The organism is Alteromonas sp. 5NS40-0096, from assembly GCF_057544385.1.
In genome coordinates this window covers 1-57,671 of sequence record NZ_BAAJLQ010000010.1, presented here as the reverse complement: position 1 = coordinate 57,671, position 57,671 = coordinate 1, and the positions used below count along the sequence as shown (strand labels likewise).

The window sequence follows — 57,671 nt, the reverse complement described above, 5'->3', positions numbered from 1 at the left end:
CGCACAAATTCGACAGTTGTATGGTAGAAAAGTACCAGAGAAAACGGGGCTAAAGATTGCCCTCCTTGCCAGTAATATCAATTTATACAGTAATCAACGAATTCTTCAGGCAGGCGAAGAGCGTGGTCATGAGATGGTATTTTTGGATATTAAACAGTGTTACATGAAACTGGATGCCAAAGAACCAGAAGCTCATTACCGAGGGGGTAAGATACTCAATGATGTTGACGCAGTGGTTACTCGGATTAAACCAAGCATTACATTTTATGGTTGTGCGTTGGCGCGACAGTTCGAAAGCATGAGAGTGTTAACGATAAACAGTTCTGACTCGATTACGAAATCCAGAGATAAACTATTTTCACTGCAATTAATGTTGAAAAGCGGCATTAACATACCAACGACGGGTTTTGCTAACTCGCCTATGGATACCAACGACCTTATTGAAATGGTTGGTGGCGCGCCCTTAATTGTGAAACTACTGGAAGGTACGCAGGGGCGCGGCGTCGTCTTAGCCGAAACAAAAAAAGCGGCCGAGAGTGTGATTAATGCTTTCAAATCTTTGAAGGCAAACTTACTTGTTCAAGAGTTTGTCAAAGAAGCGAACGGTAAAGATCTGCGGTGTTTCGTCATTGATGGCAAAGTTGTGGCATCAATAGAACGGACTGCCGCGCCTGGGGAGTTCAGAGCCAACATTCATCAGGGAGGAACGGCAAACATTGTTAAAATCACACCAGAAGAGAGAAAGTTGGCGATTACGGCTGCCAAAGTATTGGGTTTGAATATCGCAGGTGTCGATATTATTCGTTCTAAGAACGGGCCTTTGCTATTGGAAGTTAACTCTTCTCCAGGGTTAGAAGGAATAGAGACTGCCACAGGAAAAGATATTGCAGGAATGATGATTGCTTCGATTGAGAAAAAATTGGGGTGGAAGCGGCAGCTAGGGAGCGATAATTAACTAATTCAATCTGGGAGGAGTGGTTGCTCTTCCCAGGCTTGAAGGAGGTAGCTTTCACTATATTAACTAAGCGTTTCCGGATTGCTGCGCACGTTGAGTTTGATTGTCTGCTTCTTTTTTGAGTAATTCTCTAGCGTCCAAATCATAAAGCGACATAAGCGACTGTCTCTGAATTAAACCATCAGCTGCAAGTGACAAGTAACGGGACGCACAGACACGCAAAAATGACGTGAAATTGCTTGCGTCGTGATTGGCGTCCAATGACTCGCGGTACAATCTAGTGACCATTTGGGCCAAGCTTACCTTGTCTCTAAATGCTATTTCTTCAAGTGTTTGCCAGAAAAACAACTCGAGGCGAATAGAGCTGACAACGCCGTCAATTCGTATAGAACGTGTGATACCCGCCCACAAATCAGGATTTGCATCGATGAAAAGTTTGCACATAATTATGAATTCTCAGGTTGAACCCTAAGTAGTCTATCAAATTGCGCAATAAAATCAGGGTGAGCAGGCCATGCTGGTGCAGTGACAAACGTGCCATCGGTAATCGCATTATCCATGGGTAAATCAATGTAATCAGCGCCTGCTAAGAGGACTTCTGGACGACAGGCTGGGTAGGCTGAAATTCGCACCCCCTTAATAATACCCGCTGCACATAATAGTTGAGGACCATGACATATTGCCCCAATAGGTTTGTTCGAGTCGGCGAAATGCCTAATCATATCTATAACAGCCGGAAATAGTCTCAAGTACTCGGGCGCACGGCCTCCCGGCAAATACAAAGCGTCGTAGTGTGACGGCGCCGTCTTCTCAAACGAACTATTTAAAGTGAAAAGATGACCTGATTTTTCAGTATAGGTTTGGTGACCCTCGAAATCATGGATAGCGGTAATAATTTGATCGCCGGCTTGCTTATTTGGACATATCGCATGAACAGTGTGCCCTAATGCCTGAAATGCTTGAAACGGCACCATGTTCTCATAATCTTCAACAAAATCACCGGTTATCATTAATATAGTTGCCATTGTGATTACCCTTATTTGGAATGTGGCAACATTGAATCACGCCGCGGTAAACCTCGGGTAATAGCATGCTACTACAAGGGAAATTTCTGCTATCTTTCTAGTTGGGCGTGTTGATCTTGGCTGTGCCAGTTGAACTCACTCTAATAGAGGAGGAGCAATGTCTGTTGTAAGTATTATGAGCCAGCGGGTGGTTTGTGTTCATATGGATGATAGTTTGGAAACGGTTCGAGAGTTGATTACCGCCACTGGCTACCATCATTTAATGGTGGTGGAAGGCAACCGACTCGTTGGCGTGATATCAGATAGAGATTTACTGAATGCGTTGAGTCCCTTTGTCGATACGTTGAGTGAACGCTCTCGCGACAGGGCAACATTGGACCGCAAAGCTCACCAGATAATGACGAGAGAGCCAATTACCTTAGGGCCGAGTGCATCCATTGTCAGCGCCATTAAGTTGTTCAATCGCAATAACATATCTTGCCTGCCTATTGTGGATGGTGATTTGAAACCTGTCGGGGTCGTCTCGTGGAGAGATATTATGAAGTACGCAGAAGATATGGTCGCAAAAAAGCGGGAAGGGTAAATGGTGTTACAGCTCGGCTATTTCGTATGCAAAATAACGATAAATCCCCCTTTTTGGGGTGTTTGATGTCATAATGCAAAGAGGTATGGTTAAAATCACGATTTAACCGCTTTTGCAGTACTATCAAAATAAACAGGCAACATGACTTCAGTAACTAAGACCCGCAGCGATCTCAAACGAGAGTCTATTATCTCTGCAGCAAAAAGCGCGTTCCAGCAATTTGGTGTGGCATCGACAAGCATGGATAAGCTTGCAGAGCTCGCTCAAGTATCGAAACGGACCGTGTATAACCATTTTTCTACCAAAGAAGAATTGGTCATGTTTTTGCTACAAGAAATGTGGCGCAAAGCGATGGTCGACAGTGATATTCGCTTCAATACTGATACGCCGTTGGCCTCTCAGTTACATCGCTTAGTAGCGGACAACATCCAGTTTGCTACGTCAGATGAACATATGGAGCTGGCTCGGGTTTGTTTTGGGCACTTTTTTTACCATCCAGAAAAGCTCGCCGAACAGATGGCGTGTTTCAAAGATCAAGAGACGGTAATGGAGCGTTGGGTACGAGAAGCCTGTGAACACAATGCGTTGACTGCAGATAATCCTGAGCACGCCATTGAAGAACTGGTCAGTTTAATCAAGGGATTAGTCTATTGGCCACAATTAATGCAGTTTGCGCCGCCGTTGAGCGACGCTGATAAAGCCCAATATATCGACCGCATTGTAGCGATGTTTATGAGCCGCTATGGCGCTTAACTAACCAGTATTTTTGGCAAAGTCATGAAGGGCTTTGCCAGCCATTCTGTAACCAATCCATTCACTCTTGGGCTTGGCACCAATGGATTCATAAAATTCAATCGCTGGGGTGTTCCAGTCAAGCACGCTCCATTCGAACCGCCCTAAGTTATTGTCTACAGCATGCTGAGCAAGGTGTTTCAGTAATGCTTTCCCTGCACCAGAGCCCCGTTGTTCAGGTGTGACGTACAAGTCTTCAAGGTACAAACCGTTACGACCTTGCCAAGTCGAATAATTGTAAAAGAAAACGGCAAAACCAATGGCTTCTCCTGCACGCTCACAAATGACACAGTGAGCGGTTGAACCTTCAGAGAACAAGCTCTGCTCGATATCTTCGACAGTTGACTCAACTTCGTGTTCTGCTTTTTCATAAATTGCCAATTCTATGATGAAGTTGAGAATCGTTTGAGCATCGGCAACCTGAGCGGCTCGTATCGTTAAGTTTGACATAACAATCACCTGTAAATTTTCATTAGCTTTATTATGAGGGCATTAAGAGTAATAAAAAGCCCGCATGAAGCGGGCTTTTTGATGTTTGTGAATTTATTTGGCCACGCCGCTAAAATCGGTAGCTGATGACGTGACGACTTTCTTGCGACGTAATCGGTTTTTAACCTTGTTATACGGCGCACCCAAGTCTAGCAATATCATGTACAAACATGGCACAAGTATAAGAGTGACGAGAGTGGCGTATAGTACCGCAAAGCCCAGAGCGACAGCCATGGGTATAACAAAGGCTGCCTGTAAGCTTTTCTCGAACATGATAGGCAAAACACCTGCGAATGTCGTAATAGATGTCAGTGTGATGGCCCTAAAACGAGCACAACCAGCTTCTGCTACGGCTTCACGCAATGCAAAGCCTTGTGCACGGCGTTGGTTCACAAAGTCGGTCATAACCAAGCTATCGTTGATGACAACACCCGCTGCAGCGATCAAACCGAAGGTCGACATCATACTCAGGTCAAGACCTAGTAGGAAGTGGCCCCATACTGCACCCGTTAAGCTGAATGGAATGACTGACATAATAATCAGAGGCTGCTTGTAGCTCTTTAATGGTACCGCCAACAAGATATACACCATGATCATTGCCGCTAAGAAGAACATGATTTGCTCGTTTTGTTGAGCTTGCTGCTCTTCAATGTCGCCGCCTAGTTCGGTCTTCACCGTTGGGAACTGCTCGGTCAATTCAGGTAATAGGTTTTCTTTAATCCTTTCAACCACTTCATTTGGTTCTACCGCTTCCTCATCAATGGCACCCCATACGTATACGCTGCGGTAGCCGGATTCACGGCGGATATAGCTAATTCCAGGGCGCTCTTCCAACACTGCAACATCACCTAACATCACCTCACGGCCTTGTGGTGTTGTGATCACCGTGTACTTAAGCGAAGCAAAACTTTCTCTCGTCAGTTCGGGATAACGGACCATGACTTTGACTTCTTCACCATCGCGAATTACACGCTGGGCTTCGCCACCATAAAAGCTCGCCCCAACTTGGTCCGCAATAGTGCGCAAGTCTAGGCCAAGGTCATAAGCAACTGGCAATAGGGTTAGCTGTACTTCTTTACTGGCAGGGTCAATCGTTGAGCTAACGTCATACAAGCCTTTTTCTTGTTGCAGCATCTCTATAAACTTGCGGCCTGCCGCGTTCAAGGTGTCAATATCTGGCCCATATAACAAGTAACCAAATTCACCATTGTCACCCCCACCGTTGACGTCATCCTGAACCGTAAACGATTTCATACCCGGAATCTGTGGCAGAGATTCACGCCAGCGCCGCGCCAATTCAAAGGTATCAAATGGACGTTCATCTTCGTGTACCAAAGGTACTAATATACGAGCGTTCGTACGGCCATTATTGAATGCCAGCAAGTCGCGAATCATACCTGAGCCGTGTTCAGCCTTGGTCTGATCTTCGATATCCCAAATGGTTTGTTCAATGGTTTTTAAGGCATTGATCGTGGCTTCATCCGATGCGGTCTCATTCATTTCTATGCGCACACTCGGGAAATCGTGTGGCACTTTGGGGCTTGGTACCATTCTGACGTAATTGGCACCGATAAGGCCGAAGGTTAGGAACAACATAAATACGAAGAACATCAAAACTGCCCAACGCCATTCAATGGCCAGCTCTACCGTTTTGCGGTAGGGGCCTGTGATCATGGCAAAAAAGCGTTTGTTAAATCTGGCGCGCCAGCTGTCTTCCTTGATTGGAGTAAATTTCGTGTGAGCCAAGTGAGCAGGTAAGATCAGTTTGGATTCAATCAAACTAAAGACCAAGCACAGTATTACAACAACAGATATGTTGTAGAAAAAGGCGCCTTCTGGGCCGCTACTTAAAGTAAACGGAGCGAATACCGCAATAGTGGTCAATACGCCAAATGTAGCTGGTGTTGCAACCCGTTTTGCGCCACGGATGACGTTGTCAACACCGCCGCCTTTCGATTCAATTTCAGTGTAAGCACTTTCGCCGATAACGATGGCATCGTCTACGACAATACCTAGCACCATAATAAAGGCAAATAACGAGAGGATATTAATGCTGACACCAAACACAGGCATCATCATTACCGCACCTAAGAAACACACGGGTAACCCTATCATGACCCACAGTGCCAATCTAAAGCGCAAGAACAAGGTTAACATCATGGCAACCAGTACCGCACCTTGCATCAGGTTTTTCAACATCATGTCAAGGCGGGCATTGAGGTAGTACGTCATGTCAACAAGCACTTTAAGTTCCATTGCTGGACCTAAGCTCTCGTTGCGTTTTTCAATGAAGTTTTTAACCGTCTGCGCAACGGGAATGATGTTTTGGCTCTTCGTCGCTCTGACTGCCATGAATATCGCGTTCTTGCCGTTGTATTTGAAGTAACGCTCTCCCTCGACAAAGCCATCTTTGATCTTGGCGACGTCTGACAGCAACACTCTAGCGCCTGAGTTACCAATTTTTACTGGAATGCTTCTAAACTCACTACCGTTGTAATATTGGTTTTCTACGCGAACACTGATAACCCCTGAATCGGTGCGCAATTGACCCGCTGACAAGTTCGCCGAGTAACGACGAATCGCCGCTACCACATCGTTAATAGTCAAGTTGTACTTGCGCAGCATCTCAGGTTTGATTTCGATTGAGATTTCATCTTCAGGGAAGTTCGCTTCCACCAACGAGATACTACCGAGTTGTAGTAGTTCATCTTCAATTTGTTTCGCAACGGGTTTCAGCTCCGTGAGCGGAAAATCACCCACAAGCGACATCTCGATGACTTGCTGCTGGAATTCTTCTTGGTAAACGTTGACTGGTTCCATTCCGGCAGGGAAGGTGGCGATACCGTCGACTCTCAGTTTAACCTTGTCTAATACGTTCGAAAGGTCTTCACCTTTATCGATTTCTAACGTGACACGGCCACTGTTTCTGAATGCCCGAGAGACACTTCGCTTAATTTCGGTGACGTCTTTCAGCGCTTCTTCAATTTTGATCAAAATACTCTCTTCAATTTCTTGAGGAGAGGCGCCAGGGTACTGAGCAGTCACTTGGATATAGTTAATTTCTATATTCGGGAACATCTGGCGTTGAATTGTAAAATAACTGGCAATACCCATGATGATGATAAACACCATCATTAAGTTCGCCGCGACTGAGTTCCGCGTAAAGTAGGCGATAATGCCTTGAGTTGTGTTTTCTCTACTGTCCATTGTTCAGCCCTCAATCAATCGTGCTTTTGCTAGCGACTAATGTCTCGGCGTTGTCATCGTCTTTGTTGTTGCTTTCCTCATCCGAAATACGCACTTCCATTCCCTCTTGAGGGTATTCAGGTAAGGTCGTCACCATTTTCGACGTATTGAAGTCAGCGGAAATAATGAACTCTGCCCCTTCTTCACGAAGGACTGTCACAGGTTGTGCGTGGAGCTTATTGTCGCTATCGAGAATCCACAATGTACGGTTGTTCACCAAATCTTGAGATATGCGATACACATTGCGAAGCTCTGCACCTTGGAAACTGACATCCACATAACTGCCGAATTTGATAACAGGCTTATCTGAACGCAGGGCATACGGGTCGTCGATTCGCGCCACTAGGTGTGACATACGAGTGGCGTTATCTACCACACCCACATCTCGGTGAATAATCGCTTGGCGTTGAATGTTGGCATTGCCCTGAATTGTCACTTGAGCATCGGCGCCAATGATGTTTTTCGTCAGAAAACGAGTATCGAAGCCCGCGATAGGGAACGTCACTTCTGCTGTTTCGATGTTGTTCAGTACCGCTGCAACGGCACCAATGTTAACGTAGTCACCAACACCGATGTTACGACTAACGATTAGGGCATCGTAAGGGGCTCTAATTTCACAGTTAGCTAAGTCTCTTTGAGCAATACGCAGTTGTGCTTGGGCTGATTTTACCGCCGCTTTAGCGCTCATGACTTGTGGCTTTCTTAGGTATAGGTCGGTAACGCGGGCCTTAGGTAGCGTTTTCGCTTCCTCTCTCGCTACACGGGCGAGTGCTTCTTCTTGTATCAAGCTGGCTTCGGCGCTTGATAAATTAGCTTGCGCTAGAAGCAGTGCGGCCTCATAGGTGTCTTTTTCGATACTGAATAACACATCACCGCGGTTAACGACTCCGCCTGCAATAAAGTTTGGATGCCATGAAACTACTTCACCTGAGACCTGTGCGGCTAGGTTGGTCGACTCTAATGGGCTTAGCTCGCCATAACTGTTGATTGCCACGTGGTAGTTAATTGGAGACAAGGCTTCAACCGCAACGGTAGGGCGTGTATCAACTTGTTCTTTTTCCTCAGTTTCTTGAGCTGAGGCTTCTATAGCGAATTTGCCGCCGACCCCTGCGACCAATAGCGCAATGGGTAGACCGATTTTTATCCATTTCATGGCTGTATACCTAAAGAGAAAGTTTATTACCTAAATGGTAAACAGCAAACATGTGTAATGTATGTCTTAATTGTAACTAACTGTGTGTAAATTTACGATTTTGGAGTGGTTGGATCAGTTTGAACATCTTCCGCGCACTCTACGCGATTGCGGCCGTTCTCTTTTGCTTTGTACAAGGCTTTATCGGCCAAATTGAGTGCGCGATTTAGCGGGGTGGTACCATTGATTTCGCAAACGCCAAAACTGGCGGTAAGATTAATTTCTGAATCTAGCGCGGCAATCGGGCTATTCTCTATTTTATGCCGCAAGTTTTCGGCTACGCGCATTGCTGAATCGATACGGGTTTCCGGCAACATAATGAGAAATTCTTCACCACCCCATCTCGATACCACATCTTGGCCACGAACACACTCTCGTAATAAGTTAGCTGTTTTTACCAAGACCTTATCACCAATCGCATGGCCAAAGTTATCATTTATTTTTTTGAAATGATCTAAGTCGACAAGGATCAGCGATAGGTTTTTTCGAGAACGGTGGAAACGGATAATTTCATGATCCAAAAACTGACCCATACCTCTGCGATTCAATAGGGCAGTGAGCGGATCATGCCGCGCTTGCTGTTCGAATTGAGAGCTGAGGTGACGCACTTTTTCATACGACTTCTGACGGCTGTATTCGTAAAACGCAGCCAAAAAAGTCAGGGTTAAAAACGACAGCAATAACCGCGTTTTAAATGCAAAGGTATAGGAAGTGAGCAACAGTAAGTCATCCGGATAGAACAACACGATACTCAGTAGACAACTGAACAATCCAACGGTTACAAGCCCGGTAAATACACCGCCAAAAAACATCGCGACAGGGGGCACCACAAAAATCCACAACGGCCCGGTATTACCTTGTCCGCCAGTGATGACGAGAAACATCATCAGAATCATTAAGGTACTCAGTAGCACGGTAACAGCAATGATATGACCAAGGATCGCTGAGTTTTTATATTGGATAATCTGCGACAACAAAAAGGCGCTGGTGGCACAGAACAAAGCTATTGCCAACCAAGTATCACCAGTGACCAACGCAACGACACCAAGCACACCAGTCACTGCAATGCCGACAAAGGCAAACAAGTGCACAACAGATATTTGGCGGTCTATGTTGATGAGACTACTGTTGCTGGAATCTGGTCGCTTAGGTTGTTTGGCCACAGTCTTTTCCTATCTTCCTTGTGTCTTACACTGGTAGGTTGCTGGCGACATCAGCCGCGAGTAACGTGAGTGCTGCACGCATCTTTCTGACGGTGTGAGGATATCCATCTTCCTCAAGCGGCAGCGTGAAATAAAACAAATAAACGGATTCTTCGCCGTTGTGGTCTACCCAATATTGGCCGCTTAGCACGACTTGCCCGTCATAGGATGAAATAAAGTCATCAATTTGAATTCTCACTTTGAGGCTCTTTTCGTCCGCATCGTACTTCATGTTAGGTGTAGCGTAAATTCCGTGATCTCGCATTAGCGATTTGCCCAGCGATTGATATACGCCATCGTATAAAGGCTCTGCCCAAACGTGTTGAGGCGCAAAGTGCAATTGCGTGTCACTGAGCAAGAAGGCTAGATTTCGTTGCTTGAGATAGTCTGGCAATTTCACACGTGCCATTTCCACTTGCTTGACGCTTTTGCTCAATGGGGCAGTTTTGCTGTGGGTTTGAGGGTCGTGCAAGGTATAGTAATTTAGCAACGTGGGCTTGCTAGAACAGCCCGCCAATACACACACTATCAGCGCAATGTACCATTTACTCATTGTCAAATGCTCCAGGTCGTTTGGCTTTAGGTTCTACACTTACATCACTATTATCAGAGAAAATTAGGCTGTTGGGCGTCTGGTTTAGTTGCAACAGCAAAGGCTGAATGTTGCGCAATGTTTCTTGTAAATCATCCATGGTTTCTTGTATTTCTGCTGGGCTGAGTCCACCTTGAGAGAAATTTTGTAGTACCGCAGATAAATCTTCAAGCACTTGATTTACATTGGTGTTGATAGACTGACCGTCCATGCTTGCTACTAGACTATCAAAGTTTTGACTGGTCTGGGTAACTGAACTGGCGGCTTCACCTAAGGTGTCGATGACGTCGGTGACATCGGCGATTAACACTTCGACTGGTAGTTCGTTAATCTTGTCCAATATTGCTTCGGCTTTTTGCGTGAGCAATGTAAATTCATTCGAGACAACCGGGATCACATCATGCTCGAAAATCGTCGCCACGGGTACGGCTTCAATATCATCGTGGTGCTGTAAATCGACATACAATCCCCCGGTTAAAATATTGCCCATTTTTAAAGTGGCACGTAAATCTCTTGAAATCCAAGCACGCATTCTTTCTCGCACAAATCGCACGCCAGCTTGGTTATCTTGTTGGCCGACTTTTCCGGGGTAGATGTTGATGAGCACCGGAATAGGATAGCCCTCCTCGAGGATATTGCCAGGTACGTCGGAAAGCTGATTGATCGCAATGACTTCGCCGATTTGTAGCCCTCTGTACTCCACTGGTGCCCCTACCGTTAGGCCTCGCACGCTGTCCTCAATAAAGAGCAAAAATTCGACGGACAATTTGAATCTGGCATCGAATGCTGAGGTTTGGTCTTCGAACACTTTAAAGAATGCATTTTCAGTCACTAGTGGGCCCTGCGGGACGCCTTCTGGAATGCCAAATGTGACACCATTAGCCAGCAGTGTTTCCAAACTGCCAGTTTCGACTTTAATCCCACTCGACGCTAAGTGGAACTTCACACCGCTGATATTCCAGAATCGGGTATTTTGAGTAATAAGCTTGTGATAGGGAGCTTCAATAAAGGCTTGATAATAAACCGTGCGCTCTTCGATATTGAAGGTAGCATCTTCAAATTCCCCTACCTTAAACCCTTTGTAAATGATCGGATCACCTGCTTTGTAGGCGAACTCGTCGTCACTATTGAGTTTTAAATGTAATCCTGGCGTACCTGGAGGCGTGACAGGAGGGCGAGATTCCGCGACAAATTCGTAGGTTTCTTCCCCGTTTTTGTCTGGCGACATGGCAATGTAGCTACCAGAAAGTAATGTATTGAGGCCCGATACCTCGGTGAAGCTGACTCTTGGCGATACCAGCCAAAATCGCGTATTTGTGGTCAATAAATCTTCGGCGCTTGCATCCAGCCGCGCGGTAATCGTAACCCCATTTAAATCGGAATTAAGTTCTATCTTTGTGACTTTTCCAATATCGAGATCGCGCACCTTAATGGCTGTTTTATTGGCTTCCAAACCGGCCGCTGAGGTCATTTGAATCGTAATTTCTGGGCCTTGGTTGCTCCATTGGTAATACACCATCCAAGCACCGATTAAAAACGTGATAAAGGGAATAAACCACACTTTTGAAATGCGAGTGGTAGGCTCTATTTTTGCCTGTTCAGACATTTATTGTTCTTCCTGCTTAAGCCAAAGTAATCTTGAGTCAAAGGACATTGCTGCCGCCATAGTGACAAATACGACTGCACAAAATGCCATTGCTGCTGGGCCTGGATAGATGGATATTGTACTGCCAAGTTGAACTAGCGCGACTAAGATTGCAACTACAAAAACGTCAACCATGGACCAACGGCCTATCCATTCAGTAAACCGGTAAAATCTAATGCGTTTTTCAGGGTTATGTAAACGCCGTGTTTGCACCACCAAATTTAGCCAAATCAGTATTAAGAGCTTGGCGATGGGCACTAAAATACTCGCGACAAGGATAACCATGGCGACGGGGTAGGAGCCCGCTTTCCACAATTCAATCACACCGCCCAATATCGTATTGGGCTCGCTATCGCCGAGTAATACGGTTTCCATTATAGGTAAGGTGTTAGCCGGTATGTAAAACAAGACGGCGGTAATCAGCAGTGCCCATGTTTGTTGCATGGTGCGCGAGGCATCACTGGCCGTGACTTGATGGGGAATTGGTAAATCCCCTTCATACAACCAAATTGCGCTTTGAAGCGCGTCGAAATACAGTAAGGTGGCACTCATCGCGAGGGTAAAGGCGATAAAGGCATAAAAGGATAAGCCGAGAGTGATATCGGCAAGCTCCGTAATTTTAATCAGGCTGACCAAGGTACCGACTAAAAATATCTCGGCCATGCTCCAAGGAATCAGTTTCTGTACCCAATAATGCACGCGGATCAAAAGCGCAGAGGGTTGCCCCCATTTCTGCCCCATCATCAATATCGCAATACCCAAAAGTACCAGACCCGGTAAAACAAGCGTGGCTAATGCCGTGACGATTGCCAGTGATACATAGTCATGTTGAATGAGTACGCCTAAACCCGAAGGCAAGTTGATGTCGTGTTTTTGTCCGCTTGCGCTAAAAGTCAGGAAATCAAAAGGAAGCGATAATAACAGCGCAATAAGTGCACTAACTGAGAAGGCGAGGGCATAGTCATTCCCTTTACGACGGTAAGCGGTAAGAAAATTATTACAGCGAGGGCATCTTGCGCGCTGTCGATGTTCGAGCGAGGGAATGTCAACTTGCAGCTCACATTCATGACACACTACCGTAACCATGGGAAGAAATTGTTTTTCCAAGGAGTTTTCTTATTGGGACAAGCATAACCCATGGAAAAGATAAAAAACAGCCGACTTGATCGTCGGCTGTTTTTGTTTAGAAAGTGGCGTTACCTGGTGTGCGAGGGAACGGAATGACATCCCTGACGTTCTGCATGCCAGTGACGTAGGCCACTAAGCGTTCGAAGCCAAGACCAAAACCGGAGTGAGGAACTGTACCGTAGCGACGTAAGTCACGATACCAGTAATAATCTTCTTTGCTTAGGCCCATTTCTTCGAGGCGCGCATCGAACACATCTAGGCGTTCTTCACGTTGTGAACCACCAATGATTTCACCAATACCCGGCGCCAACACATCCATTGCCGCGACCGTTTTCCCATCGTCATTCAAGCGCATGTAAAAGGCTTTAATGTCTTTAGGGTAGTTTTGCATAATGATAGGTGCGCCAACGTGCTCTTCTGCCAAGTAGCGCTCGTGCTCTGATGACAAATCAACTCCCCATTCAACAGGGAACTCGAAGTCCTTACCACTGTTTTTCAGAATTTCGATCGCGTCGGTATAGTCCATACGAACGAAGTCTGCTGAGACAAGTTGTTCTAGACGAGTGATAGCATCTTTATTGATACGCTGTGCGAAAAACGCCATGTCGTCTGCGCGCTCTTCAAGAACGGCTTTACACACGTACTTAAGCATGTCTTCAGACAGTTGTGCAATATCGGTGAGGTCAGCAAAAGCGACCTCTGGTTCAATCATCCAGAATTCCGCTAAGTGACGTGACGTGTTACTGTTTTCAGCTCGGAATGTCGGACCAAATGTGTATATTTTGCTCATGGCAGAGCAGTAGGTCTCACCATTTAATTGGCCAGAAACGGTCAGGTAGGTTTCTTTACCAAAGAAATCTTCAGTGAAATCGACGTCACCTTTGTCTGTCATCGGCAAATTCATCATATCCAAAGTGGATACGCGGAACATCTCACCAGCACCTTCGGTATCGCTCGCAGTTAAAATTGGCGTGCTCACCCAGAAGTAACCACGTTCGTGGAAAAAGCGGTGTAAGGCTTGAGACAAACAGTTGCGCACGCGAGTGACTGCGCCAATAACATTTGTTCTTGGACGTAAATGAGCATGCTCACGAAGGTACTCAATAGAGTGACGTTTGGCTGCCATAGGGTAGGTGTCTGGGTTCTCAACCCATCCGACTACAGTGACTGATGTCGCTTCTAATTCCAGCGCTTGGCCTTTACCCTCTGACGCTTTTACAGTACCTGTCACTTCAAGCGAACAGCCAGCAGTCAGGCGCTGAATTTCTTCATAGCCTTGAAGTGAATTAAGCGCGATGACCTGAACAGGGTCAAAACAGCTACCATCGTGCAGGGCAATAAAAGACAAGCCTGCTTTAGAATCACGGCGGGTTCTTACCCAGCCTTTAACGGTTACTGTTTCGCCAACGGCGTACTTACCACTGAGTACGTCGACAACGGGCGCGTGCGTCATTTTTTATCTCCATAAATCTCTTTATTTAACTCTACGCATCATCGCACAGACAGTTTGAATGTGCATCCCAAAGAACAAGCAAAATTCAATGAAAATGAAAAATTGCCGATAAACTCACTAGTGGGAGGTGTCATGCGCGATTGATGGTATCGATAGCAATGCAGAACGCGATTGCAATCTCACGAAAACCTTTATAACTCGTAGTATACTGATTGGAAAGCCTGATGCCAGCAGTCATTGAGAGAATAGGCCATAAAATGCCAATACCGAATCAAGCGGATAGACGTAAAAAGCCCAGAAGCCAAGATACCTTGTTTCGCCTCGTTGTTGGTCTAAATATCCTTTCTTGGGTAGTTTTGGTCGCGAGCTTGATTGTGTTTCACTTCGCTCGACCCGATTTTATCAGCGGTGTGCAAGCTTATTGGGGAGTGGAAGGTAGGAGTCACTGGTCTCAACAACACGTAGACTCTCTCATCACGCTTTTGCAAGTATGCCTAGTTTCTACTCTTGTAAGCCTAATATTGAGATCGAAACGCAATCGTCGCAAAAACGACGCTTACGGTATCAATTTGTTTATTCTTGCTGGGATTTCTTTAGTGAGTTTAGTCACATTGACACTCAATGTGAGTTGAGCCGAGCGCGAGTCTCGGCTCATGGTTATTATGCGCTGAAAGCGGCTTGCACTAGCATGTAGGTGTATGCGACGTAGGCTGCTGTGAGCGCGCCGCCCTCGAATCTGTTGATACGACCTTGTCGTTTGATGCCAATACAAAAGACGAACAACACCAGTGATAGTACAAGCATGACACCCACATCACGGTATAAGAAATCACTTGTCACTTGCATTGGTTGAATCATGCCAGCAATCCCCACAACGGCTAACGTGTTAAACATGTTAGAGCCAATCACGTTACCCAGCGCCATGTCGTGCTCCCCCTTTTTGACCGCCATAAGTGAAGAAGCAAGCTCGGGTAAAGAGGTACCAATTGCGATAATTGTTAAGCCAATAATGGTATCACTGACGCCATAGAGAGTAGCAATTTCAACCGCCCCCCACACAAGTAGCCTCGAGCTACCAATTAAGAGCGCTAGCCCAACTAATAGCCAAACTACATTCATTTTTAGTGATTCACTTTGGCCATTCAATTCATCGGATACTTCATCTGCAAGCGCATCAGAATCACCGGTAATACCTTGATAAACACTCCAAGAAATCAGAAGTATAAATAGCCCAATGAGTGAAAACGCATCATCCTTGGATAAAGACAAGTCGAATAATTGCCAGGCCGCAAAAAACATGATGCCCAGCATCACGGGGAGTTCCTTACGGATGATTTCCGAACGAACCGCAATCGGACTAATAATAGCGGTGACACCAAGAATTAACGCAATATTGGCAATGTTAGAGCCATAGGCATTACCCAGTGCTAGTCCTGAGTTGCCCTGAGTCGCGGCGATAATTGAAACAATAATTTCTGGCGCAGAAGTACCAAAGCCGATGATCAACATACCGATTAACAGAGGGGACACGCCGAAGTGATTGGCAATGGCGGCTCCGCCACCGACAAATTTTCCTGCACTCCAAAGCAATACGGGTAGGCCGAAGAGTATTGCTAGCGTAGCGAGTAACATAGTGTCTCCTGTTGTTTTTACTGCATTCGTCGAAAAGCCCGACACTATAATCTATTCAGAAGGCTTAGAACACCTAAACTCTACTTTATATAAGCTGAAAGCATGTTAAGACCACACCGCAACACGGGCGTGTTGTGCGCCTAATACATTGATGCACACAAGGCTAAGAGTGCGTGTAGTGGGGAAGGTTCAAAATGCCTATCACTAAAAGATGGGGACACTTTTTAAGTTTTAAAGACGGGGCGCACCCCACACACAAGGGCGCGCCAACCGATCGGGACTCAGTGCACGTATTTAATCGAGCGGGACACTTTTTTCTCAAATGACTTAAGTGCGTTTACCATTTCCTTCAGTTCTTTGGCTGTGCCAGAGAACATCTTAGGTTTTACTAAACTCGTGCCACCTGCAAAGACGGGGTGGCCTTTATTCACTTGATCAAATACCGAAGTCAGTGAAGACAGCTTTTTCCACTCCTTTGCGAGCGACGAAGGAATAGAATGGCGTTTAGCCACAATTCTGTCTCTGATTTGCAACACTTGGCCAATAAGAATCGTATTTTCATTCAACATAGTCATACCTCTACATCTACTGCTATGGTGATAAATCACCGCAATTTCTGTTCGTTACCTGTTCACATTAGCTAACAACATCAGTTTGCGGCGTGTCCTGTTCAATACTTACGTAGCAAAACTGATACCAATTGATGCCAAGTATGAGAAAGTGCGGATGAATATGCTGTGAATAAGAAATGAATTTCGCAAAGCCATATCACCAAAAAATATGTGAGTTGGCTAGCTGGAAAAGGCGTTTCTTTGAGTGGGAACAGGTTTTCGAAGTGACCCACTTCATCTGCACACTTTAATAAACAACAATGCGCTATCAGACGACCTCGCTGTGCCTGCTATTTCTTCTGCGTCGCTTTTGGATAAACCAGTGTGGAAAGAGTACAGCCAGGTTAATTGTTAATGCCAAAAATACACTAAAAACAATATCTTGAGGGTTAATGGGGATGGCGGGCGAAAAGTTTCCCAGTACCTTTTTTAGGGTAGGGAATTGCTGAGGATTACCCATATAAATGGCTTTCTCAAAATAGTGCCCTTCGGCCAACACTGTGAGACCCGATTCCGCAATTTTAAGCGCTTGTAAGGCTTGTCTTTTGTTGCTGACATCTTCTCTCACAATGGTTGAATCATTTTGAGCCAATGCGTCCAACATAGCCTCTGTTGAAGCATACCCATGACGTACCGCAAGCAGGTGATATTCTTCTGCTTGCGATTGTAAAACGTCAATCTGACCACTGATAAATTGCCGATAATGGTCGGCTAAAATAGGAATTTGCAACGCAAATAGCAAAAGTGTTGCAAAAAACAATTTGTCAGCCAGCCGACTTATCATAGGCGTTAATTCCTGTGTTCTGCTTGAGTAATTGCAAAGAACATTGCATCCGTTAGTACAGTGAGCTCTTCTTTTGATATTACATAGGGTGGCATAACATAAACGAGTTTGCCAAATGGCCGCACCCAAGCGCCTCGAGATATCATATCTTTTTGCAGACTAGCGACATCAACAGGCTGACGCATTTCCACTACGCCAATTGCGCCCAACACTCGCACATCTGCAACGCTTTCGAGATGTTTGAATTTTTCTAGCTCAATGTTGAGCTGTCTTTCGATGTTGGGTACTTGTTGTTGCCAGAGGTTTTCACTTATCAGCGATAAGCTCGCACCGGCAACGGCACATGCCAACGGGTTACCCATATAAGTTGGGCCGTGCATAAATACCCCCGGACTACCTTGGCAAACACCTTGGGCTACGTCTTCGGTACACAGGGTTGCCGCTAGTGTCATATAACCGCCCGTGATTGCTTTGCCTAAACACATGATGTCAGGTGTAATATCGGCATGGTCGCATCCGAATAGCTTACCTGTGCGACCAAAGCCGGTCGCAATTTCATCACAAATCAGTAATACGTCATATTCATCGCAAAGTTGTCGGCAACGTTTTAAATATTCAGGGTGGTACATCCGCATACCGCCTGCACCCTGAACAATGGGCTCAAGAATCAATGCCGCAATGTCATTGCGTTGCTGTTGCAATAACTCTTCGATTGGCAAAATATCGTCTTCGCTAAACGTATTGCCATATCGGGTTTGTGGCGCTGGTGCGAATACTTGGCGTTGCAATGTATTAGAAAACAGGCTGTGCATGCCGTTAATGGGATCACATACCGACATGGCCCCAAACGTATCACCGTGATATCCATTGCGTGGCGAGAGAATTTTGAATTTTTCTGGTCGGCCTTGGCACGCCCAATACTGTAAGGCCATTTTCAACGCCACTTCTACTGAAACCGAGCCAGAATCCGCGAGGAATACTCTCGACATGCCGGACGGTGCCATACCTAATAGTTGGCGGCATAGGTTTACAGCAGGCTCATGAGTTAAACCGCCAAACATCACGTGAGAAAATTTATCGACTTGCTCATGAGCGGCGGCATTCAGTACAGGATGATTGTAACCGTGAATGGCGGCCCACCAACTGGACATACCATCGACCACAGTTTCGCCACTGGCCAGTGTTAATTTTACGCCTTGAGCCCCAGTCACTTCGTAACATGGAAGGGGATTGATGGACGACGTATAAGGGTGCCAAATGTGCTGTTTGTCAAAATCTATATTGTTCAAAATTTAACCGTTAGTAAATGTTTGCAAGTGGTCAGGGTTGACAACTTTGGTGCTCCGCATAGACTAAGCCAGCATTTATTATTAGTAAAGGACCGAGTATGTCGGCAGAAATCCTCTCTTCCCTGTCTTTAGGTAGTGTTCGACACGATTGGACAAACGAGCAGGTACAGGCGCTTTTTAATCTACCTTTCAATGACTTAATGTTTGAAGCGCAAAAAGTGCATCGCGCCAATTTTGATCCAAACGAAGTGCAAGTTAGCACGCTATTGTCGATTAAAACGGGCGCATGCCCAGAAGACTGTAAGTATTGTCCGCAAAGTGCACGATACGATACAGGCTTAGAAAAAGAGCGTTTGTTAGAAATTGAAAAAGTGATTCAGCGTGCACGGGAAGCCAAAGCTGCTGGTTCAACCCGTTTCTGCATGGGCGCAGCATGGCGCAACCCGAAAGATAGGGACATGCCTTACGTGGTCAATATGGTACAAGAGGTGAAAAAACTCGGCCTAGAAACTTGTATGACATTGGGTATGTTGAGCCGCGACCAAGCGTTGGCGTTAAAGCAAGCCGGCCTTGACTATTACAACCACAACTTGGATACCTCACCAGAATACTATGGCGATATTATTACGACGCGGACGTACCAAGACCGTCTCGATACACTTGAAAATGTTCGCTCTGCGGGCATGAATGTTTGTTCCGGTGGTATCGTCGGTATGGGAGAAACTGCAGGCGACAGAGCTGGCTTATTGATTCAATTGGCCAATTTACCTGAGCAGCCACAAAGCGTTCCAATCAATATGTTGGTGAAAGTAGAAGGCACCCCGCTGGATAAGTTAGATGATCTAGAGCCTTTTGAGTTTGTGCGGACTATTGCTGTGGCGCGTATTATGATGCCGCAATCTCACGTGCGTCTATCAGCCGGACGAGAAGCGATGAATGAACAAATGCAAGCCATGTGTTTTATGGCGGGTGCTAATTCGATTTTCTACGGCTGTAAATTGTTGACGACGTCTAACCCAGATACCCATGAAGATGTCATGTTGTTCAGAAAGCTTGGCATTAACACAGAGAAGGGCCGAGATTACTCTGACGAAGCTCATGAACAAGCGCTTCAAGAAGAGATTGAGGCAAATACTCAGCCCGCGCCATTGTTTTATGATGCGACTGCTAAGTCAGGCAAAGCCGAGCATGCAGAGGCGTAATGGCCTTTGAACGAATCGCCGCGGCGTTAAATGAGCGTCAAGAGCAAGAGTACTTGCGTCGCCGCCAAACAGTTGAACAAGACCATCAGGGGATTATCACCCTTGATGGCCAGCACTATTTGAATTTTGCTTCAAACGATTACTTGGGCATGCGACAGGACCAACAAGTCTTGCAAGCTTGGGTAGAAGGGTTGGCTGCGTTTGGCGGTGGAAGCGGAGCCTCTCCATTAGTTACTGGCCATAGCCTTGCCCATCAGCGGTTAGAAGACTATCTAGCGACCGGGTTGAATCGTGAAGCCGCCATTCTGTTTAACTCTGGTTTTGCCGCGAATCAAGCATTGTGTCACGCCTTGTTCAGTGAACCGGGGAATGTGTTGTGTGACAAATTCATGCATGCATCATTTCTCGAAGGCGCGATGACGTCAAAAGCCCGATTACGTCGCTTCCATCACAATGATTTAGGCCATTTAACTCAGTTGCTCTCAAAACACCGAGAGGACGACACCTTAGTCGCGACCGAATCCGTTTTCAGCATGGATGGGGATTGTTCGCCATTGCAGGATATCGCAAACCGTTGCCGGCAATCACAGTCTTGGTTGATGGTTGATGAAGCACACGCTATGGGGGTGTCGGGTGAGACAGGATTAGGGCTCGTCGAACAAATGAGCTTAACTCAGCAAGACGTAGCAATTGTGATGGGGACCTTTGGCAAAGCAGTAGGCACAGCCGGGGCCTTTATTGCGGGTAGCCGAGAATTGATTGATTATCTGGTTAACTTTGCTCGTCATTATGTCTACTCCACAGCGCTACCTCCTGCTCAAGCCCACGCGACCTTAGTCTCGCTTCAACTGATTGCACAAGGTCAAATGCGCTCAGTATTAGAAGAGAACATCGAATTCTTTAAACGGGAAGCTGCTATAAAAGGTTTCACCTTGTCACCTTCGGATTCGGCGATTCAACCACTGATTATTGGCGACCCCGCAGGCGCATTGGCATTTTCCGAAGCGTTAAAAAAACGGGGTGTTTGGGTACCAGCGATTCGTTACCCAACGGTGCCACGCCATACCGATAGGTTGCGAATCACGTTATCAAGCATTCATAGCAAAACAGATATTCAGGCATTAGTAGATGCATTATGTCTCGCTAGAGATGAGGTATTAGCACAGTGAAATCAATGACAGCGGCGCTAGACCCACAGCAACAACCTTCGGTAACCAAGCGTTTAGCTAAATCTTTTAGTCGTGCAGCCCAACAGTACAACGAGATCGCCACAGTGCAGTCGCGTATCGCTGAATATGCCTTATCCCTGGTGCCCAACGAGCCTGTGGCCAATATCTTGGATATCGGCTGTGGCACAGGGCGTCATACGGCACAGCTTGCACGTTTTGGCGAGCATATTACTGGGCTAGACATTGCACCGACGATGCTGGAACTCGCAGCTAAGCACTATCCTAAGCTTGCGTTTCGATATGGCAACGCGGAACAATTGCCATTTGAATCGCTTACTCAACAATTGTGCTTTTCCTCCATGGCGTTGCAGTGGTGTGAATCGCCGGCCATCGCCCTCAATGAGATGTATCGGGTGCTACAGCCTGGCGGCATCGCTGTGATAAGCGTGATGGTTGAACCGTCATTTCGAAAGCTTGATCACGCCCAACAAGAGCTTGGTTTGCAACCCACTAGAAACCGTTTCAATACCCATATGGAATGGTTAAATTGGGCCCGTAAGGCGGGTTTCGAATGTTTGTTTAATCAGCAAAAAGTCTATTTAGACGCCCATGACAACGCGCTTTCGCTATTGCGCTCAATTTCTCATGTTGGCGCTAGTGTTCAGACGTCTACTACGGCGACTTCTCGATTGCAGCGAAAACATCTCGGTGCATTGGAACATATCTTACGCGCGCAATCGTCACAAAATTTGTTAGAAATTGATTACCAAGTCAGTCATTTCGTACTAAAGAAAACAGAGAATGTGTAAGTGAAAAACTATTTCGTAACAGGCACAGACACCGAAGTAGGTAAAACCTACGTCACTTGCCAAATGATCGCCGCGCTGCAACAAAATGGTTATCGTGCAGTGGGTTATAAACCCGTCTCCGCGGGGTGTGATTTCATTGACGGACAATGGTTAAATGAAGATGGCGTTGCATTGCACAAAGCAACAAATTTAGACCTGCGTATTGAACAAGTTAATCCCATCGTGTTTAAAGACCCTATTGCTCCACATATTGCGTCCTCCAACGAGTCGCGACCCATCACAGTGGAAGACATGGTATCTGGCTGGCATGAACTGGCGCGCTATACTCCTGAAGTCATGTTTACCGAGGGCGCTGGTGGTTGGAAGCTGCCACTCGGCGGCGGTCACTTCATGCCTGAATTGGCGCAGGAGCTGAATCAAGAGGTAATTATTGTTGTAGGTATGAGGCTGGGGTGCCTCAATCATGCCTTGTTAACAGCGCAAGCGATTTTGGCAGATGGTTTGAGTATTAAAGGTTGGATTGCAAATCGTGTCACTGAGTCTATGACCGAATACGAAGCAAACTTGACGACCCTTGATGAACTCATGCCTGCGCCACGTTTAGCTGAAATTCAATATCAGCAACCATTGACGATGGAGCAGGCAGCAAGCTTAAGCCAAGTACTCGTTTAATACGGCTTGATTTTGCATAGGGCGTTTTTCTGAACCAATAAATACATAGCCGGTCTTGTTGCCTATGTAGGTTAGTGAGCCTTTACTCATTTTTATGGCTGTTCCCTCGGGGATGGCAATGATGGGCGTGCCGGGGTTAAGTCGACTGAACTCTGCCAGTCTGTCGTCCCTTGTTTCGCCATTATGGCCCGGTGGATGGTAGTCGGTGTAATGAGGGTTTAGCTGGCACGTGACGAAACCGAGTGCGTCAAACGATGGAGGCTCGATAATAGGCATGTCATTGGTGGTTTTGATACTTGCGCCACAAATGTTTGAGCCCGCACTCCAACCAATATAAGGCATACCATTTGAAACCTTACTACGGACAAGCTCTATCAACTCTTCTTTGTACAGTGTGGCTAGCAAATTAAAGGTGTTACCTCCGCCAACCAGTACGGCTTTCGCTTGTTGAATTGCTTGCTTAGCGTCGTCAAACTGGTGAATCCCTTTGATTGCTAGTTCTGGCAGTGCTTCCTGCACTTTTTGGGTGTACTCATCCCAGCCGATCGTCACGCCAGCATACGGAATAAATACGACCTCGCTTAGTTGATTTAAGTGTGCAAGAATAAGCGGCTTGGCATGGTCTAGGTAATCTTCATCGCCTGCTCTCGAGCTGCTTAGCATCAGAATATGTGCTGTCATAGAATCTCCTACTTTGGGGGCGATATGATACGTTATCGTGCCACCAAATTCATGTTTAGAATGTTAATTATATTGAAAATGGGACTCGTAATTTCATGACTTCATCAGTGCCCTCTGTGCTATTCGTTTGTTTGGGAAATATCTGTCGCTCACCAACGGCTGAGGCCGTATTTAGGCACAAGGCTAAAGAGATGGGGTTGAAGCTGAATATTGATTCGGCTGGCACCCATGGTTATCACATTGGCAAAGCTCCTGATAAGCGCTCTCAAGCCGCTGGTGAAGCCAGAGGTTACAGTTTTAAAGGTCTACACTGTCGCCGAGTAGAAAAAGACGATTTTGAAAAGTTTGACTATATCCTTGCGATGGATAGCGAAAACTACCAAAACTTGATCAAAATGTCTGAGCCTCAATATCAAGACCGGATTCATATGATGCTGTCATTTGGCAATTCTGATTTTGAAGAAGTGCCCGATCCATACTATGGCGGTCGAAAAGGCTTTGAATTGGTGCTGGATTTAATAGAGGATGCCTCGGACGGGCTGATCAATAAACTAAAATAGTCCAATTTTTGCAATATTAAACATATAAAATAATCAAATTGATGATGATTTTCCTATTTGCCCACTAGTTAACCGCGCCTATTGTGGTAAGCTTGCTGGCCGAAAAAACAACCGTAAATCGTATTAAAAGGAGCAACAGTGTCAAATTGGCAACCTGATAGTTGGAGAAGCAAACCTATTCTTCAACAGCCGACTTATGAAGACCAAGCACAGTTAAAAGAGGTAGAGTCTACGCTTAGTTCTTATCCTCCACTCGTGTTTGCTGAAGAAACGCGTGAGCTACGCCGTCAGTTAGGTCAAGTGAGTTTGGGTAAGGGCTTTTTACTTCAGGGAGGCGATTGTGCCGAATCCTTTAGTGAATTTAACGCGCCAAAAATTCGTGACACCTTTAAAGTGCTTCTACAGATGGCGATTGTACTGACTTATTCTGGCAAAGTACCTGTAACTAAAGTTGCGCGTATGGCTGGTCAGTATGCCAAGCCGCGTTCCGCGGATTTAGAAACCATTAACGGTGTTAGCTTACCCAGTTACCGCGGTGACATTATTAATAGTTTCGAGTTTACGCCTGAAGCGCGTAGACCTGATCCCAACAGAATGTTGGATGCGTATCACAGAAGTTCAGCAACACTTAACTTGCTTCGCGCGTTCGCCCAAGGTGGTTTGGCTGATCTTCACCAAGTGAACCGATGGAACATGGGTTTCTTGGAAAACAATCCACTGAAAGACAAGTATCAAGATTTAGCAAATCGCATTCAAGAAACCCTAGAATTTATGGATGTGATTGGCATCAACGCACAAAACACGCCGTCGCTACACGAGACAATGCTATTCACGTCTCATGAAGCCCTATTGCTCAACTACGAGCAAGCGTTAACACGCATCGATACGCTAACGGGTAAACCGTACAATTGTTCTGCGCACATGGTGTGGATTGGTGAGAGAACTCGCCAACTCGATCACGCTCATGTTGAATTCTTCCGCGGTATCTTGAACCCTGTAGGTGTGAAAGTCGGCCCTACGATGGACGAAGATGAGTTAATTCGATTGATTGACGCGGTTAACCCAGAGAATGACCCAGGTCGATTAACCTTGATCACGCGTATGGGGGCAGACAATTTAGAAGCGAACTTGCCACGTTTACTTCGCCGAGTAAAAGCGGAAGGACGTCATGTTGTTTGGAGTTCAGACCCAATGCATGGCAACACGTTTAAAGCGTCGAGTGGATACAAGACCCGTGACTTTGACGCCATTTTGCGAGAAATTCAGCAGTTCTTTGCGGCACACAAGGCCGAAGGAACACACGCCGGCGGTATTCATTTGGAAATGACAGGGCAACACGTGACTGAGTGCACTGGTGGTGCATATAAGATCGGAGATAACGATCTTGCTGAAGCTTATCAAACTCAGTGTGATCCGAGACTGAATGCCGACCAAGTATTGGAAATGGCTTTCTTGGTCGCTGATTACCTCAAGTCTGCATAATATTGCCTGTGCTGGTAGTCACCGCTGCCAGCACTTGCGTCCTCTCTTCCTCGGTGAGAATACCCGTTAAAATCGTTCTTCGACGCAGTTTTAACATTGTTGGAGAGTCATCTAATAGTGCTTCCATAAAGGCCTCTGGGTCGGATTTTAGTGCCAATACACACTCCCAGTTTAAATAGGCTCCGTGGCGTAACATTCCTGCTTCGTATCGGCTTTTTAGTGTATTTTCTACTTTCGCAAACAGATCTGGCTGGGCTATCAGCTTTTGCGCCATTCTCTTATGCAATGCCGCGATAACAATATCATTCGGTGAAGGTTTAAATGGGGCTCTTTGTCGTCTCATATTACTACTGTTACTGAGGCTGATAGGGATGTGTATTGTTACTGCCAGTTTAGGAAAACTGACCACTAAAACTGTGGTTAAATGTAGCATTGGTTTGTGCTTATTCACTAATGTTTAGTGGTTTTAGTTAATTAGGTTTTTGGTAAAGTATTGATTTATAAGTACTACACTTCTGGCTTAATAGTTGCTAAATCAGTGTTTTGTGAGTGTTAAGTCGCCGTCGGAGTAGCAGCGTGACCAACCGTATTTGCTTTCATCACGATGAGGAATGTCGGTCCTTATCTGTAATACCTAGCCAGCATTCAATCATTCGAGCGGTAAACCTCGTGTATTACGAACCTGGTGTAGATATGCCTATGCATGATCACGGTGTGGGGCAATTCTCGACCATGCTGTCTGGCTTATCTCAAGAGTGCAACCTGAGTGGAGATATCGACTTGCCTTTAGGCATTGTGGCTTATAAGCCTATTAATTATCGGCACAGTAATAAAATTGGGCCCGAAGGTGCGATTTTCCTGTCAATCGATATTCGCGCAGACCACCCTGATTTTCTGTATGAATACGGCCGATTAGATTGGGCGACAAGCGATGTTAAAGCAGCCAAAGCACTATGGCGATGTTTGCTGGTATCAGTATTGAGCGAGCAGGCAGCGTCCATCGATTTTGAAGAGCAAGTGTTGAGTTTACTCAACCAATTTTTGACAAAGCCCCGGCAATTAAAGACATTACCCCACTGGCTCAAGCTTGCACAACAAGCGGTGGTAGAAACATCTTGGTCGATCAGTGATGTGGCTAGTGAGGTGGGTGTGCATCGAGTTCATCTTTGTCGCGCTTTCCAAAGCCAATTTGGATTGTCGGTTTCTCAATTCCGTCAACGGCACAAATTGCAAACGTCACTGTTTAGTATGTTCAGCCAAAAACAAGATATCGCCAGCGCGAGTCTGCAGTCAGGGTTTGCCGATCAAAGCCATTTTACTCGCACGTTAAAGCAGCACTTTGGTATTACTCCAATGAAACTTCTACGAGTATTTTCAACAAATTAGAGCGCATTGGTTATGGTGGATGTTACATCTGTTCAATACAAGGCCTTTGCGAAAAGTGAGAATGGTGCATGAACAACGATAAATGGATATTTACCCATGCGATACCAATTACTTTTTTGCAGTTTTTTCTTCTTTTGCCTGACGGCCACTGCTGAAACCGCCATGATCAACAGGCAATTTCTTGAGGCTGAGATTCAAGATGTTAAACAAGCTGCGGCACTGTCTTCTGGAACGGCCATTGCGGTTGTAAAAGAGGATAAAATTATTTTTGAGGCATACCTTGGTTTTCAACATATTGAAAATCAAATTCCTGTCGATGCCCAAACGCAATTTTACATTGCTTCAGTGACTAAGCCTTTCACCGCCCTGAATGCATTGCTCGACAGTCATAAACGGGCAATGTCGTTGCAGACCAATGTAAGCGATATGTTCCCTGATTTTTCGCTATCGAACCGAGAACAGGTGACCATTGCAGAGTTATTGACCCATCGATCATCGATAAACAACTTACCCTTGGTATTGGCGACTGCCTACAGCGGGGTACACTCGCCAGATTCCTTAACACGGCTTGTTAATCAATTCTCATCGGCCTCGTCTGAGCCGGTCGGGCAGTTCAAATACACTAACGTAGGCTACAACATATACGGTATTTACGCTGACAGAGTATTTAATCAATCATGGCAATCGCGATTGCAGAGTCAGGTGTTTGCGCCTGCTGCTATGCAGCTTACGTCGGCTTATCGTTCCGGATTGGATGAAGATGGTCACATTGCTTTGCCGTATTCATTGCTGTCGGATGAAAGAGCAACTGCACTGTATTTAGAAAAGTCAGATGCGACTATGCACAGTGCTGGTGGGATATTCTCAACCGCTAGCGATTTAGGGCGATTTTTAATCGCGCAGCTTAACAGCGGCGTTATTGATGGCAAAGCTGTTTTCCCGCCTTCAGTGATAGCTCGGTCTCAACAGCAACAAGCAGAAACTAACCATCGCTACCAAGATTTCGAGAGAGATGGCTACGCTTGGGGCTGGTATACCGGGGACTACAAAGGCAATGCGATGCTTCATCATTTTGGTGGTTTTGCCGGAGCTCATGCTCACCTGTCTTTTATGCCATCAAAGCGTATTGGCATTGTCGTACTCAATAACGAAGACTTTTTGAGCACCAGATTAACTAGCATTATTGCAGATTATTTGTATGGCGCGTTGTTGGCAGAAGAGGGGATAGAAACTAAGATTGCCGAACGTATCGAAGGCCTCAAAACTAAGTTAGCGGGTTTGGATGAGATGTTGGCGAAAGAACAAAATAAATTGTTGTCACGGGAATGGATATTGACTCTGGATGCTGGCGAATATGAAGGGGTTTACACTCATTCGCTACTCGGTGATATAGAAATTAGGCGCAACAACAAAAAGACGTTCGACGTCACATGGGGAGCGATGAAGTCCGATTCTCTTGGCATGAACGAGGCCAATAAAATTAGAGTCGAGCTAGAACCGAACAACGGGACTGTTATCACTTTTAATGTTGAACACGCTGTGGTGTCACTGACTTACGCAGGCATTGAATTTACCAAAATGCGGTGACCGATATCACTCTCAAACTCAATAAGGGAGTTAGTCAAGGTGACTATTGGCAATAGCGAAGTAATGTGTGACTAATTCGTAAAAACGCGCGACATGAGGCGGTTTATTAGTCTGGTACCGATGCAGTAGGTAGAAATGCCAATGTCTTCCTCGGTAATCGGGGAGAACATGCTCCAGTAGACCTTTTCGCAGTGCTTGATGGGCGATAAACTCTGGGATAAGCGCGACACCCATTCCCGCTATTGCCATATCGACCAAGGTGTTGACACTATTGGTGAATCGTTGGTGCTCAAGGTGGATACTAGTGTCTACTTGGGTCGTAAGGTGATGCAATTGAATTCGTTCTTTTTGCCAGGGGGTAGCGATAAAAGACAGTGAATCAATATCTTCCAGTTTGTGTATATCGCCTGATTGCTTGAGGTAGTTAGGCGAACAACAAAAAATATCTCTCACTTTCCCTATCGACAGTGCTTTGTATTCACTGTCTTTTAGGTCTCCCCCAAATATCGCCACGTCCAAGTTGTGTTCGATAAGATCCTGCCAGCGTCCGGTGACGTTCAATTCAGGACGTAACAACGGGTATTCGATGCAGAGTTGCTGAAGTGCGGGAACGATAATACTTCGCTCAAAAAAAGGTGGAACAGCAAGACGAAAAGGACCACTTGGTTGCTCTCTTTGAGATTGAATGTCATCGATGACATTCACGATCTGTGCGGAAATTAAGCCACTTTTTTCCAGCAGCAATTGCCCGGTATGGGTGAGTGTAATGCCTCGGCTATTTCTCGCAATCAGCTGCGTTTCCAGCGTGTCTTCTAATCGCTTTATTTGTTGGCTAACAGCTGATTTACTCAAGTTGAGTTTTTTACCTGCGAGAGTAAATGAGCCCAACTTTGCCACTTCGGCGAAGATAAGCAGTAAAGGTGCAATCTTAATTGTGTTCATATTTTTAAACGATGGGTTTAAAAGGTCTCTATTGTTCAAATATCTAATCACTTATACGCTGTGTCAAGATTAACAAGAGGAGATTAAAAATGAATGGTTATGTCATCGTAACATCTACAGTACTCGATACGGATAAACTCAAGCAGTATGGTCAAGCTGCTGGCGCAACGGTAAAAGCTTATGGGGGAGTTTTTATTGCTAAGAGCCCCGTCGAGAATTTAGCAGGGCAAAGTTTGCACACTAATTGCGCCGTAATTCAGTTCGCCGATATTGCAACGGCAAAAGCATGGTATTTTTCGGACGAGTATCAAAGGTTGATTCCGTTACGGGATCAAGCAATGAACTGTGATTTTAACCTAGTTGAAGGGCACTAATCGACGAGCAATCATTTCGGAAGGCCGAGGCTTTCCTCAATTATTCGGCGAACTTAATGTTATTTTTTCCCATTGCTTTAGCGCGGTACATCGCGGCATCGGCTTGCTTCAAAAGGGAGTCTAAATCGTCACCATCCCTTGGGTAACAGGCTACGCCAATACTACAGCCTAGCTGGCACATAAGGGCATCGGCTTTAAACGTGTCGCGAATACTATCAATGATACGCTGGCCCATAGAGATGGCGTGTTGTTCTATGGGATGGCGGCAACTGAGTACCAATACGAATTCGTCACCGCCAATTCGCGCTAATAAATCACAGTCGTTTGCAGTGTTGTTGATGCACTCCGATACGCGTTTTAGGAGCTTATCGCCAGCGATATGTCCTCGGGTATCATTAATACATTTGAAGTTGTCTAAATCGATATAAAGTAACGCTAGGTGCTCATCGGTACGCTTGGTGCGCTTCATCACACTGTTGAACACTTCAGTAAACAGTCGACGATTGGCTAGGCCAGTGAGTTCGTCGTAGTTTGCCATTTCTCGAATCAACGCTTGATAGTTTTTAATATCAGTGATGTCCTTACTAATACCAACCAAGCCGATAATTTCCCCTTGATCGGATCTCACGGGGTGCTTACTTGATGTTACCCAGCGTAAGTTACCTTGCTCATCGTAATAGGGCTCCTCATGAGCAATCAACGGTTGACCTTTTTCCATAACAGGCCGTTCAAATTCAAAATAGCGTTTGGCGTGTTCTTCGGGAAAAATATCGAAGTCGGTTTTACCAATGAGTTCGCGCCAATCTTCACGCCCAGTGAGCCGAGCAAAAGCGCTACTTGTGCTAGTGAATCGATGTTGAGTGTCTTTTATATAAATGAAATCACTGGTATTTTCGAGTAATGCTAAAAAATCTCGACTCAGCCACGATGGTTCGACATCGACAACGGCTTGTAGGGGTAACTCTTCCATAGTCATAAAGCTCTGGGCGCACTGATATTTTAAAAACGAACGACTGCGGTGCGATGCTCTTTGATGTATGAGTTTTATTTGGTTTCAGTCTTGTCGAGCACGGCACTTACTTGTAGGCACCGCCATGTGTTGTTTAAACAAGTGATAAAATGCGGCGCCTTTTGAAGTATAGTGCATAACGAAGAGGCTGCATCTCAATTAAGTAGAAAAGGTCAACGCCATCATGGCAATGTCGTTAGTTTTACTCTTGGCTTTTAGGCTTGATATAGGTAGTGAGCAAAGACAGTAAACCGTCTTTATCTACTGGCTTGGCTACTATGTCATTAAACCCTTCTGCCCAATAGCGTGCCTGTTCATCAGGCAGGACATTTGCTGTCACCGCGATCACGATTTGTTCGGGCTTCTTTCTTCGAATTTCCCTGAGTGATTGAATGCCGTCCATTTCGGGCATCTGAATGTCCATTAAAACCACATCAAAATTGAGTGATGTAGCGGCTTTTAGCGCTTCTTTTCCATTGACGGCAAATGCTAATTTCGCATGGGTCGATTTGATCATTTCGCCAATCATGATGCGGTTTATTTCGTTATCTTCTGCTATCAGTATTCTCGCGCCTGCTAAGTCGTACTGAGTTGTGGCTGTTGTTGCTTCTAGGTTTGGTTTTTCGCCAGTCATCATAGGGATTTCACAAACTAATGTCGTTCCGATTTTAGGCTCACTTTTTATACTGAGTTTTCCATGCATCAGTTCAACCAATGCGTTGGCCACAGACATGCCCAATCCTGCAACGCCGTATTTTCTTGTCTTACTGTCATCCGCTTGGACGAAGCTGTCAAACAGCTTAGACACTTGCTCCTCATTCATGCCTATGCCCGAGTCCGTAATGTTGAACAGGATTGCGCTATTATCTTGGGTTGATTGAACCTCAAACACAACAGAACCGTGCTCGGTAAATTTTACAGCGTTAGAGAGAAAACTGCCTAATACTTGCTTAAGGCGAATGGGGTCGCCAACCCAATAATTCTGACTTAAATCTCGCTTTGTTGTGAACTCAATGTTCTTGCTCTTCGCACATGATGCGTGTTTAGCGGAAACATAATCAATGAGGTCCGCCAAATTAAAATTCGTGTTTTCAATTTTGAGATGCCCAGAAGTGAGTTCCGAAAAATCCAAAATATCATTGATGACTACCAATAAAGAAGAGGCTGACTGCAATGCCTTTTCCAATACGATTGTTCCTCTAGGCGTTTGATTTTCCTCCTTCAATACTTGTAACGCACCGTATATGCCATTCATCGGCGTTCGGACTTCGTGATTGATATTGGCAATAAAACGACTTTTTGCTTCCGTGCTTTTTGTTGCTTCCTCACGGGCTTTTTCGACAATATGTAAATGCCGGGTAATACGACGCGCCATGCGTCTAAAAGTAGAGACAACCTTATCTATTTCATTATTAGTATTTTTAAAATCTAAATCCGCTAAGTTTTGATCTTTACCAAATTGATCTGCGCGATTCGCTAATTCGAGTAAGGGATCTGTGACCTTGCGTTTGATGTAAACAAAGCTGATAGATATCAGAATCAGTATAGAGAATATGTTGAAGTATATGACATACACCAACCACTGTTTGCTCGATCCTAGGGCTGCTTTTCGCTCTTTTAAAAGCACGAATTCTTCGTCTTTGATTGCTCCTAATGCTGCCGATATCTCTTCCATCAAGCGCTTGCCCAAATTACTCTTGACGACAGCCAAAGCCTCTTGGTGCTGTTGCGCTTTTTCCAACGCGATGGTCTGGGCAAGTTCCTGTAGCTTCGCAGCGATATTGACCTCCAGAGTATCTATTTTAGGTTGTTGCTGTGGATTATTTTGCGTCTTGGCCCTTAATTGCTGGAGTTGTTCTTGGATTGCCGCGACGCCTTGTTGATAGGGTACTAGGTATGTTGCATTGCCGGTCAGTAGAAAACCCCGCTGACCGGTTTCTGCCATTTTAAGTGAGACAGAAATATCTTGAGTCAAGTCAATGATATCGTGTGTATGAGTGACCCAATATTGCCAATCATTGGTGCGATTTTGACTCGAAAAAATGAGGTATATGTTGATGAGAAGCACACCAATAAAGGCACCATAAAAATAACGTAATGCTCGATTGATACTCAGTTTGAAACGGGCTTTGGCCATTAAAATTCACTTATTTACGTCGAGACAACTTCATATGTCCAAAGTTATATATAGTTGAAGACGCTAATAAATGAAGTGTTTTTGATTATTTTTCGACTAAAGGACATATTAGCCGAAACATTGGGGGTCTACTTGCCGTCGTCATCAATTAAAGGTTTAAGCATAGCTTCCAAACCATTGAGCTTTATCTCATACATCAGCGCCAAATATTCGCCTAATTGGCCCTTGGGAAAGCCTTTTTGGTAGAACCAAACTAAGTAAGGCTCTGGCAGGTGAATGAGTTTGCGACCTGCGTATTTGCCAAACGGCATAACAAAGTTGACTACGGTTTTAAGTTGATTGGAGTCCATCATCAAATATTGTGCTCCGATTGCGCTTGCCACAGCGCCGCGTACGCACCATTTTTTTCGAGTAATTGTTGATGGTTGCCCTGTTCAATGATCTTTCCTGCTTCCATTACAATAATGTTGTCGGCATCAACGATGGTAGATAGCCGGTGAGCAATAACCAAGCTTGTGTGGCCTTTGGCCACTTCTTTTAACGCCTCCGTGATTGCTTGCTCGGCTTTGCTGTCTAACGAGCTAGTGGCTTCATCAAAAACCATTATGGGTACGTTTTTCAGTAAGGCCCGAGCAATAGCGACTCGTTGTTTCTCTCCGCCCGAAAGTTTTAGGCCGCGTTCGCCAACTTGTGTGTCCATGCCGTCGGGCAAAGATTGAATAAAGGTATCTAGGTGGGCGTGTTGAATTGCCAAGGCGATGTCTTGTTCACTGGCATCAGGGCGACCATAGCGAATATTCTCGGCCAATGTATCGTTAAACAGGACTGTGTCCTGAGGTACGATCCCAATTTGACTGCGCAGGGAATGTTGCGAGACACCCTGTATCGACTGCCCATCAATACGAATCGCTCCTTTTTGAATATCGTAGAACCTGAATAGGAGTTTTACCAATGTTGATTTTCCCGCGCCACTCGCGCCAACTACCGCCACTTTCTGACCTGCGGGAATGGAAAAAGACACCTTGTCGAGAATAGGGCGGGCGGGATCGTAGTAAAAACTCACGTTGTCGAATTCTATGTTGCCCTGAGTTACTGTCAGTGTTGCAGCGTCAGGGCTGTCACTGACTTTCGGGACTCGACTCAAAAGGTCGAAGAGGTTTTCGATGTTGGCCAGTGAACCACGGATTTCTCGATATACAAACCCAAGAAAGTTCAGTGGCATAAATATCTGCATGGTAAACGCATTGATGAGAACAAAGTCACCAATAGTCATATTGCCGTTAGCCACCTCATAGGCGGCAAGCCCCATCATGGATGTCATCGCTGTGGCTATGATGAATGCCTGTCCGCCGTTCAGGGCGAACAAAGACAGCCGATTTTTTCGTCTAGCGTGTTCCCACTCTGCCAGATTGGCATCATAGCGCTGGGCTTCAAATTGTTCGTTATTAAAATATTTTACCGTCTCAAAATTAATGAGACTGTCGATGGCCTTGGTGTTAGTGAGTGAATCGGCCTTGTTGACCTCCTGTACGTAACGCGTTCGCCAATCTGTAGCCTTCATCGAAAACGAGATGTAAATCACGACTGACGCCAATATGATAGTGGCAAAACTCAATCCGTATTGGCTTAGCAGCAGGCCAACCACGACAACAATTTCGAACAGGGTTGGTCCGATATTGAATACCATAAATCGCATCAAAAAACTGATGCCACTGGTACCCCGTTCGATATCTCTCGACAGGCCTCCAGTTTGGCGCTGAAGGTGAAAAGCCAAATCTAAACTGTGTAGATGACGAAAAACGTCAAGGCCCAGTCTGCGCATAGCGCGCTCTGTGACTCGGCCAAATAGGGTATCTCTGACTTCACCCAAAATGACATTGAAAAGACGCAACGCACCATACGCAATGACCAATGCCGCTGGCGCGGCGAGCAGGCCAGTTAAGCTACCTTCGCCGTTGAGCGTATCAACGGTGTGCTTGAGAACGAATGGTAAACCGATACTGGCGAACTTGGCCGCAACCAAACAAAGAATGGCCAACGCAACTCTGGACTTGAATTCTAGGAGATATGGCCATAGTTTCTTTACTACTTGCCAGCGAATTGGAGTATCTGGTGAGACTGGAAAACGTGTTGAGCGCATTCACTTCCTCAATGTTTGGTGATGTCTGTTCAAATGTGCCATTTTGCATAAGATGGTTCGAATGGATATGCAAAAACAACGCAAATAATGCTACCGTGTCTACGGGGTTGTCATTCTGCGCATAATCAATCGGATGAGCAAGTGAATTACACGTTGTTACCCTCAATATTGAATCGATAGGTGTTTTTTTGCTTCAAGATAATCATGGCCGTCAGTTTCATTACCTCAGGCTATCTATAACCGAGGTGTGTAACTTCAAATGTCAGTACTGTTTGCCCGATGGCTATCTCGGCCCAACGGACGAGCAGTTTTTGACTGTGCCTGAAATCAAAACTGTCGTTTCTGCTTTTGCCGGGTTGGGGACCAGTAAAGTAAGAATTACCGGTGGTGAGCCCAGCCTGCGTCGTGACTTTACTGAGATAATTGGCCTATGTGCTAATACGCCCGGGATAGAACGTGTCGCCATGACAACTCACGGCGGTAGGTTAGCTCAACACGCAAGAGAGTGGGCAAGTGCAGGCTTACAACAAATCAATGTTAGCATTGATAATCTCGACCCTCGCCAGTTTGCTGCTATTACGGGGCAAGACAAACTCCAGCATATTTTGAAGGGTATTGATATTGCTGCCGATGCGGGTATGGAGTTAAAAGTAAACGCCGTATTGATGAAGCAAAATCATCAGGCGACACTGCAGCGTTTCTTACGCTGGCTCAAAGACACGCCGATTACGTTGCGATTTATCGAGCTGATGGAAACGGGTGATCACAACGCGTTTTTCAATGAACACCATTTATCAGCCCAGCCAACGAAACAGTGGTTGTTAGATAATGGATGGCAGCAAACCATTAGAAGAAAGGACGCGGGTCCTGCACAAGAATTCTTTCACCCTGATTACGTGGGTAAAATCGGTTTGATAATGCCATATAGCAAGGACTTTTGTGCGACCTGTAATCGGTTGCGTATCGCCGCTAACGGCAAGCTTCATTTATGCTTGTTCAGCGAACAAGGCATCGATATCAGAGATGTAATTCAAACCGGCGATGTGGCTGCGGTCCAGCAAACTTTGACATCGTTATTGAAAACCAAAGACGTGAGTCATTATTTACAAGAAGGGAACACTGGGGCAACGAAGCACCTAGCCATGCTTGGAGGTTAAAATGGATACCTTGGACACGCCTATGCACGTAAACGACAGCGACAGACTGTGTTACGAACAAATTACCGATGCGGATGCAGACTTTCTGTTTGAACTCGACCAAGATCCCGACGTCATGCGCTTCATTAATGGCGGCAATCCAACCTCAAAAGTTGATATAGAAACCATTTTTCTACCTCGTCTTGCGGCGTATGCCAACCCAGCTTTAGGTTGGGGACTGTGGAAGGTGTCACTTAAAGCGGAAAACTCGCCTGCCATTGGATGGGTACTTGTTCGCCCGATGGGCTTTTTTACCTCAGAACCTGAACTTAACAACCTCGAGTTGGGCTGGCGATTTAAGCAAGCCTACTGGGGCAAAGGTTATGCATCAGAAGCCGCTAAATCAATACGCGACGCTTTGTTTAAGAGCGGCGTCTCTACCTTTTCTGCCATTGCGATTGAAAACAACTTTCCGTCAATCGCCATTATGAAAAAACTCGGTATGGAATATAGCCATACCCAAAGGTATACCGACAGCGTTTTTGATGAAGACGTTGTGGTTTATACACAAACTCAATTTGGTGAATAAGGCTGAACGTCTACTGAGAGCGTTTCTCCTAAACTCAAAGTGATAAAGTTATCGAGTTGATACTGCTCTAGTTTTTGTGCCGGCTCCATCACGGGTTCAGCGGTTAGCGGAAAGGTGCCCCAGTGCATTCCAACGCTAAATTTACTCTGAATGTCATGATGAATTTTGACAGCTTCATCTACGTTGACATGATACAAGCGCATAAAGTCTCTCGGGGCATAGGCTCCAATTGGAATGAGGGCCAAGTCTACTTCTCCCAGATTCTCACCGATGGCTTTAAAGTCATAGTCGTTGTACCCCGTATCGCCGGCAAACCATATTGACTTGTCGCCAATATCAATACGCCAGCTCGCCCAGTGGCTTTCGAAGCGGTCAAAAAGCCCCCGTGCAGACCAGTGTTGAGAGGGGGTTGCCGTAAAATTTACGGCCTCAAAGTGCTTATCTTGCCACCAAGGGAGCTCGTAGACTCTGTCTCCCGGGATGTCGTTGTCTTCAAACCACGGCCCCAGATTTTCTGGTACCAAGTACACAGTGTGGTCGGGAAGGCGTTGAATGCTATTGGTGTCTAGGTGGTCGTAATGGTTGTGAGAAATGACAACGAAATCTATGGGAGGCAAATCGTCGATATCCAAAGCGACGGGCGTGTAGCGTTTGGGCCCTATAAAGCTCATCGGTGATGCATAGTCAGAAAACACCGGATCAGTAAGCACATTAATCCCTTGGTACTGGATTAAGAATGTGGAGTGTCCCAGCCAAGTCACTGCCAGTGAATTCGGATTTTGAGCCTGTATGGCACGGATATCAGCGGATACTTGTGGCACTTGACTCGCTTGAGCCTCATGGTCCGCCCATTTAACATCACCGAAATACCGCATAGCCATAAATTCAAAAAAACCTTTTCTATGATGTTCGATGTAGTTGTTTTGATACTCTTTGGTCGTTTGACACGCAAAGAGTAAGGCGGCACAGATAATAATAAACAGCAGTTTGGGCATATGGCATTGAAGTACGGTGAAACTTATCGATAACATAGCAGTGAAATTTGAGAATTAACAGGGAGAGTCAATATGTTGCAAAGCACATTGGTCAGAGGATTAGAGCAACTTTCATTGATTGTTACGAAAACGCCGGAGAGCCAACTTTGTGAATCGTTAGGGCAAGGCATGTTTGACATGAAAACACAGTGCATTGTGGCGTGTAACATGGCTTTGCGTGGGTACTTGCCTCTTGTCGGTGAGCCAGTTGATTTAGTCAGTGTTGATTTGCCTGACAAGCCCAACTTGCTTCACGTTATAAAACAAGTTAGGGGGCAAATACATGCTCTACCTCAAATCGATGGTTTAGATGCCAGTATTGAGGTTGTGGAACAGGCTGGCGACAGAACACTGCAACTGAATCAACAAGAGTTCGTATATCAGTTTGTCTTACCCAACTTTTACTTTCATATCAGTATGGCTTACGCGATTGCAAGGAACACAGGTGTAGAGCTGTCGAAAGGGGATTTTGACGGGCTTCATGAATACCAACCCGGCTTTTCTTTTGTTTAGCGAGTTCGACTTGGTTACGCTAAGTCTTTGAGAGCACTTTTCACTTTAGCGTAGCGTTGCTCTTGGTCAGCCGAGAGCTTTCCACCTTCAATAGTTTGCATGCATTGCCTCACTACTTGAGAGGTATGCTCGGTTTCGCCGTAGTCTCTTACACTGATAACGGTAGCCTGCAATAGGTTTAGGGCTATAGCAGGATTCTTTGGCATTACAGTGAATGCTTGACGGAAGGTTTCAATCGCTTGGCCCAGATCACCTTGTTGATACTGGGTAACCGCTGAATTATTCAGTTCTTTCGGACTGAGTTTGATTTCGGATTTCTCTGAGCGTTCTTGCCTAACATAATGAAGTAATAAGTCACTTTGGTCGGGATCATTTTTACAACGACGTTCTAGCACATCAAGAATCTTCAACGCATGATCTTGAAGACCCACTTCGTGAAACGCCTTCGCTTTGTCTAACAGGGCTTCCACAGGTTCCACTTCCCAGGTTTCATCTGACAGTTGGCCCAACAACGATTTGGCTTTTTCGGTTTCGTCTTGCAAATACAACATTCGCGCATCAATGACAGCGACTTGCTCGGCCACATCCGCTTTCGGGAAGCTAGATTTAAGCTGTTTTAGATACTCATTAGATTGCTTGAGTAACTTTGACGTTTGTTGGTCGTCGGCTGTCATGGCGAAATCGACACCCGCTCGTGCAACATTGAGATAGATATCAGGCTTGTCGTGAATAGAATTTTTTGCGTATTTTACAATTCGTTTGGCCGCCTCGAACTGGCGCTCGTAGTCATGGGTAATTCTAGACAAATCGAGCGCAGTACGATGACGCTTTATGTTTCGAGGCGAAATTTCACTGGCCATGGTGACGCAATCTAGGGCGTCGTCAAATTCTTGTTGTTTAATCTGGAGGGCTGACAATAAGTCGTAAGCCGCCAGCATAGACTCCTGCTGAAACGCCAAAGCTAACACCAGCTTTTCTGCGTCCTCATCTTCGTCTAGCGCCAAGTAGCAACGGACTAGGCCTAACTGCGCCCAGGTAAACTTCTGGACGTTGATAATGGCTAAATAAAAATCTTTTGCTTCACTGATGTAATCGCAGGCGAACAGTAATTCACCTTTTGTTTTGAGGGCCAATGGGAAAAACTCTGCATTCTTGGGCTCAGCCAGGAACGCTTCAACCTCGGTTAGTGCCGCTTCGAAATCGCGAGTCTCGAGTAAATCATATACCTTTTTGAGAGCTCGTTTTCTCGCTAAAACGCGAGAAATGCGTTTGTTCAGCTCGCGCACAGTAAATGGCTTTGCGAGAAAATCATCAGGTTGCAATTCAATAATGCTGTGAACGATATCCGGAGTGGTATCCGCACTGATAAAGATGAATGCGGAGCTAGCGGGTAATTCGTTGTTCTCTTTTAATTGGTCGTAGAGGTAAAAGCCATCCTGTTCTTGCTTTAACTCATACGAACACAAGATCAAGTCGTAGTGTGATTTGCGTATGCTCGCAAGGGCTTGTGGCACTTTATCGACATAATCAATGTTCTGAAACCCCAGTTCTTCTACTGAATACTTTAAATAGCCTTTTGCGCGAACTTGATCGTCCACGATGAGTACATTCATTTGCCGAGCTAGTTTTAAATTCATTGAAGCTGAAATACCTTGGGAATTCGCGCGTTATCTTATTGTTATCGTCATAAAAGAAAAAAAGTTGATAAATCTTTCGCCATACAGTTGTTGTCTATCAATCCACATTAAAATTGGATACGTCGTTCATACTAATTGGCTTTCAAAGAAAAAACAAACGTCAGAATTAATCAAAACAACGCTTTGAATTAGGACGAAAATCCACGAGTTTTGCGAATTGCAGACAACAAAGACCAACACGATAAACGTTTTTTAGTGATAGGTGCCAATAGCGGCTTAGGTTGGAAATCCATGCGCTTTATTTCGCGTAAAACAAAGCGCAAACAGATGTGCCTTTTTAACTTTGATCTATTTGTCCAGTTAAGCGCTCGTACTTCAGGTCGAGTACTTGCTTTCTGACGATGTAAGCAGGGTCATCAACTCTGCTTTCCAGTAATTGCTTTGCCATGGTTTCATTGCCACCGAATTTGACGACAAAGTACACTGAGAAACGCCTTACCCAAGGATCGGGGTGATGCTCTGCCGCCCAAGTGAGCAATTCAACGGTATCTTGATCTTGTGTGGGCATCCAAGCGAGAGTGTAGGGGATATAGTTTAGTGTGCCTTCCTTCGCGGAGGTAACAACCGCCTCAAACAACGCATTTTCCATGTTGGGTAAGTAGCTCGCCCAGTCTTTCCAAAACTTGCGGCGTTTATCTGGGTAGCCACTTTCTTCATCATGGCTGTATTTGATATTCATTTCTGCAAAAGCAGATGCCATTTTGACTCTAACCCGCTTATCTGGGTGGCCGAATAATTCTAGTGCTAAGTCGGGTGATTGACCATCAAATATCACGCTGTGTAACAGTGCCGTCTCCCGAGAGTAGTCATCTGTAATATTGTCTGAGGTAGATTGGTGACGCTGGTCAGTATAATAATCGTTATAGCCTTCAAGTGCGTCAAAGTCTGGATGGTTTAGTGCATTGGCGTATTGTTGAACAAATGGAGGTGGCACATCAAATTTCACGGGCTTACTGGTAAAGCCGGCTAAGGCATAAATGAGATAGGCCACAATGCAAAAAGCAAGCAACGCGGCGCCAATAAACCAAAATTTAAATCGAGAGAATGTGTTCATTTTGCTGTCCTTGTTTTAGGTAGTAATTCAACGTTTGACAGCGTGACGGTTTACGCTTTTTGAAGCATGACGTTTATCTGACTTCTTACTGATTTCTTCGTGAACTTAACTAAAGGGCTTTTTATCTTTATCTCAATAGTAAACGTTTACTATTTTGTTCGGTTTCTTTTGTCGTTCTGTTTTGATAGTCTCTTTTTACTACTCCTTTATAGCTACGGATATGAATAAGAACTCTATTAAAGAGGCTGCGAGGTTAGCGGGGGTCTCCGTCGCTTCAGTTTCTCGCGCGCTAAATGGTAAGCCGGGAATTTCAGAAAAAACGCGTCAGCGAATCATAGATATATGTAATGAGTTGGGCTATCAACCATCCGACGCTGCACGTCGGTTAAAATTTGGCAAAAACAATCACATTGCGATCTCATTAGGTCGAAGTGATACACCGCATAGCCATTATATCTCTTCACTATTTGAGCATATCCATGCGTTAATGAGTGAAGATGGGTTTATCGTGAACCTATACCCTTACGATAAGATTGATAATCTGATCAGAGAGGCAAGTGCGGTCATATTAACGGGTGTAGAGGATGACGATCCTCGCATTCAAAGTCTCAAAAAAGCGTCGTTACCCCTGGTCACTATTGGACAGGCTCCAGGAGAGTTTTGGGTTTGTCCAGACGACTTTCAGGGGGGGCAGTTAGCGGCATCACATCTTCTCGAAAACGGTTGCGAAAGTTTCTTGATCATCGAAAGTGCTTTGCAGGGCAAGGGGACGAAGTCAAGAACTCTGGGATTTCAAAAAAGTATTCAGCAGCAAGGTCTTATCGCGAGTCAGTTATATATCGATGAACTGTTGGCGGTTGAATTACAAACATATCGAACTCTATCAAAGGTGCTACTGAAAAAAACGTTGCAGTTTGACGCTATTTTTTGTGAGAACGACGATATTGCGTACGGAGCGATGCTAGCATGCCAAGACGCGGGTATACAGATACCTAAAGATTTGAAAATTGTTGGTTTTGACGATTTGCCCGGCGTATTCGAGTCGATAACTACAGTACATCAAGACATCCAATTAATCGCGCAAAATGCAGTAGAGCTATTAGCGAAAGCGCGTGACGGGGTTGAACCCCAGAGTCGATTATTACCTGTTAATCTTGTTGTTAGAGACTCATCTAAAGTTTAATTTCGATAATACTTGAACTCGTTACGTAAACGTTTACTATACTGTCATCTATATTTGGATTAACAGATTAGAAGGCGTGCTCTAATGATCCCTCTAAAAAAAAATTTTACGTACCTTATTCTCAACGATGAAGGCCAAATAAACAGTAAATCGGACTCCAAACTTTCTTGTGAAGAGTCCGGAGGTTACGTACTTGATACTCGCGTATTGAGTCAGTACGAATGGGATTTGGCAGGTTTCCAGTTACTGCACACAAAATATATTGGTAGCCGGTGTATTAAGCAGTATTTCAGTAAATTTGAGAACCACAAACAAAGCCTAATGATTGTTCGTACCCTTACAGTTAAAGATGGCGGGTTTGAAGATGAGCTAGAACTGGTTAATGATGATCTAGAGGCTCACCAGTTTGCAGCCGAATTGAAATTGGATAGCGATTTTATCGATATGTTTGAAGTACGAGGACATGTACCAAATGATGGTGTAAGGGACGTGCATCAGCATCAGTCAAGTTCTCACTATGACGCGCATTACATCGCAGAAGATGATGTGAAAACAGAGGTCGTACTCGAGTTAGAAGAATTTAGGTTTCATGAACACATCCACGTCGAGCCTCGATCAAAAACAATACTCAAAGTCAGTGCTAAATTCACTTCGTCCTACACCATCGCTTCAACAATTCAAGATGTGCCAGAGAATTGGTTGAGCCATACTGAGGTTTTTGACCCAACCAAAGTCTACAGACAAGCGGAAAGAGATTTACATGATTTACTTTTAGCTACCGAACACGGACTTACTATCGCGGCTGGTATTCCTTGGTTTGTTACACCATTTGGCCGAGATTCAATTATCGCCTCGTGGTTTTTGATTAATGCCTATCCCGAATTGGCCAAAGGTACCTTGCAATATCTCGCTGCGAATCAAGGAACAAAAGTTGATGAATATCGAGATGAGCAGCCAGGAAAAATATTGCACGAGCAACGGTACGCAGAGTTTAGTCGCTTGGCCAAATTACCGTTTCTTACCTACTACGGTACTGCGGATGCGACTCCACTATTTGTTGTACTACTTCATGCCTATGCCACTGCAACCGACGACTATCATCTCGTTGATGCGTTAAAGGTCAATTGGCAAAGCGCACTTCAATGGATGGAAAAATACCAAGATGACCGTGGGTTAATTGTATTTCGTGGCAATACTCAGGGCTTAACCGTGCAAAGTTGGAAAGACTCACACGATTCACTGAGCTATCGCAATGGAGACTTGGGCGAGGGGGCACTTGCTGTTGCTGAAGTGCAAGGTTATGCATTTGCGGCCTATTTAGCGGCAGCAGATTTTTATGCCCATGCCGGCAATAATGAAAAAGCGGCGCATTACACGTTACAAGCCGAAAGACTCAGAGAATCCTTTGATCGTTTGTTTTGGATGGAAGAGCACAACAACTTTGCAATTGCCGTTGATGAAAACAACGTACAACTTGATGTAAACAGCTCTGATAGTGGTCATTTATTGTGGTCGGGTATCGTACTCGACGAAAAAGTTGATGTTTTGGTCAACCGCTTGTTCGAGGACGATATGTGGAGCGGGTGGGGCTTGAGGACGTTAAGTACCAAAGAAGTCAGGTACAACCCGATTTCCTACCACAATGGATCTGTTTGGCCACATGATACGGCTATTTTTGCAGCGGGCCTCAAGCGTTACGGTAAAGAACTACAGTTTGAACGTGTAAAGCAAGCATTGATCGATGTTGCCTCGTCTCAGAAAGACCGGCGTTTACCTGAATTGTTCTCTGGTTATCCCAGAGAGACCACTCCGATTCTGCCTTATGTCGAGGCCTGTAGACCACAAGCATGGTCGGCCGCTGCACTTGTTTACTTGATGAACGATGGTGAGTAAGACATTGAGCCAGGTTGAACCATACCGTCCAAAAATGCACCTGACGCCAGCCAAAGGCTGGCTGAATGATCCCAATGGTTTGGTTTTCTTTAATGGTTGCTATCATCAGTTCTACCAGTACTTTCCGAACGATGTAGTATGGGGACCTATGCATTGGGGGCACCAATCCTCAGGCAATCTGATTGATTGGGAGGAGCATGACATCGCCTTATTTCCTGACGAGTTTGGCATGTGTTTTTCAGGTTCTGCAGTGGTTGATAAAAATAATACTTCAGGTCTGTTTCCGTCAGGTTCTGGGCTAGTTGCGCTGTACACTTCATTTGTGGAGTGTCGTTACCAAACCGTTTCTGCTGAGGTTGACGTACGTCCAGAACAACACCAGTCATTGGCATATAGTGAAGATGGAATAGAGTGGATAAAGTATAAGAATGGTGCCCCAATATTGAAGTCTCGGGGTAACCCGGATTTTAGAGATCCTAAAGTGTTTTGGCATGCCACTTCCCGAGCATGGGTCATGGTACTCGCTTGTGGTCAACACATTGAAATTTACCGTTCATCCAACTTAATTGATTGGCAACTAGTCAGTGAATTTGGCCATCGATACGGTATTCACTCCAAGGGACCATGGGAATGCCCTGACTTGTTCGAATTGACATGTCCTCACACGAACCGCTGTTATTGGGTTCTCATCGTAGGAATAGGCGAAGGGGCTTGGGCTGGAGGCTCAGGAACTCAATACTTTGTTGGTTTTTTCGATGGCTATACATTCACCAGTATCTATCAACACAATAGCGTTATGTGGCTAGATTTTGGACGAGACCACTATGCCACACAATCGTTCAGTGATGCCCCAGATGGTGAGAGAATTATCAGTGCTTGGATGAGCAATCACCAATACGCAAAAGTACTACCGACCGATACGTTTCGCGGGGCGATGATTGTCCCGCGTCAACTCAATCTGAACGCCCAAAATCCTGAGTATCCCTTTTTAATGCAGTCTTTTGTGTCGAGTGTTCATGACTTTTTTGAATCACAATTTCTTTGGCAGCCAACATTCGATAAAGGCGAGTTTGCAGTGAAGGAAACTGAATGGTCGTGTCTACTGATTGAATTTGACATTGAAATGCGTGATGGGGAAGCAATTGAAATTGAGCCGTATGCGTGTAAAACGTTGCAATATAAACTTTACTTTTCAGATGGTCAGTTAACAGTTCGCACTTGGCGTCAAAACAACTGGAACGAGGATTTACGGGCCAATGGTTTTGATCACGACTATGAAGTTAAACACAGCTGCAATGGTCGCGTATCGGTTCAGCTGCTGCTTGATGAAGGGCATACGACATTGCTCATCAACGATAGTATCGCCTATACCTACCTTAGTTTTCCACTCAGCACAGAAGTGAAGTTAGCGGTCTTAGCTTCGGCGCGTTTAGCGCCTCTCCCAATTTTATTACATTATTGACCAGTCTTATCGCAACACTGAATACAAAGATGGGTTTATGGATAGGAAAACAAAATTTTATATATTGACGTTAGTGGCATTAACATTACATCAAATTGATGCAGCCTATTGGCAGGAATGGAATATGTTTCGGCTTCCTGGTGGGATCCAAGGTTTTTTATTGTTTAATTTACTCGCGTTTCCGCCACTATTTGTTGGTTTATACCAGCTTGGCCGTGTATCGGCAGCAGTCAAAAGTATATCCAGTCGCACTTATGGCTTAGTTTGTGGGGGCCTTGGTGTCATTACAGGCATTATTCACGGTATCTTTGCCATGTTTGGGTACTTAGACTTTTCTTTGCCGTTTTCTATCTTTACTATCGTATGTTGCTTTGTATTTGGCACACTTACCTGTATGCAGTTTTACTACGATAAAGATTAACATTTTTTTGGTCCCTCTATGCAGGGACCAAATCCTCGGGTTTAACGAACAGCGTTTGCCTATCCACATTTCGTTTTAATGCAACACCATTATCGACAAATAGGTGACAGGCAGTTTCGGGAAATTTAACGAAAAGCGCATCTTGTTTATTGACGTTCAGGGTTCCAGGGCATCGAACTAAAAACTCGTCATTCACGGCTTTGGTGCTGGTATATAAGATTGACTCGGCGCCCAGTAGTTCTTTTCCAGTCACATAGACAGGGATGTCAGACACGCTGCCAATTTGAATGTCTTCTGGGCGAATACCGAGTTTCAGTGATTGGCCAGTAGTGAGTTCAGAGCCATCTGCCGCGACAGAAACTCGCTTGCCACCCATGTCGACTACAACTTTTCCATTTGAATTTTCTATAAAGGTAACATCGACCATATTCATCTTGGGCGACCCTATAAAGTTCGCAACAAACTCCGTGCGCGGGAAGTGATACAGCTCTAGAGGCGAACCGATTTGTTCAATGTTTCCTTTGTTAAGCACGACAACTTTGTCTGCTAACGTCATGGCTTCGACTTGGTCGTGAGTGACATAAATGGTCGTCGATTTGAATTGGCGATGAAATGCTGCGATTTGCATACGCATACGGACTCTCAATGCGGCATCTAAGTTTGATAGAGGCTCATCGAGTAAGAACACTTTGGGTTCTCTGATCAACGCTCGACCAATTGCTACTCGCTGACGCTGACCACCAGACATTTCACTGGGCTTCCTATCAAGAAGGTGAGTGAGTTCAAGAGCCTCAGCTATAGACTCTACCGCTTGTGACGTTTGCTTGGATGACCAGCTTTTCGTGTATTTAACGCCAAATGCGATGTTTTCTCGAACCGTCATGTGCGGGTAGAGTGCATAGGATTGAAAAACCATTCCAATTCCACGCTCACTGGGCGACAAGTCATTCACTATCTGATTGTCTATCAGTAACTCTCCTCCGGTGATATCCTCAAGTCCCGCGATCATTCTCAACATCGTCGACTTGCCGCAGCCTGAAGGACCCACAAAAACAACAAATTCACCCTCATCAATCGAGAGATTGGCATTTTTGACAATGTGAGCAGGTGTGCCAGTAGGGTCGTAAATCTTGTTGATATTTTTTAATCGAAGTTTATTCATAACATTATCCAAATACGAAGCTATTACCCTTTTACGGCAGAATTTACGTTGTTTCCGACAAAATAACGTTGGAAGACAATGAATATAATGAGCACAGGTACCGTCGAAAGAAACGAGCCTGCTAAAATGAGGTTCCAATCGCCGGCAACACCATAGCTATTGCGCAAACTCAATAAGCCAACCGGCAGTGTGTAGGCTTCTGGTGGCGTAGTGAGAACGACTAGCGGCCAGAAAAAATCGTTCCACGTACCCTGGAAGGCTAGAATGGCTACCGAGGCTATTGCTGGTTTGGCTAGCGGCATGAATACATGCCATAAAATAGCAGGGGGCGACGCGCCATCCACTACCGCTGCTTCTTCTAACTCACGTGGAAATGATTCGAAAAACTGTTTCATTATCAGGACTTGTGCTGAAGCGACGAGCAGGCCTACGACAGCCCATGGCGTATTGAGTAAACCCAACGAATTAAACACTTCGTAGTTAGAAATAAAGCTAACCTGCATTGGAACAGCCATTGATACAACAAGGGCGACAAAAATGACTCGAGAGCCAGCAAATTGCATCCTAGCGAGTGCAAAGCCACCCGCACAAGCGATGAGAACGGTAAGTATCATTTTCATGACCGCTATGAAGAACGAGTTGACTGTCCAGCTCCAGAATAAGCTCTCTCCCGTATCTAGGCTGACTGACTCGTTCCAAACACGTGCGTAGCTTTTAAAAATGTAGCCAACTAAACCCGGAGATATATTAGACCAACTTGCCACGCGTCCTCTTCGCTCAAAACGGTTGGGAGGAATTGTCGAGTCGATGAGAACCTGATGTCGCGGTGTTGTGATGTCCAGTGGTATGTGTTTGATATCAGGACCATAGCCAGAATATTGAATAGTGAATTCCCATGTCGCACTTTTTCCCTTTCGGATTAATTTTTTTATACCTAACGTCTGGACGTAATCTACGTTTTCGTCTGTCGTAATTAGCTTGATGGAGGACACGTTAGCATAGTCTGCAGCAAAGTGAGGGTAGGCGATAGATGCCATTCCACTGCCGGGCTTTCTGCGTGGAATCTCAATAACAGGTTCAGTCAAAATGTTGTCATTTGTCGTGGCATAGGTGACACGAAATGTGATATCGCCTTCAGGTTTGAAGCCGCCAAAGAGATAACTTGCTCCACCACTGTGTCCCAAAGTGGCGGCAGAGAACCAATTTGAGGGATGGAGTTGTGGGATATTGATGTTATTGGGTTCGTGCAGTGCATCATCTTTGATACTCGCGACAAAGGCGACTACAAACGTGCCGAGGGTAACGGTAGCGAGAAGTAAAAGCAGTGTGTAAACCCACAAAAGGTGAGATACCAAGCGACGTCGCTTGAATTGGGCGGCGTTTTTACTGTGCAATTTGTTATCCATTACCTTGCTCCTTCACGCCGAGTTTTTTCTGGAGGAATACCAGAACTAAAGTAATTGCACCTAACACTAACGCCGCCGCACTTGCCACACCAATTTGCGGTGACGTACCATCTGGAAACGCGTAGTGATAAACGTAGAACGCGAGTGTAATTCTCGACTCTAAAGGCACACCTCCACCCAGCAATGCCACTTGGTCGAACATTTGCAGCGTACCAATGATACCCATAGTGATAACAACGAAAGTCACAGGAGCTAATTGAGGCACGGTAATATGCAAAAGTTGCTGCCATTTATTGGCACCATCTACCGTTGCCGATTCGTATAGGTCGTCTGAAATGCCTTGCAACCCAGCCAGAAATAGAAGCATCAAGGTAGGGACCGTTGTGAAGATATTCTGAATGACGATAGCCCACAGTGTGAGGGGGAGGGGGCCTATCACCTCTCGTGTTCCGAGCCAAGATACAATGACCTCTGTTTCTTGCTTCTCGACCAGTCCCGAAGTTGTTAAAAACAGTGTTAGGCTTGATGCAACAAGTAAACTAATAAGCGCGTAAAAAGGATCTGCCCATTTCACATTCTGGTGGCGTTTTCGACCCATTATAACAAGCGTAATTTGGCTTGTGACGAAGCATATAGTGAATGCAATCAGAATAACTTGGTGGCTAAATACGTTGCTTAGTAGCTGATTCAGAAAACCGTTTTTTTGATAAACCCAGACGAAAATAAGGGTGACAGCCGCACTCGACATGATACTGGGTACATAGTAAACGGTGCGAAAAAAACCTTTAGCTTTAATTTCCGCATTCAATGCAACTGCAAGCAAGAGGGCGAGTGATGTTTGCACAAATGTTACAATCAATGAAAAAGCGAAGGTGTTAATCAGAGCTCTAAAAAACAACGGGTCAGTGAACAAATCAACATAGTTGCGTAAGCCAACCCATTGCGGGGCGTTGAATAAGTCGTATTGAGTAAAGCTATACGCGATGGTTCTTAACAACGCATAGAGAAAAAACAGTACCAATGATAATGCAAAAGGGGATATAAGCAGCCAACCAAAAGCATTGTGCTTAAACGAAGAAGATAGTGTCATTGGTTTTCACCTTTTCTTTGATACATAGCATCATAAGCCGCCTGCGCCTCGGCAATAGCCTGGGCCTCACTAAGTTGACCTAACATGACAGACGATAATGCGATTTGAATAGGGTCGAGCCATTGATTGCCATAATCACCGAAACTAAACGTCATTGTGTTTTCTACCAGAGTGCCGAGTCGAATTGCTTTTGCAAGTTGGTTATTCGGCGCATCTGCAGCGAAAAAGGGATGCGTATCTAACGATAAAGAACTAGGTATAGCCAGGCCGGAAGATAGTATGGTTGATTGCGCTTGTACGCTCGTTAGTAACTCAATAACGTCGAGTGTTGCCTCGATATCTTTCGCGTTTTTGTTGACCGCCCAGCCAGCCGAGAATAGCAAGTTACCTCTCTGTTTAGAGAGCGGATCTGCGGGTAGAAGCGTACTGCCAAATAGCAAATTTGGTGCTTTATCCCTCAAGTAGCCGGCGACCCAGCTTCCTTCAATGGCAATAGCCGTTCGCTCTATAGCTAAACAGCCTCCTCCCCAGTTTTGCCCCAAATCTGAGGGCATGACGGCCAAGCCGTCTTTATGTAGTGATAAATAAAAGGAAAATGCGCGTTTGAAATGACTATCAAGTATCGTTCTTCCGTTTTGGTCAAAAGGCTGCCAGCCCGTGGCGAGAGCAAAAGGAGCAAACCGATTGAAGTCCGAGCTAATACACAGCCCTGTTACGCCCTCGTCGCCAAGTGTATCGACGACGTCCTGTAATTTCCTTTTGAGGTCAAACCAATCGTCGTCATTGTTGGGTACGTCGACACCTGCGTCGGTAAACACATCTACATTGTATATCAACGCGATAGCGTTCATGTCTTTGGGAACCGCGTATAGCCTGCCGTTATGCGTGAACGTGTCAAGAACGCGAGGTTGCATATCGCTACGAGCTGTAGTGAGAATCTCAGGTAGCGGTAGTAGCTGCCCTGTCTTGATCCAACTTTGTGCAACATCAGTGTTGACGTAGAACGCGTCGGGAGCGTTACCTGATGAAAGCGCGTTGAGAATGTATTTGGGATAATCGCTTTCTATCGCAAAATAAGAAACATCAATATTTTTGGCATCGAGCTGCTCTTTTAACGTTTCTTCTAAAAGTAATTTCATTGCGAAAACATCGTTGCCGCCGTAACCCGCTATCGACACTTGTTTTTTGGCCGATGCGATTTGACTGACAAAAAATAGCGTAGTAATTATTAATAAGTGACGAAGTGACATTTATTACCCTAATCGTTTTCCAGCGCTTCTGTGAGCATAGTGAAGAAGCGAGCATATGCTGCTGCATCGGAAGCCAGAGTAGGAGGACTCCCACTCTGGCTAGACTCACGGGTTTAGAATCGGTAACCAACACCGAGTACAACGTTCCGACCGAGCAATGGTCGACCATAAAACCCATCTGCAGCAACACTCTGTTCGACGATTGACTGAGGGCCGCCAAATACACGTTGTATGGCCTCTTCATCAGTCAAGTTCTGCACATTGATACGTGCGTACCAATCACCCTCTAGACTTTCAAAATTAAGTCCAGTATTAACCTGCGTGTAAGATTCGGTGTAGTTAGTATTGGCATCATCCAATGGCACTTCATCCACATATCGCAAGACGAGGCTAAAGTTAAGGTACCCGTAGTCGGCAAGTTGCCATTCGTAATCTAGGCCTAGGTTACCCAGTATCTCCGGTTGGTTTGCGATTTGATTACCATCAATGGACGTAAGGTTCCCCACTGCCTCATCAAGTTGGGCTTGTGTTACATCAAAGCCCGGTCTTGCTGTCGCTGAACCGCCACTAGCAAACTCTGGTTTTTGATAGGTGCCGCTAAGATTGATACTCAAAGCATCAGTAATATCCCAGACTGCTTCGATTTCAAGTCCGACGGATTCTCTGTCTGTTTGAAGTTGAACAACGACCTCTTGACCGTCAATAGTTAACCCTCTTTCTTGAATATCGCCGTCTTGCGTCAACCTAAATAGGTTACCTGCGATAGTAAAGTTACCTCCGTCATAACGAGCGCCTAGCTCCATAACATCAGTACCCGTCGCGCCGCGAGGGTTGGGTAGTTGAGCTGAGGTGACTCGGCCGTACAGTGCAAAATTATTTTGTACTAAATAGTTAGCACCGAAGGTGTAGCTCCATTCTTTGTTTGTAAAGTCTTGGTCAGTACGAAAAGAGCCATCATATCGTTGTATGGACGATACTGCGGGAGAGACAGTTGTACCAGGTTCTGGCAATCGAACTTGATTAGGACCATCGCCAAAATAGTTAATAGTATTGGCACGTTGAATAATGTTGCTAAATTCGTCTCTACGTGCGCCGACATCAAGGGTTAGTTTATCTAGCTTGACCTCATAATTGAGATAAAAAGCATCGATTTGATCGGTTATTGATTCGCGATTCAACCAGTGGTTATGGGTAAGGAAACCATCATCGGTTAAGGTAACTTGATTTCCATCAGCATCTTGTAAATTAACATCTACGCGTCCCGCCTGTGGGCGTAGGTCGATGAGGAAAAGTTGTTGTCGGTTATCTTGTTCGCGATCCATTTTCAAATAGTAGTAACCAGCTGCGATATAATGCTCTGCGTTATCCGTATCGAAGCTGTAACTTAACTCTAAGTCTTGTTGGAAACTGGTAAATGGATTGTCTTGGTCAAATGCCGCGACGGGCATAAAAATTCCGTTTCCATTCGCTAGGGTGGTTGCCATTGACGTCGCTTCACCTGCGTCGATTATGCCATTTCCGTTGGTATCGCTTATGGCACCATTGTCTAATACTTCACCTTGTTGATTGGTAACAGTATAACCGGTTGGTGTGAAACCTGTGGGCATCGCGTAGCTGTAGTTAACCAATCCGGCTCCCATGGTATTAGAGTTCAACATATTGGGTACAAGTGATTCACCTGTTTGAAAGTCTCCCCCTAATGCAAAGCCCGCAGCATAGTAGCCAGAAAAGCGAGAATTGACACTGGTATAACGGTTGCGACTGGTAAACTCCAGTACTGAGCCGTCATTGTAGTCCCACGTCTTGTTGAATTCTGTGCCTAAATAAGTCATGTCTGAGGCGTTGCCGTCCAGCAAATCCAACTTACTGGGTTCGTTGGGTGCAGAAAACGTATTTGAAAGGGCAATTTCCCGACTTAACAACGACCCTGTCGTTATGTCGGGACCACCTGGAAACGCTTGTGGGTTAGCCGGATCGCCGGTCAGCGGTACAGCCAAATAGACAATATTGTTTTCATTAAATGATCGGCCAGATACTTTGAAGTAGCCCGAACCGTCTTCTAGATAGTACTTAAGGCTACCGTGAAGGTTGTAGCCTTCGTTGGCTGGGAAATCTACTTCACGTACACCATCATCTGTCGTGTAGTAGCCTGCGAGAGTATATTCGAGTTGCTCATTAAGAGGACCTCCAAGCCATAATTCCGTTCTTAACATGCCAAAATCAGAAGTTTGAAAAAACACGTCGCCCGATTGTTCTTCGGTCGCTTCTTTATAACGGAAATTGACAACTGCACCAATTGCGGCCGTTCTGAGGATTGGTGCATTACCGCCGCGAACCGTGTCAATTCCTGCAGTGGCGTTACTGACTCGGTATAAGAAATCCGGTGCGTCTCGCATGATTGGTATACCGTCTTCTTCAAACTCTAAAAACTGTGTACCACCAGCACCGACACCACGGAATCGATATTCATTGTTCGTATTGCCCGATGTGTTTTCAACTTGAAGAGAAGGGATATTTACGAGCGCGTCTGAAATATTACGAGGTGCTTGGCGTGCGATTTGTTCTTCAGTGATTTGCGAGAAAGGAACCGATGCTTCGATTAACCTTTTTTGCATGTTCCCAATAACAACAATCTGCTCAAAAGAAGATTCTTCATTATCGGGCGTATCAGCCTCTTGTTCAGCCGTTTGTGCGACTGCTTGGCCTGTCAATGCGAATGAAACCGCAAGCGCTAATGGTTTAAATGTGCCAGTGAAGTTGTTCATTTACCGTGTTTCCTCTTGTGTCCTATTCTTGCAGCAAAAAACAGATAATTCCAAGTCATTTGCGTAATCGTTTACGTAAAGCTAAATCATTTAAGAAGGTTTGTAAACAGGAAGTTAAGTGTTTTTTGGGTTTTTGTGTTGTTTTCATGTTGTGATTTTGTTGTTGGGTTGTATTTATACTTATGATTTTTATATATTTTCTTTTGTTTTTTGGTTTCTTTTGTGGAAGTTGGGAAAAAGTTAATTTTCCGGTTTTTTTGATCTTAACTTTAAGTAAACGTTTTCTTATTTTTGTTGGCAGTAGTTGATGAAGAATTAGTGTTGCTTTGTCTTTATGTGGGATTGGAAATCGTTTATCTCGAGTGTATCTGCCGAAGATACCTGTCATACAACAACTCGGTATCTCGTTTGATGGGTGTCATTGGATAGTAATTAGTTGTATAGAGCCGTGTATATCAAAAGGCTAGGAGGGCGCTGATGATTTGGTGAGACTAAAAATTGCTGTCAGCCTGTAATTTGCATTAATTTGGCGTTAATACGTGCTATGCGCTCGGTTTCTCCCTCGTTCAAAGCCAATTGTTTTGATGCCTGGAAAGCGGCTCGGGCTTGTTGGTGATCGCCAGTTTTTAAATAGATATCACCCAGTTTCTCTTGAAGGTCTGCAGACAACGGGTTTTGACTAACACCAATTTTGTAGATGCTTTCGGCGGTTTTGAGATCTCGATTCCCATCGCAAAAAGAGGCAAATTTGTCGATAAACACAGGTCTGTAGCGTTTGGAGGCAATGAAATCAGGATAGGCGGTGTAGATTTGCGAAAATACGTCGAAGTTGCCTTCATTGACTGCTTGATTCAACAAAAAGTGTATAGTTTGCTCATGCACTGCTGAAGACGTTAAATACATTTTTGCACGTTTACTGTAATGTTTTTTTATTGCCGCTAAACCGCCGAAATCAGCATATTCTGCCAGCGAGTAAAATCGAAGCGGCCGATAGTCAGATAAGAATGCAGACAAGCCTTTGCTAAAAGCGGTGTAGGGTGTCGAATAATGATCTTCACCACTCGTCCACACAAATTGATAGCGTTCGGTAAGGTTAATAGCCAGTATCTTTTTTAATGCATTGTTTTCGTCTATTGCCCATGTTTCGGTTTTGTCCAAAGTTTGAAAAACGAAAGGCTGCCGGACTTGAGAGTTTTTTAGGGTATGTTCCAATGTTGCCAATCTAGACGAAGTAATAAAAGTCCCACTTACTAGAATGTAGGCACTGAATAGCTCAGGCTCTTTTGCTAATAATTCTACGGCGAAGCCTGCCGCTTTTTCCCAGCCAAATAAGATCCTTAATTGGTTTGTGCGGTAGTTTTTATCAATGCGTGGAATGATGTCGTCGGATATGGTCGAAATTAGGTTAGCGGCCCCGTTTCCTAATATGTGGCGTCGTTTGGCGTTGGTCGTATCGATACCGACGATGATAAATTGTGGCGTGTATTCCTTCCAAGCTAACGACGCTTGATAGGCGGCAGGCAAAAGTAGGTAGCGCTGCGAATCGAATACAAATACCAAAGGGTAGTGTGCTTCGGTTTTGTGGTAGTTGGGCGGCAACACAATATCAATTTTGATGCCGTTATCGATTGAAAACGAATGTGAAATGGCGACTACAGATTGGGTAGTGATTGAGGCTTTTGCATCCCCATGGTCAGCAATTGAAAGAAAGCTCACAGGTAGGCATAGACAGCATACAACATGCAGCATGCATCCTTTTATCTTAAGCAAATACGCCAAGCTCGATAGCAAGCCGACATTTCCCTTTCTGGCACTCATGGTCTAGACCTTTTTACCCAATAAATGGCGTCCGTATTAACGCACATGTAACACTGATAGCTTTATTTAAGCCCCTGTCGATTCGCTATTCAAAGGCCGCTGTCGATTGTTAACGTCGATTCATCGACAACACTATGCTAAGCAAACACTGTGTCTGAAGACCTCAGTAGGGTGGGGCGGTTGACTTGAACCAGGCGACTTGTTTTTTGTTTTGGTGATGTAAGGGGAAGATGGTGGACGCTACTGGGCTTGAACCAGTGACCCTCGCCTTGTAAGGGCGATGCTCTCCCAACTGAGCTAAGCGTCCATATTGTATGCATTTGAAAAGTGGTGGACGCTACTGGGCTTGAACCAGTGACCCTCGCCTTGTAAGGGCGATGCTCTCCCAACTGAGCTAAGCGTCCATATTTTCGATTACTTGCCGTGCTTGGCAAGTGGAGGCGTATTATAGAGTTGCGGCAAAGACTGTCAACCACATTTTTTAAGATTTTATTCCGTTTGCCATAAAAGTAGTCAATTCATGCCAATTTGAGCAATATTCGAACGTTTGTGAGTAAAGCTTGTATTGGAAACTGGCAGCTTTTAAAACAAAATCGGAGATTCGCTACTACGGTTCGGAATCCATTTGAGCCCCAATCTGTAGGCTGGTAGAATGCGCGCAATTTCATTTGTACAAGTTTAGAGAGATTAGCATGGCGGTTGTAACCCGATTTGCTCCAAGCCCGACGGGCTATTTACACGTAGGCGGTGCGCGAACTGCACTTTACTCGTGGCTATATGCAAAAAATAAAGGCGGCGAATTTGTTCTGCGTATTGAAGATACAGACTTAGAGCGCTCAACAGAAGAAGCTAAACAAGCCATACTCGATGGTATGCAGTGGCTCGGACTAACATGGGACACGGGTCCAATTTTCCAAACTCAACGCTTTGACCGTTACGGTGAGTTAATCCAGCAATTGCTTGATAATGGTCAAGCTTATAAGTGCTTCATGTCATCAGAAGAACTGGATGCGATCCGTGAAGAACAAAAAGCGAAGGGCGAAAAACCTCGTTATCCAGGTACATGGCGAGATCGTACTGATCACCCAGAAGGTCAGCCTTTTGTTATTCGTTTTAAAAACCCGTTAGATGGTACTGTGTTGATAAAGGACCACGTACGAGGTGAGATTGAAATCAGTAACACTGAACTTGATGATCTGATCATTCAACGTTCTGATGGTTCTCCTACTTATAATTTCTGTGTAGTAGTAGACGATTGGGATATGGGCATCACCCACGTAGTACGTGGTGAAGATCACATTAACAACACTCCGCGACAAATCAATATATTGAAAGCGCTAGGTGCCCCAGTACCAGAGTACGCTCACGTTTCTATGATTTTGGGTGACGATGGTAAAAAGTTATCTAAGCGTCACGGTGCGGTTAGTGTCATGCAATATCGTGATGACGGTTATTTACCTCAAGCTGTACTCAATTATTTGGTGAGGCTAGGGTGGTCTTATGGTGACCAAGAGGTTTTCTCACTGGAAGAAATGATTGAAAAGTTCAGTTTAGATGCTATTGGTCAGTCGGCATCGGCGTTTAATACAGAAAAATTGATTTGGTTAAATCAACACTATATTAAATCTTCGCCAGTAGAAGAGGTCGCAGAACACGCGAAATGGCATTTTGAGCAGCAAGGTATAATGCTAGATAACGGACCGAGTCTTACCTCCGTAATTGAAGTACAAGCCGATAGAGTCAAAACGCTAAAAGAACTTGCTGAAATCAGCGGTTACTTTTTCCAAGACTTCGACGAATTTGACGAAAAGGCTGCGAAAAAGCATTTGCGACCTGTCGCAAAAGGGCCGTTGGAATTGGTCAAAGAGAAGTTGTTGGCACTGACTGATTGGAACCCAGAAACCATTCATAAGGCGATCAATGATACCGCTGAAGAACTGGAAGTGGGGATGGGTAAAGTTGGTATGCCACTTCGTGTTGCAGCGACTGGTGGCGGCAATTCCCCATCGTTGGATATCACCTTGAATTTACTCGAACAAGCAAAAGTTGGTGATAGAATAGACAAGGCGCTCGCTTTTATAGCAAACAGAGAAAATTCTTAAAAAAACCGTTGACATGATCACGGCTGATGCCTAGAATGCGCCCCGCTGTAACGGAACAGTCACAGAACATCGTGAGGGTTCCAAAGGACGGGGCCATAGCTCAGCTGGGAGAGCGCTTGCATGGCATGCAAGAGGTCGGCGGTTCGATCCCGCCTGGCTCCACCAATATTCTAATCAATGGTGTAAATACACGGTTGATTATCTGAAAATGTTTAGTTTTCAGCGCACTGAAACACGTCAGTGTACCTAGGATTAGGTTGTTACGTTCTGATAAAGAATGACACCTTGCAAAAAATCCTGAAAGCGTAGCTTTCGAAAAACGATTTTT

Annotated in this window: 52 protein-coding genes and 3 tRNA genes; 22 read left to right on the top strand and 33 right to left on the bottom strand. The window is 45.2% G+C overall.

The features are described 5' to 3' along the window. Positions 1–16 precede the first annotated feature (16 nt). Positions 17–955, top strand: coding sequence for a 30S ribosomal protein S6--L-glutamate ligase (gene rimK / locus AC27G9_RS20360; RefSeq protein WP_487076375.1), 939 nt, complete (start codon positions 17–19; stop codon positions 953–955). Between the two features lie 66 nt (positions 956–1,021). On the opposite strand, the gene AC27G9_RS20355 is transcribed toward rimK, so the two are convergent. Further along, entirely contained in the window at positions 1,022–1,399 is a 378-nt protein-coding gene (locus tag AC27G9_RS20355) for a ribbon-helix-helix domain-containing protein (RefSeq protein ID WP_487076361.1), read from the bottom strand. 2 nt (positions 1,400–1,401) lie between these two features. Then, positions 1,402–1,980 carry a DJ-1/PfpI family protein gene (locus AC27G9_RS20350; protein WP_487076360.1) on the bottom strand — a complete coding sequence of 193 codons (579 nt, stop codon included), beginning with the start codon at positions 1,978–1,980 and terminating at the stop codon, positions 1,402–1,404. 157 nt (positions 1,981–2,137) lie between these two features. On the opposite strand from AC27G9_RS20350, the gene AC27G9_RS20345 reads away from it, so the two are divergent. Beyond that, the gene (locus AC27G9_RS20345; protein WP_487076359.1) at positions 2,138–2,563 is read left to right on the top strand and encodes a CBS domain-containing protein; all 426 of its coding nucleotides are present in this window, start codon (positions 2,138–2,140) and stop codon (positions 2,561–2,563) included. 141 nt (positions 2,564–2,704) lie between these two features. Further along, on the top strand, positions 2,705–3,316 hold the full coding sequence (locus AC27G9_RS20340; RefSeq protein ID WP_487076358.1) for a TetR/AcrR family transcriptional regulator: 612 nt from the start codon (positions 2,705–2,707) through the stop codon (positions 3,314–3,316). Here AC27G9_RS20340 and AC27G9_RS20335 read toward each other — a convergent pair whose 3' ends face one another. The 8 genes from AC27G9_RS20335 to asnS all read right to left on the bottom strand — a co-directional run bounded on the left by AC27G9_RS20335 (position 3,317) and on the right by asnS (position 14,302). Beyond that, positions 3,317–3,805 (bottom strand): GNAT family N-acetyltransferase, encoded by a 489-nt coding sequence (locus tag AC27G9_RS20335; RefSeq protein ID WP_487076357.1) that lies wholly within the window; start codon positions 3,803–3,805, stop codon positions 3,317–3,319. Positions 3,806–3,898: 93 nt separating this feature from the next. Further along, positions 3,899–7,051, bottom strand: coding sequence for an efflux RND transporter permease subunit (locus tag AC27G9_RS20330; protein ID WP_487076356.1), 3,153 nt, complete (start codon positions 7,049–7,051; stop codon positions 3,899–3,901). Positions 7,052–7,061: 10 nt separating this feature from the next. Then, positions 7,062–8,243 carry an efflux RND transporter periplasmic adaptor subunit gene (locus AC27G9_RS20325; RefSeq protein WP_487076355.1) on the bottom strand — a complete coding sequence of 394 codons (1,182 nt, stop codon included), beginning with the start codon at positions 8,241–8,243 and terminating at the stop codon, positions 7,062–7,064. 92 nt (positions 8,244–8,335) lie between these two features. Beyond that, positions 8,336–9,445, bottom strand: coding sequence for a GGDEF domain-containing protein (locus AC27G9_RS20320; protein WP_487076354.1), 1,110 nt, complete (start codon positions 9,443–9,445; stop codon positions 8,336–8,338). Positions 9,446–9,470: 25 nt separating this feature from the next. Continuing rightward, the gene (locus AC27G9_RS20315; RefSeq protein ID WP_487076353.1) at positions 9,471–10,037 is read right to left on the bottom strand and encodes a PqiC family protein; all 567 of its coding nucleotides are present in this window, start codon (positions 10,035–10,037) and stop codon (positions 9,471–9,473) included. Then, positions 10,030–11,682 (bottom strand): intermembrane transport protein PqiB, encoded by a 1,653-nt coding sequence (gene pqiB / locus AC27G9_RS20310; RefSeq protein WP_487076352.1) that lies wholly within the window; start codon positions 11,680–11,682, stop codon positions 10,030–10,032. Before pqiB ends, AC27G9_RS20315 begins: the two co-directional genes overlap by 8 nt. Next, the gene (locus tag AC27G9_RS20305; protein ID WP_487076351.1) at positions 11,683–12,828 is read right to left on the bottom strand and encodes a paraquat-inducible protein A; all 1,146 of its coding nucleotides are present in this window, start codon (positions 12,826–12,828) and stop codon (positions 11,683–11,685) included. A gap of 76 nt (positions 12,829–12,904) precedes the next feature. Beyond that, a complete protein-coding gene (gene asnS / locus AC27G9_RS20300) occupies positions 12,905–14,302 on the bottom strand; it encodes an asparagine--tRNA ligase (RefSeq protein WP_487076350.1) in 1,398 nt (465 codons plus the stop codon). 224 nt (positions 14,303–14,526) lie between these two features. On the opposite strand from asnS, the gene AC27G9_RS20295 reads away from it, so the two are divergent. Further along, on the top strand, positions 14,527–14,934 hold the full coding sequence (locus AC27G9_RS20295) for a hypothetical protein (RefSeq protein ID WP_487076349.1): 408 nt from the start codon (positions 14,527–14,529) through the stop codon (positions 14,932–14,934). A 28-nt stretch (positions 14,935–14,962) separates the two neighbouring features. Here the strand turns inward: AC27G9_RS20295 and AC27G9_RS20290 are convergent, their stop codons facing one another. From AC27G9_RS20290 to bioA, 4 genes are all read right to left on the bottom strand, one after another. Beyond that, positions 14,963–15,934, bottom strand: a complete 972-nt coding sequence (locus tag AC27G9_RS20290; RefSeq protein WP_487076348.1) for a calcium/sodium antiporter — start codon at positions 15,932–15,934, stop codon at positions 14,963–14,965. Positions 15,935–16,215: 281 nt separating this feature from the next. Beyond that, entirely contained in the window at positions 16,216–16,503 is a 288-nt protein-coding gene (locus AC27G9_RS20285; RefSeq protein WP_487076347.1) for a hypothetical protein, read from the bottom strand. A 310-nt stretch (positions 16,504–16,813) separates the two neighbouring features. Beyond that, the gene (locus AC27G9_RS20280) at positions 16,814–17,329 is read right to left on the bottom strand and encodes a DUF2937 family protein (RefSeq protein WP_487076346.1); all 516 of its coding nucleotides are present in this window, start codon (positions 17,327–17,329) and stop codon (positions 16,814–16,816) included. Positions 17,330–17,334: 5 nt separating this feature from the next. Beyond that, positions 17,335–18,618, bottom strand: coding sequence for an adenosylmethionine--8-amino-7-oxononanoate transaminase (gene bioA, locus AC27G9_RS20275; RefSeq protein WP_487076345.1), 1,284 nt, complete (start codon positions 18,616–18,618; stop codon positions 17,335–17,337). A 98-nt stretch (positions 18,619–18,716) separates the two neighbouring features. Here bioA and bioB point away from each other — a divergent pair, with 98 nt between their 5' ends. Genes bioB through bioD form a run of 4 tightly spaced genes read left to right on the top strand, consistent with a single transcriptional unit; the run spans position 18,717 to position 22,470 of the window. After that, positions 18,717–19,820 (top strand): biotin synthase BioB, encoded by a 1,104-nt coding sequence (gene bioB / locus AC27G9_RS20270; RefSeq protein WP_487076344.1) that lies wholly within the window; start codon positions 18,717–18,719, stop codon positions 19,818–19,820. Further along, the gene (bioF, locus tag AC27G9_RS20265; RefSeq protein WP_487076343.1) at positions 19,820–20,989 is read left to right on the top strand and encodes an 8-amino-7-oxononanoate synthase; all 1,170 of its coding nucleotides are present in this window, start codon (positions 19,820–19,822) and stop codon (positions 20,987–20,989) included. The genes bioB and bioF overlap by 1 nt, the downstream gene beginning before the upstream one ends. 5 nt (positions 20,990–20,994) lie before the next feature. Beyond that, positions 20,995–21,798, top strand: coding sequence for a methyltransferase domain-containing protein (locus AC27G9_RS20260; protein WP_487076374.1), 804 nt, complete (start codon positions 20,995–20,997; stop codon positions 21,796–21,798). Then, positions 21,799–22,470, top strand: coding sequence for a dethiobiotin synthase (gene bioD / locus AC27G9_RS20255; protein ID WP_487076342.1), 672 nt, complete (start codon positions 21,799–21,801; stop codon positions 22,468–22,470). On the opposite strand, the gene pepE is transcribed toward bioD, so the two are convergent. Beyond that, entirely contained in the window at positions 22,450–23,151 is a 702-nt protein-coding gene (gene pepE / locus AC27G9_RS20250; protein ID WP_487076341.1) for a dipeptidase PepE, read from the bottom strand. The genes bioD and pepE overlap by 21 nt on opposite strands. 95 nt (positions 23,152–23,246) lie before the next feature. Between pepE and AC27G9_RS20245 the strand changes: the two genes are divergently transcribed. Together AC27G9_RS20245 and AC27G9_RS20240 are read left to right on the top strand one after the other, a co-directional pair. Next, complete coding sequence (locus AC27G9_RS20245; protein ID WP_487076340.1) at positions 23,247–23,711, top strand: low molecular weight protein-tyrosine-phosphatase; 465 nt, start codon at positions 23,247–23,249, stop codon at positions 23,709–23,711. 138 nt (positions 23,712–23,849) lie between these two features. Further along, complete coding sequence (locus AC27G9_RS20240; protein WP_487076339.1) at positions 23,850–25,193, top strand: class II 3-deoxy-7-phosphoheptulonate synthase; 1,344 nt, start codon at positions 23,850–23,852, stop codon at positions 25,191–25,193. On the opposite strand, the gene AC27G9_RS20235 is transcribed toward AC27G9_RS20240, so the two are convergent. Beyond that, entirely contained in the window at positions 25,180–25,536 is a 357-nt protein-coding gene (locus tag AC27G9_RS20235; RefSeq protein WP_487076338.1) for a hypothetical protein, read from the bottom strand. The two genes, AC27G9_RS20240 and AC27G9_RS20235, sit on opposite strands and share 14 nt — an antisense overlap. A gap of 233 nt (positions 25,537–25,769) precedes the next feature. Between AC27G9_RS20235 and AC27G9_RS20230 the strand changes: the two genes are divergently transcribed. Together AC27G9_RS20230 and AC27G9_RS20225 are read left to right on the top strand one after the other, a co-directional pair. Beyond that, complete coding sequence (locus AC27G9_RS20230) at positions 25,770–26,579, top strand: helix-turn-helix transcriptional regulator (protein ID WP_487076337.1); 810 nt, start codon at positions 25,770–25,772, stop codon at positions 26,577–26,579. A 96-nt stretch (positions 26,580–26,675) separates the two neighbouring features. Continuing rightward, positions 26,676–28,166 (top strand): serine hydrolase domain-containing protein, encoded by a 1,491-nt coding sequence (locus AC27G9_RS20225; protein WP_487076336.1) that lies wholly within the window; start codon positions 26,676–26,678, stop codon positions 28,164–28,166. 30 nt (positions 28,167–28,196) lie between these two features. Here the strand turns inward: AC27G9_RS20225 and AC27G9_RS20220 are convergent, their stop codons facing one another. Further along, positions 28,197–29,108, bottom strand: a complete 912-nt coding sequence (locus tag AC27G9_RS20220; RefSeq protein ID WP_487076335.1) for a LysR family transcriptional regulator — start codon at positions 29,106–29,108, stop codon at positions 28,197–28,199. A gap of 89 nt (positions 29,109–29,197) precedes the next feature. On the opposite strand from AC27G9_RS20220, the gene AC27G9_RS20215 reads away from it, so the two are divergent. After that, complete coding sequence (locus AC27G9_RS20215; protein WP_487076334.1) at positions 29,198–29,482, top strand: DUF1330 domain-containing protein; 285 nt, start codon at positions 29,198–29,200, stop codon at positions 29,480–29,482. A 40-nt stretch (positions 29,483–29,522) separates the two neighbouring features. Here the strand turns inward: AC27G9_RS20215 and AC27G9_RS20210 are convergent, their stop codons facing one another. The 4 genes from AC27G9_RS20210 to AC27G9_RS20195 form a co-directional block, all read right to left on the bottom strand. Further along, a complete protein-coding gene (locus AC27G9_RS20210; protein WP_487076333.1) occupies positions 29,523–30,452 on the bottom strand; it encodes a diguanylate cyclase domain-containing protein in 930 nt (309 codons plus the stop codon). Positions 30,453–30,693: 241 nt separating this feature from the next. Beyond that, positions 30,694–32,628 (bottom strand): CHASE3 domain-containing protein, encoded by a 1,935-nt coding sequence (locus AC27G9_RS20205; protein ID WP_487076332.1) that lies wholly within the window; start codon positions 32,626–32,628, stop codon positions 30,694–30,696. 128 nt (positions 32,629–32,756) lie between these two features. After that, positions 32,757–32,978, bottom strand: coding sequence for a DUF3820 family protein (locus AC27G9_RS20200; protein ID WP_487076373.1), 222 nt, complete (start codon positions 32,976–32,978; stop codon positions 32,757–32,759). Positions 32,979–32,980: 2 nt separating this feature from the next. Then, positions 32,981–34,768, bottom strand: a complete 1,788-nt coding sequence (locus AC27G9_RS20195; protein WP_487076331.1) for an ABCB family ABC transporter ATP-binding protein/permease — start codon at positions 34,766–34,768, stop codon at positions 32,981–32,983. Positions 34,769–34,956: 188 nt separating this feature from the next. Here AC27G9_RS20195 and moaA point away from each other — a divergent pair, with 188 nt between their 5' ends. Next, positions 34,957–35,925 (top strand): GTP 3',8-cyclase MoaA, encoded by a 969-nt coding sequence (gene moaA, locus AC27G9_RS20190; RefSeq protein WP_487076330.1) that lies wholly within the window; start codon positions 34,957–34,959, stop codon positions 35,923–35,925. 1 nt (position 35,926) lies between these two features. Beyond that, the gene (locus tag AC27G9_RS20185) at positions 35,927–36,493 is read left to right on the top strand and encodes a GNAT family N-acetyltransferase (RefSeq protein WP_487076329.1); all 567 of its coding nucleotides are present in this window, start codon (positions 35,927–35,929) and stop codon (positions 36,491–36,493) included. Here AC27G9_RS20185 and AC27G9_RS20180 read toward each other — a convergent pair. Continuing rightward, positions 36,478–37,374 (bottom strand): MBL fold metallo-hydrolase, encoded by an 897-nt coding sequence (locus AC27G9_RS20180; RefSeq protein ID WP_487076328.1) that lies wholly within the window; start codon positions 37,372–37,374, stop codon positions 36,478–36,480. The two genes, AC27G9_RS20185 and AC27G9_RS20180, sit on opposite strands and share 16 nt — an antisense overlap. Positions 37,375–37,560: 186 nt before the next feature. On the opposite strand from AC27G9_RS20180, the gene AC27G9_RS20175 reads away from it, so the two are divergent. Further along, entirely contained in the window at positions 37,561–38,040 is a 480-nt protein-coding gene (locus tag AC27G9_RS20175) for a DUF1993 family protein (protein ID WP_487076327.1), read from the top strand. A 14-nt stretch (positions 38,041–38,054) separates the two neighbouring features. Here the strand turns inward: AC27G9_RS20175 and AC27G9_RS20170 are convergent, their stop codons facing one another. Continuing rightward, complete coding sequence (locus AC27G9_RS20170; protein WP_487076326.1) at positions 38,055–39,677, bottom strand: response regulator; 1,623 nt, start codon at positions 39,675–39,677, stop codon at positions 38,055–38,057. Between the two features lie 337 nt (positions 39,678–40,014). Beyond that, positions 40,015–40,791: a HEAT repeat domain-containing protein gene (locus tag AC27G9_RS20165; RefSeq protein ID WP_487076325.1), complete on the bottom strand. Its 777-nt coding sequence runs from the start codon at positions 40,789–40,791 to the stop codon at positions 40,015–40,017. 220 nt (positions 40,792–41,011) lie between these two features. On the opposite strand from AC27G9_RS20165, the gene AC27G9_RS20160 reads away from it, so the two are divergent. The 4 genes from AC27G9_RS20160 to AC27G9_RS20145 all read left to right on the top strand — a co-directional run bounded on the left by AC27G9_RS20160 (position 41,012) and on the right by AC27G9_RS20145 (position 45,750). After that, positions 41,012–41,974, top strand: coding sequence for a LacI family DNA-binding transcriptional regulator (locus AC27G9_RS20160; protein ID WP_487076323.1), 963 nt, complete (start codon positions 41,012–41,014; stop codon positions 41,972–41,974). An 84-nt stretch (positions 41,975–42,058) separates the two neighbouring features. Then, complete coding sequence (locus tag AC27G9_RS20155; protein ID WP_487076322.1) at positions 42,059–43,867, top strand: glycogen debranching N-terminal domain-containing protein; 1,809 nt, start codon at positions 42,059–42,061, stop codon at positions 43,865–43,867. Positions 43,868–43,871: 4 nt separating this feature from the next. After that, on the top strand, positions 43,872–45,329 hold the full coding sequence (locus AC27G9_RS20150) for a glycoside hydrolase family 32 protein (protein WP_487076320.1): 1,458 nt from the start codon (positions 43,872–43,874) through the stop codon (positions 45,327–45,329). Positions 45,330–45,366: 37 nt separating this feature from the next. Continuing rightward, positions 45,367–45,750: a DUF6713 family protein gene (locus AC27G9_RS20145; RefSeq protein WP_487076319.1), complete on the top strand. Its 384-nt coding sequence runs from the start codon at positions 45,367–45,369 to the stop codon at positions 45,748–45,750. 16 nt (positions 45,751–45,766) lie between these two features. On the opposite strand, the gene AC27G9_RS20140 is transcribed toward AC27G9_RS20145, so the two are convergent. The 9 genes from AC27G9_RS20140 to AC27G9_RS20100 form a co-directional block, all read right to left on the bottom strand. Then, positions 45,767–46,912 (bottom strand): ABC transporter ATP-binding protein, encoded by a 1,146-nt coding sequence (locus AC27G9_RS20140; protein WP_487076317.1) that lies wholly within the window; start codon positions 46,910–46,912, stop codon positions 45,767–45,769. A gap of 23 nt (positions 46,913–46,935) precedes the next feature. Further along, the gene (locus AC27G9_RS20135) at positions 46,936–48,318 is read right to left on the bottom strand and encodes a carbohydrate ABC transporter permease (protein WP_487076316.1); all 1,383 of its coding nucleotides are present in this window, start codon (positions 48,316–48,318) and stop codon (positions 46,936–46,938) included. Then, the gene (locus tag AC27G9_RS20130) at positions 48,311–49,408 is read right to left on the bottom strand and encodes a carbohydrate ABC transporter permease (protein ID WP_487076315.1); all 1,098 of its coding nucleotides are present in this window, start codon (positions 49,406–49,408) and stop codon (positions 48,311–48,313) included. Before AC27G9_RS20130 ends, AC27G9_RS20135 begins: the two co-directional genes overlap by 8 nt. Continuing rightward, positions 49,405–50,658, bottom strand: coding sequence for an ABC transporter substrate-binding protein (locus AC27G9_RS20125; protein ID WP_487076314.1), 1,254 nt, complete (start codon positions 50,656–50,658; stop codon positions 49,405–49,407). The genes AC27G9_RS20130 and AC27G9_RS20125 overlap by 4 nt, the downstream gene beginning before the upstream one ends. Positions 50,659–50,771: 113 nt before the next feature. Beyond that, positions 50,772–53,423, bottom strand: coding sequence for a TonB-dependent receptor domain-containing protein (locus AC27G9_RS20120; protein WP_487076313.1), 2,652 nt, complete (start codon positions 53,421–53,423; stop codon positions 50,772–50,774). A 55-nt stretch (positions 53,424–53,478) separates the two neighbouring features. Then, positions 53,479–53,811, bottom strand: coding sequence for a hypothetical protein (locus AC27G9_RS20115; protein ID WP_487076312.1), 333 nt, complete (start codon positions 53,809–53,811; stop codon positions 53,479–53,481). Between the two features lie 116 nt (positions 53,812–53,927). Further along, positions 53,928–55,241, bottom strand: coding sequence for an alpha/beta hydrolase (locus tag AC27G9_RS20110; protein WP_487076311.1), 1,314 nt, complete (start codon positions 55,239–55,241; stop codon positions 53,928–53,930). Positions 55,242–55,472: 231 nt separating this feature from the next. Continuing rightward, positions 55,473–55,548, bottom strand: a tRNA-Val gene (locus AC27G9_RS20105). 21 nt (positions 55,549–55,569) lie between these two features. Beyond that, positions 55,570–55,645, bottom strand: a tRNA-Val gene (locus AC27G9_RS20100). Positions 55,646–55,933: 288 nt separating this feature from the next. On the opposite strand from AC27G9_RS20100, the gene gltX reads away from it, so the two are divergent. Then, a complete protein-coding gene (gene gltX, locus AC27G9_RS20095) occupies positions 55,934–57,343 on the top strand; it encodes a glutamate--tRNA ligase (protein WP_487076310.1) in 1,410 nt (469 codons plus the stop codon). An 89-nt stretch (positions 57,344–57,432) separates the two neighbouring features. Further along, positions 57,433–57,508: transfer RNA gene (locus AC27G9_RS20090), tRNA-Ala, on the top strand. Positions 57,509–57,671 lie beyond the last annotated feature (163 nt).

Bases quoted from the DNA above. Each gene is read 5' to 3' on its own strand.
- AC27G9_RS20355 (WP_487076361.1), bottom strand. From the start codon at position 1,399: ATGTGCAAACTTTTCATCGATGCAAATCCTGATTTGTGGGCGGGTATC.
- AC27G9_RS20350 (WP_487076360.1), bottom strand. From the start codon at position 1,980: ATGGCAACTATATTAATGATAACCGGTGATTTTGTTGAAGATTATGAG.
- AC27G9_RS20345 (WP_487076359.1), top strand. From the start codon at position 2,138: ATGTCTGTTGTAAGTATTATGAGCCAGCGGGTGGTTTGTGTTCATATG.
- AC27G9_RS20340 (WP_487076358.1), top strand. From the start codon at position 2,705: ATGACTTCAGTAACTAAGACCCGCAGCGATCTCAAACGAGAGTCTATT.
- AC27G9_RS20335 (WP_487076357.1), bottom strand. From the start codon at position 3,805: ATGTCAAACTTAACGATACGAGCCGCTCAGGTTGCCGATGCTCAAACG.
- AC27G9_RS20330 (WP_487076356.1), bottom strand. From the start codon at position 7,051: ATGGACAGTAGAGAAAACACAACTCAAGGCATTATCGCCTACTTTACG.
- AC27G9_RS20325 (WP_487076355.1), bottom strand. From the start codon at position 8,243: ATGAAATGGATAAAAATCGGTCTACCCATTGCGCTATTGGTCGCAGGG.
- AC27G9_RS20315 (WP_487076353.1), bottom strand. From the start codon at position 10,037: ATGAGTAAATGGTACATTGCGCTGATAGTGTGTGTATTGGCGGGCTGT.
- pqiB (WP_487076352.1), bottom strand. From the start codon at position 11,682: ATGTCTGAACAGGCAAAAATAGAGCCTACCACTCGCATTTCAAAAGTG.
- asnS (WP_487076350.1), bottom strand. From the start codon at position 14,302: ATGACGCACGCGCCCGTTGTCGACGTACTCAGTGGTAAGTACGCCGTT.
- AC27G9_RS20295 (WP_487076349.1), top strand. From the start codon at position 14,527: ATGCCAGCAGTCATTGAGAGAATAGGCCATAAAATGCCAATACCGAAT.
- AC27G9_RS20290 (WP_487076348.1), bottom strand. From the start codon at position 15,934: ATGTTACTCGCTACGCTAGCAATACTCTTCGGCCTACCCGTATTGCTT.
- AC27G9_RS20285 (WP_487076347.1), bottom strand. From the start codon at position 16,503: ATGTTGAATGAAAATACGATTCTTATTGGCCAAGTGTTGCAAATCAGA.
- AC27G9_RS20280 (WP_487076346.1), bottom strand. From the start codon at position 17,329: ATGATAAGTCGGCTGGCTGACAAATTGTTTTTTGCAACACTTTTGCTA.
- bioB (WP_487076344.1), top strand. From the start codon at position 18,717: ATGTCGGCAGAAATCCTCTCTTCCCTGTCTTTAGGTAGTGTTCGACAC.
- bioF (WP_487076343.1), top strand. From the start codon at position 19,820: ATGGCCTTTGAACGAATCGCCGCGGCGTTAAATGAGCGTCAAGAGCAA.
- AC27G9_RS20260 (WP_487076374.1), top strand. From the start codon at position 20,995: ATGACAGCGGCGCTAGACCCACAGCAACAACCTTCGGTAACCAAGCGT.
- pepE (WP_487076341.1), bottom strand. From the start codon at position 23,151: ATGACAGCACATATTCTGATGCTAAGCAGCTCGAGAGCAGGCGATGAA.
- AC27G9_RS20245 (WP_487076340.1), top strand. From the start codon at position 23,247: ATGACTTCATCAGTGCCCTCTGTGCTATTCGTTTGTTTGGGAAATATC.
- AC27G9_RS20235 (WP_487076338.1), bottom strand. From the start codon at position 25,536: ATGAGACGACAAAGAGCCCCATTTAAACCTTCACCGAATGATATTGTT.
- AC27G9_RS20225 (WP_487076336.1), top strand. From the start codon at position 26,676: ATGCGATACCAATTACTTTTTTGCAGTTTTTTCTTCTTTTGCCTGACG.
- AC27G9_RS20220 (WP_487076335.1), bottom strand. From the start codon at position 29,108: ATGAACACAATTAAGATTGCACCTTTACTGCTTATCTTCGCCGAAGTG.
- AC27G9_RS20215 (WP_487076334.1), top strand. From the start codon at position 29,198: ATGAATGGTTATGTCATCGTAACATCTACAGTACTCGATACGGATAAA.
- AC27G9_RS20210 (WP_487076333.1), bottom strand. From the start codon at position 30,452: ATGGAAGAGTTACCCCTACAAGCCGTTGTCGATGTCGAACCATCGTGG.
- AC27G9_RS20205 (WP_487076332.1), bottom strand. From the start codon at position 32,628: ATGGCCAAAGCCCGTTTCAAACTGAGTATCAATCGAGCATTACGTTAT.
- AC27G9_RS20200 (WP_487076373.1), bottom strand. From the start codon at position 32,978: ATGGACTCCAATCAACTTAAAACCGTAGTCAACTTTGTTATGCCGTTT.
- AC27G9_RS20195 (WP_487076331.1), bottom strand. From the start codon at position 34,768: ATGCGCTCAACACGTTTTCCAGTCTCACCAGATACTCCAATTCGCTGG.
- AC27G9_RS20185 (WP_487076329.1), top strand. From the start codon at position 35,927: ATGGATACCTTGGACACGCCTATGCACGTAAACGACAGCGACAGACTG.
- AC27G9_RS20180 (WP_487076328.1), bottom strand. From the start codon at position 37,374: ATGGCTATGCGGTATTTCGGTGATGTTAAATGGGCGGACCATGAGGCT.
- AC27G9_RS20175 (WP_487076327.1), top strand. From the start codon at position 37,561: ATGTTGCAAAGCACATTGGTCAGAGGATTAGAGCAACTTTCATTGATT.
- AC27G9_RS20170 (WP_487076326.1), bottom strand. From the start codon at position 39,677: ATGAATTTAAAACTAGCTCGGCAAATGAATGTACTCATCGTGGACGAT.
- AC27G9_RS20165 (WP_487076325.1), bottom strand. From the start codon at position 40,791: ATGAACACATTCTCTCGATTTAAATTTTGGTTTATTGGCGCCGCGTTG.
- AC27G9_RS20160 (WP_487076323.1), top strand. From the start codon at position 41,012: ATGAATAAGAACTCTATTAAAGAGGCTGCGAGGTTAGCGGGGGTCTCC.
- AC27G9_RS20155 (WP_487076322.1), top strand. From the start codon at position 42,059: ATGATCCCTCTAAAAAAAAATTTTACGTACCTTATTCTCAACGATGAA.
- AC27G9_RS20145 (WP_487076319.1), top strand. From the start codon at position 45,367: ATGGATAGGAAAACAAAATTTTATATATTGACGTTAGTGGCATTAACA.
- AC27G9_RS20140 (WP_487076317.1), bottom strand. From the start codon at position 46,912: ATGAATAAACTTCGATTAAAAAATATCAACAAGATTTACGACCCTACT.
- AC27G9_RS20135 (WP_487076316.1), bottom strand. From the start codon at position 48,318: ATGGATAACAAATTGCACAGTAAAAACGCCGCCCAATTCAAGCGACGT.
- AC27G9_RS20130 (WP_487076315.1), bottom strand. From the start codon at position 49,408: ATGACACTATCTTCTTCGTTTAAGCACAATGCTTTTGGTTGGCTGCTT.
- AC27G9_RS20125 (WP_487076314.1), bottom strand. From the start codon at position 50,658: ATGTCACTTCGTCACTTATTAATAATTACTACGCTATTTTTTGTCAGT.
- AC27G9_RS20120 (WP_487076313.1), bottom strand. From the start codon at position 53,423: ATGAACAACTTCACTGGCACATTTAAACCATTAGCGCTTGCGGTTTCA.
- AC27G9_RS20115 (WP_487076312.1), bottom strand. From the start codon at position 53,811: ATGACAGGTATCTTCGGCAGATACACTCGAGATAAACGATTTCCAATC.
- AC27G9_RS20110 (WP_487076311.1), bottom strand. From the start codon at position 55,241: ATGAGTGCCAGAAAGGGAAATGTCGGCTTGCTATCGAGCTTGGCGTAT.
- gltX (WP_487076310.1), top strand. From the start codon at position 55,934: ATGGCGGTTGTAACCCGATTTGCTCCAAGCCCGACGGGCTATTTACAC.